Raw genomic sequence first — 48,033 nt, 5'->3', positions numbered from 1 at the left:
GGGATAGACGGCTTCCATGCCAGGTGCTCCGAAGCGAGAAAAGTTCCTCCAGTTTCAAACGCTGCGTGTAAATACTGCTTATTTCCGCGACGATCAAGACCTTTTCAAACACGTTCTTAGACTTTGGGCAACCAAGCGCTCACCCAGCGATTGGCCGCCCAAAAAAATTGTCGCGCTCGTCGGACGCGCAGAACCAATCCCACGGCGCGGCCCGGACAAATGGTCGCTCGTCGCTTGTCACTTCAGCCCGTGAATCACCACCGTCTTCATCTCCGTCATTTCGTGGATGACGTATTTTGGGCCCTCTTTGCCGAAGCCGCTTTCTTTCAGGCCCCCGTAGGGCATCAGGTCGGCGCGCCATTGCGGGCCCCAGTTGATGTGCAGATTGCCGCTATCCACTTCGCGCGCGAAGCGCAGGGCGCGGTCGATGCTTTCCGTGAAGATCGCGGCGCTCAAGCCGTAGCGGGTGTCGTTGGCCAGGGCGATTGCCTGGTCGATGTCGTTGGCCGCGGTCACGGCGACGGCCGGGCCGAAGAGTTCTTCGCAGCTTATCCGCATCGCGGGATCGACGTCGGCCACGAGCGTCGCCTCGTGCAGCGCGCCCTTGCGGCCGCCGCCGGCCACGAGCTTGGCCCCGCTGGCGACTGCCTCGCCGATCCATTTCTCGACCCGCTCGGCATCGGACGTGCGGATCATCGGGCCCATCTTCGTCTGCGCATCGAGCGGATTGCCCGTGCGCAGGCCGGCCACCTTCGGCTTGAGCAGTTCGACCAACTCGCGATAAACGCGCGGCATCGCGAGGACGCGCTGCGTGGAGATGCAGACCTGGCCGGCGTTGGCATAGCCGGTGGCCACGATCGCATCGGCCGCCTTCGTCAGGTCGGCGTCGTCCATCACGATCACCGGGCTATTGGAGCCGAGTTCCATCGTGATCCGCTTCAGGCCGGCGCGGCGGGTGATTTCCTCGCCCACGTCGCGGCTGCCCGTGAAGCTGATCTTGCGAACGCGCGGATCGGATGCAAGCGCATCGCCGAGCGCGCCGCCGGGACCGGTGACGCAAGCGATCGCCAACGGCGGCACGCCTGCTTCCAGCAGGATTTCGACCAGCGCGAGCCCCGAGAGCGGCGTGTCACTGGCCGGCTTGAAGACCACCGAATTGCCGGCGGCCAGCGCGGGGCCGATCTTGTGGGCGGGCAAGTTGAATGGAAAGTTAAACGGCGTGATGCAGGCCACCACGCCGCACGGGACGCGAAGCGTAAAGCCGAATTTGCCCGCCCCGTGGCTCGCCCCGTCTAGTGGGAGCACCTCGCCGCCGAGCCGCTTGGCTTCTTCGGCGGAAAGCTCGAATGTCTCGACCGCGCGGGCCACCTCAACCGTGCTCTCGCCGAGAATCTTTCCCTCTTCCTGACTCACGATTCGGGCGAGTTTGTCGCCACGTTCGGCGATGAGCCGCGCTACCTTCGACAGGATGCGATAGCGCTCGTATCCCGGCATGCGCCGCATGATCCGCGCCCCTTCGACAGCGCCGGTCACCGCGGCTGCAACATCCGCTGGCGTTCCCCTCGGAACCGTGTCGATCACTTGCCCGTCAAACGGATTGCGGACCTCGATCTTCTCCGGCCTATCAACCCATTCACCGCCAATGAACATTTTCATGACGACCCTCAATTTTTAGCGATTGTAGGGCACGCTGTGCGCGCCGGAAGGAAATCAAGCCCAACTCGAGTCAGCAGGCACAACGTGCCCTACCCAATCCGCGAAAATTGCGTTTCATCCGATGCCTTTTACGCGTTCAAAACGGCAATTCGCGGCCGAGGCCTTTGGCTCGGGCCAGATCCAGTAGCTTGCCCCCGAGCGCGACGTCTTCAATCGCCAGGCCGACCGATTTAAACAGTGCGACGCTGTCGCGATTGCTGCGGCCGACCGCATTGCCGCTCACGACGTCCGCCAGCTCGACGGCGCGCGACCAATCGAAGACCCCCTTCTCGATCGCGGCAACGAAATCGCCCGCCTCGTGGCGGCAGGCTGCGATGCTATCGCAGACGATGTTATCGGCTCGGCGAACCACGTTCGTGTCGATCTCCGCTTTGTTCAGCCAATTGGATCCCATCGCGCAGACGAGCGTCCCCTCGGAGAGCGCGTTTCCGTCGAACAGCGGCTCGGCGCTGGTCGTGGCGGTGATCACGATCGGCAATTCCTCGGCCGCTTCCTGCGGACGATCGACGGGAACGACATCGATCTTCAATTGCGCGGACATCCGTTCGGCAAACGCCTTTCGCTTCGTCTCGCTGCGGCTGTAGACGAAGGCCTGCTTGATCGGCCGGGCGAGCGTGGCCGCTTCGAGCTGCGTCTCGGCTTGATGACCGCTGCCGAACATGCCGAGTTCGCTTGCGCCCATGACGGCCATCCATTCGACGGCCACGGCGGTCGTCGCTCCCGTGCGCAACTGCCCGAGCCGCCCGGCCTCGATGATCGCCAACAAGTCGGCGGAACGGCTGTCGTAAAGCCCAACGTGAAACCGGGCGCCCGCGCGCGTCGTGGCATAGCATTTCCAACCGGCCAGCCCGAGATATTCGGCGGCGGCGCTCATCGTGTGCAGCACGACACCGGGGGCTTTCGCCCGCACGCGCGGCACGTTGCACGCTTTGCGGTCGGCAAGCTGTCGAAACGCCTCCTCGACCGCTTCGATCGCCAGCCGCATGTCGAGCAACTGGTTCACGTCCGCTTCGGATAAATAAAGCGCCGGCATTGCTCGTTCCTTTATCTTTCCAGCGCCGCGATGCGTTTGAAATCGTCCTTTAGCGAGCGGTAGAGATTCTGATAGAGAGGGAACCCACGATCATAATACGCGGCGGCGCGGCGATTGACAGGTGTTTGCTTGACCACTTCGATCGTGGCATCGCAGGCCTCTTCGACATTTTTGAATGCGCCGGCCCCAACCGCCGCCAGCAGAGCCACGCCGTAGGCCGGCCCCTCCTCGGCGTTGAGGGTCACAACCTTCTGGCCGAACACGTCGGCCTGAATCTGCCGCCAGAGCGGGCTTCGCGAGCCGCCGCCAGAGGCTCGAATCTGACGCACGGGCACACCCAGGTCGCGAATGATCGTCAAACTGTCGCGCATGGCGTAGGCCACGCCTTCCATCACGGCCCGCACCATGTGGCCGCGGCCGTGGGCCAGCGTTAGCCCGATGAAGCAGGCGCGGGCATTGGGATCGGCGTGCGGCGTGCGCTCGCCGGAAAGGTAGGGCAGGAAGAACAGCCCTTCGCTGCCGGGCGGGATTTCGGCCGCCTCGCGACTGAGCATCGAGTAGCAATCGTCGCCGCCAAGCGCAGCCGCCGCGACTTCGGCCTGGCAAAGCCGATTGCGGAACCATTGCAGGCAGCCGCCGCCGGAAAGGCTCACGCCCATCATGTGCCACTTGCCGCGCACCGCGTGGCAGAAAGTGTGCAGCCGGCCGGCGGGGTCGAATTCCATCGTGTCGCTATGCACGAACATGATGCCCGAGGTGCCAATCGATGTGGAAAGCGCTCCCTTGCGGACGATGCCGTTGCCGACCGCCCCTGCCGCGCAATCCCCCGCCCCGCCGACGACTACGCAATTGGTGGTCAGGCCCAGCTCGGCCGCCGTCGTGCGCGTGAGCTTGCCAGTGATTTCTTCCGACTCGTAGCACTTGGCGAACAGGCTGGCATCGAGTTCGAGCTTGGAAAGCAGTGGCTTCGACCAATCGCGTTTGGCGACGTCCAAGAGCAGCATGCCGCTGGCATCGCTCACGTCGGTCGCATATTCGCCGGTGAGCCGTCGCCGCACGTCATCCTTCGGCAACAGCACCTTGACGGTTTTCGCGAAATGACGCGGCTCGTGGTTGCGCAGCCAAAGGATCTTTGGGGTGGTGAAGCCGGTGAGCGCGGGGTTGGCCACGAGCTTAATCAAATTCCGCCGCCCGCCGACGCGCTTCTCCATCTCGGCGCACTCGGCAAACGTCCGTTGATCGTTCCATAGCAGCGCTCGGCGGATCACGCGATCTTGCTTGTCAAGAAACACGGAGCCGTGCATTTGGCCCGAGAGGCCGATCGACTTTACATCCGCCGGCCTCAGCTTTCCTTTGGCGACGACGGCGCGGATCGTCTTGACCGTCGCTTGCCACCAATCTTCCGGCTCCTGCTCGCTCCAGAGGGGCTTGGGGTGATACGACGGGTAGGATTCGGTCGCTTCGGCCAGTATCTTTCCTTCGGGATTGATGGCCAGCGTTTTCGTGCCGGACGTGCCGATGTCGATGCCGAGAAAAACGCTCATCGCCTGCTCGATCGGGTTGGGAAAGGGAAGCGCGGTTATCGTTGCGAATGTGGCGCGATTCTAACTATATGACGAACGGCAACGCAAGCAAACCGATTTAGAAGGCTGCCTCGCGGCAACTCGGCGACGCCAGTCACTGGATTGACCGCGGGCAAACACAGAACCTACCATGCGATTATCATGCGACCATCCTTACCCCTGGCTTGCCGAATCGCCTTGGCGGCCGCCGCGCTGCTGTTCACCGGATGCCCGAAACCGCTGGAGCCGCCGGCGAATTCGGCCCCGCCGCACCCGGCCGTCGTGCGGCTAGCGGTCGTCGGCGATCCCGCGCTGGCGAAGCAGATCGCTCGCGTGAAGGGAGAATGGAAAGCCCGTTCGGGCGCGGATATCGAGATCCGCGAGATGTCTGTGGAGGAACTGTCCGCGGCCAAACCGCTTGCGACCGACGCGGTGATTTACCCGGCCGACGAACTTGGCTCGTTGGCCGAGCGTGGTTCGATCCGCCCGCTGAGCGCGGCATGGCTCGAGCGCGGAGGGTTTCGCAAGTCGGAAGTCTTCGAGCCGGGCGGATTGGCCGAGGCCCAGTGGGGAGAGCAAACATATGCGATTCCCTTCGGCTCGCCGGTGTTCGTCGTCTTCTATCGTCGCGATCTGTTCGACCGTTTTCATCTCGCACCGCCGAGGACTTGGGCCGATTACCAACGGCTGATCGAGTCCTTCGGCGACCACAAGAAAGACCTGCCGGAATTGTCGGCGGCGGCATTCGAGCCGCTCGCCTCCGGCTGGGCAGGAAGAGTGCTACTTGCCCGAGCGGCGGCATACGCCAAGCATCGCGACTACTACGCGACTCTCTTCGACAACGAAACGATGGCGCCGCAAATCGCTTCGCTACCGTTCGTGCGCGCGCTCGAGGAACTTGTCGCCGCGGCAAAATCGAACGCGGCCGCCTGTCTCGCGGCCACCCCCGCCGAAGCCCGCCGTGCATTTCTCTCTGGCCAGTGCACCATGGCCATGAGCTGGCCGACCGCCGCAGATTCTTCCTCTGGATTGAGTGCCGAATCCCGAGGCCCCAACCCCGAATCCGTTCTCCCCGGCTTCGCCGAACTCCCCGGCTCGACCGAGGTCTACAGTCCGAAGACCAAGTCGTGGCAGCTCCTCCAAGCCGACGACAGTTCCGATCCGCGATCCGCGATTTCGGAAACACGAGTCCCGAGTCCCGTTTCCCGAGTACCGCTTCTCGCCATCTCCGGGCGTCTCGGTTCCGTCGCGAAGGAAAGCGCCTCGGGCGAGTTCGCCTTTCAATTGCTCGCCTGGCTGTCGGGCGATGAATGGAGCGGGCAAATCTGTCCGGCGAGCCCGGCAACGACGCTCTTTCGCCGCGTTCATCTCGGCCAACCGGGGCGCTGGGTCGAGCCGCAGATTCCGCCCGCGGCCGCCAAAGAATATGCTGAAGTGGTCGTTCATTCGTTTTCGCAATCGCAGTGGCTCGAGTCGCCGCGGATTCCCGGCCACGCCGAATACATGTCGGCGTTGGACGACGCGGTTCGCTCTGCCGTCGAAGGGAAACAATCCGCCGCCGAGGCGCTCAATTCAGCAGCCGACCGTTGGCGCGCGATCACCACCCGGATCGGCCTCGATTCGCAGCGCGCCGCATACACGCGCAGCCTGGGCTTGGAGCCATGACCGCGACGAATCACTCGTCATTCGTCGTTCCCGCCAGCCGCTTGTACACGCCGCTTTGCCAGCGGATGATGTCGTTTTTGTAGAACTGCGAGAAGCGGCTTTCGCTGGGTCCGCCGGGGAGATTGGTCCAAGCCTCGTCCGTGCCGAGGTCGGTGACGAAATGGTACGACGGGGCAAACGACGTCTCGCGCTTCGCGGTCGTCAGGAGATGCCCTTGAAACGGCGTCGCGTGGCAGCCGGGCATCGGCATTTGGCGGCTGTGGAATCCCAGCACGCGGCCCACGCGCTCCGGCGGAAAAAATCGATTGGCGAAGCGAAATGCGTTCACTTCGCCCCAGGGCTGGTCCGCCTCGCCGGTCAGCCGCTCCGCCGCTCGGCGAATCAGATCTCCTTTGTCCCGATCACTCCACCACAGCGAGGTCTCGCGGTCGAGCAGCCGGTCGATCAGCGTGATCACCATCGTGGAGAAGCCGGCGCGGCTCGAGAGATAAAGCATCCGCCGCCAGCCGATCCCGCCTCCTTTGCGATTCGGCGCGGCGCCGAAAATCTCCAACAGCACGTTGCGATAGAGCCTAGCAAACAATGTCGCTTCGAGGCTGCCGGCGTGATAGCTGCAATCCCAATTGGCCAGCCGCGACGTCACCGCCGTGCCGTTCAAATGCGGCAGGAAGATTTCCAACAGCCGCCGCGCTTGCACGCTGATCACGTCGTATTGCAACGACTGCATGTCCGTCAGGGTCGCCTTGGGCAATTGGGAGAGCCGCTCGACGATCCGCCGCTTGCGATGGGCGGGAACAGGCAATGTGATAAACTCCGGGCCGCCGGGCGGATTCACATTCTCATTGGCCGTGGCGACGAAGCCTTCGGGCGGGTCGTAAATCCGCGGCAGTAGCGACGCCGGCAACCGGCCCTTCCAATGGTTCCGCTCGTCCCACGCCGGCACGGGGAGCAACCCGCTGTTGCCTTCGCCGCGCTTCGGGAACCAGCCGCAACCTTGCATACCGATATGCCCGTCGCGATCCGCGAAGACCCAGCACAGCGTCGGTTGGGCACATTCGCGTGCGAGGTCCATGGCGCTGGCCGCGTCTCGGCAACCGATGATCTTCACCCAAGTGGCCATGGAGCGCCCCGCGCCGGGCTCGTTTCCGGTCCAAGCCGTGGAGAGATACAGCCCTGGCCCGGTCGGCTCGGGATCGACATCGAGAGTGCCCTGCGGATTGGAGTGGATGCGGAGCGATTCCGCGACCCCGCCTTTGTGCAGAATCGTTTCCTCGCGGAGCGCGAAATCGAGCCATTGCTCGCCGCGGCGATATTGCCAGCCGGTCGCTCCGCCGGGGCGGCAGTCTTCAATGAAATAGTCGCTCGTGTCCCCCTTCATATATGTCACGCCCCAAGCAAGCCACTCGGTGCGCGCGACGGCAAACAGCGGGCAACCGGGCAAGGTCGCCCCCAGCACGTAGTGATCGTCCCAGCGGAGCACCGCTTCATACCAAATCGCCGGCAGCCGGTTGATCTCCAGATGTGGATCAGACGCCAAGAGGGCCGAGCCGGACGCGCTGCGCGACGGGGCGACGGCCCAGGCGTTGCTCCCGGCCAACCGCGGCAGATCGGTGATCAGCTCGAGGGCCTCGTCGGACAATTGGCTGGAAATCTTCACCCGCCGCAACAACTCGAAATCGGCATCGTCCAAGAGCGGCGAAAACAGCTCGCGAAGCTGGGCGTCATCGACCCCCGCCTGGATCAACTCGAGGATCAGCCGCTCGTTCTGCTGCTGGCCGACCGCCAAGCCGCCGAAGCTAAGCAAATTGCCGATCAGCAAGACCGATTGCTCGACCCACGGACTGGGACGAAACCCCGTCGCCCACATCGGCAGCGACCGTCCCGAATCGCGCATGCCGTCGTTGACCCCTTCGCAATAGGCGGCAACGTCGGCGAGCACAGTCGGATCGAGCGCTCGACTTTCTTCCTCGACGCGCGAGAACAGCCCAGCCCGGCGGAAGAAACGGTCGGTCTCGGCCAATTCCGCTCGATCGCGGATCAACTCGGCCGAGCGACCGTCGGCGATGGCTCGGGCGAAGAGCATCTGTGTCGGCCGATCGAGACCGTGCAGGTAGCCCAAGCCGTAGAGCGCGTCGGACCACGACGCGGCGCGGATATGCGGCACGCCATACTCGTCACGCGCGGCGGACAGATTTCGGCGTGCGTGGCGGAGAGGCAAAGGTCGCATGATTGAGCACGAAAAAGCGAAACTGCAACGAGCGCGCGCGAGGAGGATTACCGCGCTCGCTGGTCTAAGTCTATCGTCGCTTGCCGGCGATACCACTCCTTCCAGCGCTGGGGCTCGCTTTCGGGCGATGATCCGGCGGCGGCCGTCGAGTCGGATGCCGGGATGGCGTTCCCCGCCACGCGCGGCAAGCTGGCCAGCGCCGCGCGGCATACCTCAGGGCGATCGTCGAGCAGATGAATCAAGTCGGGCAAGAACGATGCATCCGGCACTTCGCCCATCGCGGCGGCCACCGCCCGGCGCACATGGGGATCGGCGTCGTACGCCAGACGTTCGAGCGCGGCGATTCCCGAATCCGCTCCCGCGTGCGCGAGTGCTTTGGCCACTTCCACTCGCAATTCGTGATCGGGATCCGCGAGCAATCGCGCGAGCGGCTTCGTGTCGTCCAGCGAATTGAGCCGGCCCAGCGCCTTTACCGCCGCCGCAACCACCGCTGGATCCGGATCGGCGAGCGATATCGTCAGCAGCGGGGCGTGCCGCGCGTCGGGGTGGGCCGCCAAGTGCTCGCACGCCCGGCGGCGAACCTCCGGCGACGAATGCCCGAGCGCCCCGTAGGCCAGCCGGATCGATGGCTCGCGCGCGTCGCAAGCCAGCAACTCGAAAACGCTCGCCCAAACCAACGGGTCCGATTCCGGAGTCATTAAGTCGGCCAGGCGTGCGAGCGCCGGTTCCGAAAGCGGGCGAGAGCCGAATTCACCGCGCAGGTCCTCGGCCACCGCGCGGCGCTCGCGGAGGTCGTCCGACTTGAGCCGCTCGACCGCAGCCAGCTCGCGCGCGTTCTCCGCCGCCTGCTCGGGCGTGTCCGATGCCGACGTACTGTGCCCCAGCCGTTGAAACGCGGCGGCCTCAAACTGCGTTTTCCACTGCCGCTCGATTTCGGCGAGCAGCACGCCGCGCCGGTCGGCCGGGGCGTCGACCTCAAAACTCGCGGCCGGGGGCCAGCGCGCGGCGAGCTGGGCGGCGGCCAATTTGCGCGGCGTATACGAAAGCCCACTCATGGCCTTCATTAGCACCGGCCCGGCTTGCTCCAACGGCCAATTCGCCACGGATTCGATCGTTTGCCGGGCCACGTCCAAATTGCCATCGGCGACCAGTTGCTCGGCGAGGCTAACCGACCTGCGATTCGAATCCCGGGCCAGAGCGGCGGCGACGACGCGGCGCACGCGCCACGATTTATCCGCCGCACCCGCCGCGCGCACGTCGGGATCGTTTCCGTCGACAAGCGAGTCGTAGGCGGCGGCGCGGATCAATTCAGCGGAGTTCGTCGACAATCGCTTCAATTCGGCCGTCGCGTCGGCGCCGCCGAGCAGGCCGTATCCGGCGACGGCCGCCAGCCGCACGTCGAGGTCCTGATCGGCCAGCGCCCGCCGCAATACTTCCATCGCTTGGCAATGACGCCGGGCGGCGATCGCGACAACGGCCGCCGCGCGCACTTGACGGTCCTCATCGGTCGCCAGCCGCGTGATGTTCGCCGGCAGCGGACCGAGTTTCGAATCGGCCAATGCCAAGAGCGCCTCGCGGCGCACGATGCCCGCCGGACTCGCCAGCGCCGCGACGATCCGCGGCTCGCCGCCAGCCGGGATCACGTCGGCTCTCGATTCCGCGCGGGTCAACGACCGCAGCAGATCGGCGTGCAATTCCGGCCCGTAATTGTGCAGTTCCGTGGGAGAAAAGTCGCCGAACTCATCCACAAGATGTTGCAGTTGCAGCACAGTTGCTGGCTGGCGGACGTCGGCCAGCGCCTCCGCCGCAGCGCAGCGCTGCCGGAGGTTCGTCGTCGAAGATCGGATCGCGCGGACGAGTTCCGCATCGCCCGCCGAACTGCCTGCTCGGGCAAGCAGGATGGCCGCGTTGGCGGCGGCGATTGGATCGGACGATGCCAGCGCCCGTTGGAGATCGAAGCGGCGATCCGGCGACTGCTCCATGAGTTTTTCCAAGGCCGGATGTCGCCAATGATGTTGGCCGCCGGTTGCGGCAGTCTGCGAGCCTTGTTGCGATCCGGAGGCTGAGATGCTTGCTGCAACGAGCGGAGCGCCGGCTTGCCCGCGAGCGGCGGCGATCGTTTCCGCAAGCTCAGCGCTTCCCGAGTCTGATATCCAGAATGGATTGGATAGCGGATCGAGATTGTCGCTTGCGGCGCGTTTAGGTTTGGTTTCCGAGGTGCTTCGCGCGCCGGCGACATCACGTTGCGTTTGGTGCCGCAGAGGGGCGTCATCGGCGATTGGGGAGACCGCTGAATCCGCCGCGGCGGACCACCACGGATGGCAGCCCGACGCCGCGAGGAGCGCCAGCGTCGCAGCGGCAATGCAGCACGGTCGCCAAAAACCGCGGCTAATTGAGCGAAGCAAAGCCACCAATGAAGCTCTAAATCTGATTTGACGGGTGCCATGGCCACTGCCCTGAGTGGCCATGCGCCGATGGCGTCCATGCCCACGCCGAGCCGTGGGCATGGCACCCAACGGATCAAAACAGTCTTGAAGCTTCACCAATGCAAATCCTTTTGCTCGGCCAACTCGCGCCGCCACTTCCCGTCGGCGGCGATATTCTCGCTATTTCCCAATTCCGCTATTTCACTGTGGCCGCCTTTACCGGCGCCGACTTATCTGGTTGACCGAACACATCCCCACCCGCGGCTTTCTCGGCCGCCGGCGCCGCCGCTGCGTTGCCGAGCTTCGCGTTGAGGGCGTCGGCGCCCTTCGCGATCTGTAGCTTGAGAGTGTCGTAATCGGTCACTTTGTCGTCACAAGCCGCGATCAGTGCCGTTAGACCCTCCTGCACTCGGGCGACATTCTGCGCATGCGGCGTGCCGTTGGCCGCCAGCGCCAATCCCCCGGTCGGACCCTTAGCACCGGTCGCAGGGGCCGGGCCTATCAAACTCGCCTCAAGCGCCTTCAACTGAGACCGCAACAGCGGCAATGAAACGTATTGTTGAACCGGCGGGGCTGGTGCGGCATCGGCGGCGGCTACATCGGGAGCCGGGACAGCACCGCGATAACGGGGGTTGAAGTTCGCGTTGCCGCCATTGCCATTAGCGGCGTTGCTAATGACGGGCAGCGGCGCCTGGAATGCCAACGCCTCCGCGCGAGCCAATTCAGCCCGCGCAGCGCTCACGGCCACTCGGCCGATGCTCGCCGCCAGAGTCGACAGATCAAGCTGCGCCAACGCGGCAGGCGGAAGGCTGCCCAAGGTCTTCGCCGCCGCGCGCGACAATTCGACGGACGATTGCGGGTCGTTCAAAATCGCAACCAGATCAGCGACTACATTGGCGCTCACGGCCGGCTCGCCGATCGCGAGGATCACGTCCATCGCCTTGCAGCGGACCCAATCGTGCCCCTCGGGCGTTTCTCCCTTGGCGACGGTCTTATCGGCGAGGAGCTTTTCCAGCTTCGTGATGATTTGGGCTTGCTGAATGCCGGGAATGCCCGCCTTTACGTAATGGAGAATCGCGTTCATCCCGGCGATCTTCACCGGGTCGATCGAATCGAGGCAATCGACGAACACCGGCCAGGTTTTCGCGTATGGCTTGTCGCTTTGCTTGAACTGATGCAGGCCCGCCAAGAGCAGCACGGCGTGGTATCTGGCCAACGGATGATAGTTGTTCTTGGCGATTTCGCTCATCGATGCGATCGCTAAATCCTCCACGTGCTCGAAAACCAGTTGATCGATCGCGGGGTTTAGGAATTGCGAAAAAAAGATCTCGCGCATTTTCACCAGCCGGGTATTCTGGAAGAACTCGGCATCCTTGGAATCCAGAACTACCACGTTCGCGCCCGGTTCCGTGAACAGCGTAAACTGCGGAAACATCTGCTTCTTGTAGAACGTGTCGATCTGATCGTAGTCCGCCGGGACGTCGCCCCTTACCATGGGTTTGACGGTGGCCGCCAAAGAATCCCTTCCCAACGCCTTTCCCCAACCGCGTAGCGTCGGCGGGTCGAGCGCCATTTCGAGGTATGGACCCATTTGAACGGCATCCGCCTTCAGCGGAGCAGCTCCGGCCTGAGCATGAACTTTTCCAGCGCTGACGAAACAAAGCGCCATCGAGCCAACGGCCATTGCCGAGAGCGCGACGACCTTCACCGCGCCCGCAGGCGCGCACCTACAACCAAAATCCCATCGTGTCATGGAAAGCCTCCCCTCACTGTTCGACGCAAGACAAGTGCGTATCGACTGTTGCGACGTGACCGCATCGTCTAGAGTACATCGCTTAGGCCAGCAATGTCAAGATCGTAGCCGCTGCTGCTAGCGTCGTCCGGACGCTGGATTTGCCAGAATCCAGAAGCCGGGCTGAGGCATCGGAATTCTGGCGAATTCCGCTACACTGCGCTAGCGAAACATCCCGCGGAGAGCAGGCTTCCGTTGAATCGGTCGCCGATACCTACGAGGACTGCCGGCAATGACCTTGCTCTACAGCGATCCGCGATTTCTCGAACACGCGACTGGCGACCACCCGGAGAATCCGACGCGGCTCGCTCACATCCTGCGCCATCTGGACGCGACCGGGCTGGCCGATCGATGCCAGCGCCCCGCGTTCGGCCCCGTCTCGCCAGAGCGGCTGACGCGCGTTCATGATTCGGGCTACGTCGCCGACGTCGCTGAGTTCATCGCTCGCGGCGGCAGATTGCTCGAGGCGGACACCGTGGTGGGGCCAAAGTCGTACGACGCGGCCCTCTTGGCGGCCGGGGCCGTGACCGATGCCGTCGAGCGCGTCGTGCGCGGCGAGGATACGACCGCGCTCTGCCTCGTTCGCCCTCCCGGACATCATGCCCGGCCGAACGCCGCGATGGGTTTTTGCCTGTTCGACAATGTCGCAATTGGCGCGCGCCTGGCCATCGACGAGCTGCAACTCGATCGGGTGCTGATCGTCGATTGGGACGTGCATCACGGCAATGGCACGCAGGAGATTTTTTGGCGCGACGCGGCCGTCGGTTTCTTTTCCGTCCATCGCTGGCCGTTCTATCCGGGCAGCGGTGCAAGCGATGAAACCGGCAGCGGACCGGGGCTGGGAACGACTTTGAATCTCCCGCTCGCCTTCGGCACGCCGCGAGACGACTATATTGAGCGCTTCACGGGCGAGGTTACACGAATGGCCGATCGGCTCCGGCCGCAGCTTATCTTGCTGAGCGCGGGCTTCGACAGCCATCGCGCCGACCCGATCGGCTCGCTAGGGCTCGAGACGGAAGACTTCGCCACGCTGACGGCCGCGGTCCGCGATGTGGCGCAAGCGCACGCCGGCGGCCGGATCGTGAGCGTCTTGGAAGGAGGTTATAATCCCGCAGTACTGGCCGAATGCGTGGGCCTGCACCTCGAAGGCCTCACTTCTCCGGAAATCCAAAATCCAAAATCCAGAATCTAAAATCGACTATCTCCATGAACGATCTGTTCGACGACGTCGAATCCTTTTGTCAGGAACTGCGGCCGATCGAGGAGCTGTGTTACCTCGAGCACCGGCAGAACGATCAACTCGTTCCGCTGGCGAAGAAGCACAATCTGCTCGGGATGCCCGTGCCGGCGGAATTCGGCGGACGAGGGGCGGACGCGGTCGCTTACGCTCGAGCGCTCGCGCGAATCGGCCGCGAGGGGACCGGTGTGCGCACGTTCTTCAGCGGACACACGTCGATCGGCCAGTACCCGATCTTTCGCTACGGCAATGCCGCGCAGAAACAAGCATATCTTCCCGCGTCGGTCGCGGGCAAGCGGATCATGGCCTTCGGGCTGACCGAGCCGGAGGCGGGGAGCAACCCGCTCGAGATGACGAGCACCTACCGCCGCGACGGCGATCGCTTTCTGTTGAGCGGCGTGAAATATCTGATTTCCAACGGCGGCATTGCCCACACCGTGATCGTGTTCGCCTATCCGGCCGACAAGACCGGCCCCGAGCGGCGGATCAGCGCCTTCATCGTCGATACGGCGGGCGACACTTTCCAGCGCGAAGACCTTCCCGCCAAGCTCGGCATGTTTACGACCAATACCGGCATGTTCGAAATGAGCGACCATCCGGTGCCGCTCGAAAACCTGCTCGGCAAGGAGGGCGACGGCTTCCGGATCGCGATGGGCACTCTCGTTTCCGGGCGGATGAGTGTCGCGGCCGGCTGCCTGGGGGTGATCGAGGATTGTCTGGCGGAAGTTCTGGACTATTGCCGCAGTCGGCATCAGCATGGCAAGCCGATCGGCCGGCATCAATTGGTGCAAGAGCACGTCGCGGCGATCGAGCTGGCCCGAGCGGCGGCGGCGCCGCTCATCGAGCGGGCGGCGGAAGCGAAGCGCGCCAGTGAGCAAGCCACCGACGACGCCGAATTGTTTGCCGCAGCCGATCTGCTGGTCGCCGAAGCGAAGCTCTTCGCCGCGAATGCCGCCTGGGACGCGGCCGACCGGGCGGTGCAAGTGTTCGGTGGCCGCGGCTGGTCGAATCTCTATCGCGTCGGCCGGCACTTGCAAGACGTTCGCGTCTGCCGCATCTACGAAGGGACCGATGAAATCCTCAAACTAAAAATCGCCGCCGCGCTGTTGGGAAAAGACTTCGCCGCGTTTCATTGATTGGAGAGGAGGCTACGGTATGAAGTCTGCATCGGCTGCAAGGATCGCGGCTCAATTCAATCGTTATCTTGAGGCCAGCCGAGAGCAACCCGTGTTGATAACGCGCGACGGCGAGCCGATCGCCGTGCTTCTGGCCGTGCAAGGTAAGGCGGACGCGAAGCGGCTCGTCTCCGGCGGACCGCGCATGCTAACGTCGATTCTCGCGGAGGCCCACGAGCAGCTCGGACAGGGTCGCGGAATTCCCCACGATCAGTTTTGGCGAGAGGTTGAGCGAGCACATCGGGCGAAGCGAGCAAAAGGCGCGACAGCGCGAAGCCGGCGCCGACCGTCTTGAATTGTCTTCAAATCGGCTCGCCTTGGCCCTTGAAAAAGGGCGGCGGAAGCGAAGATAAGCGGGGAAGTGACCGACGACGCCCAAGTGTTTGTCGCGGCCGATCTGCTGGTCGCGGAGGCAAAGCTCTTCGCCTCAAACGCCGCCTGGGACGCGGCCGATCGGGCGGTGCAAGTCTTCGGCGGCCGTGGCTGGTCGAACCTCTATCGCGTCGGCCGGCATCTGCAAGACGTCCGCGTCTGCCGCATCTACGAAGGGACCGACGAAATCCTCAAACTGAAAATCGCCGCCGCACTTCTGGGCAAAGACTTCGCGGCATTTCATTGATTGCCACGGCGCGCCAGTCTTTCGCGAGCGAATTACAGCGGACGCGCCTCGGCTCAGGGATCAGTCGCGTCCCCCTTTTGCACCGTTCGAGCCAAGCTCAGGCACAGCCGGCGAGCGGAACGTTGAAAAGTAAAAATGACAAACGGATCTCATGAAATTAATCGCAACTGGCAAGGGCAGCAGTTGTTGCCTAAAGCGATTTGTTCGGTGTTTGCTAATCCAGAATAACTGCATACTCATTCGAGTTCGGCTTTAAGTCTGGGCTGTACCAATCCACATTTGTCGTCGCGTTGATGCGGTCCGCGACTACGACATAATCCAGGAAATATTGGTTCTCTGGGAGATGCGGGCGACCGTAGCAAAACCACTCCCAGCGCACACGGCTAGCGAGCCGTACACCAAGGCGATGGGCACTGAACTCGGGAGCGGAAGGCGCCCAGATCTGCAAGGACTCTCCTCTGTCGAACCGCAATGAAAGGTGATCCTCATCCGCCACCACGGTCGCGAGAACATGGCAGTTGTCGTGCGGCCGCCCAAACCAGTCACCGAAAATGCGCAAGGATCCTCGCACAACCTTCTTGTGCTCCTCTAGAACCAGAGCAACTTGGTGTGGGGTCATTGTCTTACGCCGAACCGTGCCTCCCATTACGGGCCTGCACCAGCGGGCGCCGGAGTAATGCACGCAAAAACTCCGAACACTCCGAAATCGGAAGGGTTTGTCGTCAAGAGCGATTGAATGCCAGCCCGACTGTAAGTCGCGGCCAGCAGCGTGTCCAGCAGTCGCTTGCGACCCAAGGAGAACTGCTTTAGCCAGTCGAGAAACTGCCGCGTCGCGCCATCGTCCGGAAGCACATGGACGACGTCGCGGGCCGTCCACCATTGCTCTGCGATCGCGCAAGCCGCGGCCACGTCAAGCGGGCGGGCAAAGCGGCGCGAGTCCGTTGCGATATGGATGAACTCCGCCAGCACCTGGGGAGCGATTGCTATCAGGTCGCTGGCGTTAAGCAAGCTGGCCAATTTGGCGCGAGCATCGGTGTGCGCGGCGTGTTCGATCACCTCGGCCGCCACGAGAAAGCCAGTGTCGAGCCCATGAATCATGTCCGCCCTTCCAACATTTCACCGAACAGGTCCTCGCCAGCGAGGAACGGACGGAGCAGAGAGCCAAGACTTACGGGTGGGACATCCAGAAGACTGTGTGGCTGCGGCGAGTCCTGCGACGGAGTGGCGGTCAACACAGTCACTTCCTCACCCTCAGGAAGTCGAACGCCATTATCCAACACCACGACACCGTTTTGCACATAACCCCTGACAACCATTTGACACCCCATCAAGTCGCGAACTGGCTAGGGCAGATTTGCACACGCAGCTCATTAATCATAAACGACAGTCGCTTAAGTCCAAACGACGGTTTTATCACGACGTTTGGACGGAAAACATCGAAGGCGACGAAGTCGTGAGGGTGTTTGATTCTTTTTCAACCGTCTTTTATTCACTCACCCAGAAGCTGCTGTTGAATCGCTACCACGGCTCGCCGCGCTTTCGCGTGCCGCACAGCGCGACATCCAGCCCCAGGGCCTGGGCCATCGCCGCTTTGGCCGCCAGCGCGCGGTCGGCGTCGTCGGCACTCGATGCGTAAACCACTTGGATGTGGTTGCTTTTGTGACGGCCCATCATTTGATCGCGCGAGATGCCGTAGGTGATCGCGTGCATGATGGGCCATTGCGAGGTGGTGGCTTGCCAGCGACGCTCCGTCTCTTCGCGCGGCAGCTCGACAACGCCGGCCCGGCCGAGATCCATCTTGAGCCGCCCGTCTTCAATGAAAATCCGCGACCACACGATTTCGCCGGGCTTGGAGACTCCCTTGATCGTGCCGCCGCCGAGGCGGAAATACATCGGCGGCTGGCGCTCGCTCGTCGCGCCGGCCCAGCCGCCGATGAGATGCGCCGGCGGCACGGCGCCGCTGATCTCGAACACCCAGACGTATTCCTTCACCGTGCCCGAGCGGTCCCAATCGCCCCACCGCAAATCGTGCAGTGTGTTTTCGACCGGCTGCCCCATCGCCTTGTGGATGCGGTAGGTCATCAACCCATCGAGCCCAGCGCATTCGTCCGCTTCGTTGAAATGCGGCAGCGGCTGGCCGGCGTACAAAACCCGCGAGCCGTCGCGGCTGGCGACCGGCGGGCGGTCGCTGTTGTTGAGCGTTCCCTCGACCAGGTCGCTCGCCGGCAAGAGGTCCTTCAAGCCCTGCTGATATTGAATGCCGATCGCGTGGCAGCCGAAATCGTCAGCGATTCGCACCGCGGCGACGTACATCTGGCACTGCTTGTGAACCTGATCGTCGGCGAGGTCTTCCGCCGGATTCGGACCGGTGAGGAACTTCATCCCGCGATCTTCCATCCAGCGGCGGACTTCATGAGCGTCTTCATCGTTCACCTGCGTCGATTCGTAGTACAAGGCCGATTGACTGAGCCGCTCCTTGTAAACGCCGGTCGCGTTGAGCAGATGGTCGGGAATGATCGCGTTGAACATCCCCATGCAGCCTTCGTCGAAGACGCCGAGGATGGCCTTCTCGCGGAGCAATTGCTCGGCGAGCGCCTCGCCCAACCGCCGCTCGGCCTTCGGCAGCTTTGCGTCGCCCAGGGCAATCACATGCTCCGACTTGTGGCGGACGCTCCCTTTTTCGAGCCACTTCTGAAGCTGCTTGACGAACGCCGGATCGGAAAAATCCTCGCTCCACAGCGTCGAGTAATTCACTCCGGCTTTGGTCAGCGAGCCGTTTAGATTCAGCATTCCGACCAACCCCGGCCAGGTGCCGGACCAGTTGGCCACGGTGAGGATCGGGCCCTTGTGCGAAATCAGTCCATGCAGCAGATGATGCGAGTATTGCCAGACCGCCTCGGCCACAATCAGCCGGGCCTGTGGATCAATCTCGGCAAAAACGCGCATTCCTTCCTTTTGCGAACCGATGAAGCCGTGCTTCTCGTCGGGCTTGTAAGGATGAGCCCGCACCAACTCGAATCCCAATTCGTCAACGACGCGGCCCAGCGAATGCTCCATTTCCGCCTGAGCGAGCCAGCAGCGCTCGTTGGCGGCCGGCCGCAGGTCGCCGTTTGCAACTAGCAACACTTGATTCGCTTTGACCCGCGGCGGCTCGCGCAGTTCGGGCGTCTCGTAGGTTGTCGAGGACATCGATCTGCTGGCTCTAAGCCGGTTCGGGCCGTCGGCGAATCTGTCTGCGGCAGCATCGCTATTCTAATTCACATTGGATGCCGATAAAATCCATTGATTCTAACGATTTCCGCCATTCGGCATAAAGCACGATTGCTCGTGGCCGAAATCATGTCCGCGCGGTTCGGCCACTCAACCGCGGGCCAATGCAAAATACCGCTCATGCGCGGCGTCCCAGGCATCGGGGTTCTGGGAGACAAATTCCTCGACTGAAAAGCTGCGGCGAACGACTTCGCGGGCTTCCTCGATCGACCGAACCGCCCCGGCGGTCATGGCTTGCATCATCACATTGCCGATCGCGGTGGCCTCGATCGGCCCCGCGACGACGCGGCGTCGGCAAGCATCAGCCGCCATCTGGCAGAGCTGCCGGTTCCGCGTTCCGCCGCCGACGATGTGGATTGTCTCGATCCGGCCGCCGACAAGCTCCTCGAGCGACGCCAGGACCTGCCGGTATTTAAGCGCAAGGCTTTCCACGGCGCAGCGAATCACCGCCCCGATCCCTTCCGGAACCGGCTGACGGGTGCGGCAGCAATACGACCGGATCGCCTCCGGCATGTCGCGCGGCGCGGCGAAGCTATCGTGATCGACATCAAGCAACGACACGAGCGGCGGGGCCTCGGCGGCCTCGCGCGTCAGATGGTCCCACGAGTAGCTTACGCCCCCTTGGTTCCAACGCCGCCGGCATTCCTGCACCATCCACAGCCCGCAGATGTTCTTCAGCACGCGCGTCGTTCCGCCGACGCCCCCTTCGTTGGTGAAATTCAAGGCGAGGCATTTTTCGCTCACGATCGGCTCGGCAGTTTCAACTCCCATCAGCGACAACGTCCCGGAGCTGATGTAGCACCAATCGGGGCGCGCGCCCGGCCGGCTCGCCGCCGGGACCGCCATCACGGCGCTGGCCGTATCGTGCGTGCCCGGCACCACCACGTTCACGCCCGTCAAACCGGTCGCCTCGGCCACGGCCGGCAGCAGTGGGCCGAGCATCGTGCCTGGCTGTATCACTTCGCCGAGGATCCGCGTCGGCAAATCGAAGCGCTCCAGCAGATCGGTCGCCCAAGCCTTGCGGCGCGGATCGAAGAACTGCGTCGTCGTGGCATCGGTGAATTCGTTCGCCTTCATCCCAGTCAGCAGCCAATGGAACAGATCGGGCATCATCAACAGCGATTCGGCCGCATCGAGCAACGGCGATTTAACCAGCCGCATTGCCAGCAATTGATAGAGCGTGTTGAACCGCATGAATTGCAGTCCGGATTGGGCGAAGATCTGCTCGCGCGGCACGATCGCCATTGCCCGTTCGAGCATCCCTTCAGTGCGGTAGTCGCGATAATGATACGGATTGCCGAGCAGTTCATCGCCGCGGCCGAGCAAGCCGAAATCGACTCCCCACGTATCGACGCCCACGCTGCGGATGCGATCACCATAGTTCGTCGCCGCCGCGCGCAAGCCTTGCTGGATGTTCTCCCATTGCCGCAGCAAATCCCAATACAGTCGACCTGCGACGGCGACCGGTCCATTCTCAAACCGATGCACCTCTTCGAGCGTGAGTCGGTCGCCATCGAAAAGCCCCGCGACATGCCGCCCGCTAGAGGCGCCCATATCAACGGCGAGAAAGACTTCAGTGGTCATGTCGCCAGTATATCCATCCTCGTTCAACCCGTGGCCAGTTCCAAGCCGATACAGACTGAAGAACTCATTATAGTTGACTTTGATAAGCAACATTCGTATGATTCGACCGAGAAACCGGGATTTCTATGTGTGAGGCGATAAGGAATGTCAACGTCCATTGGACCGACGTCGCCCATCTCGCCGGTCGCTTCGCTCGAGGCCAACAACGGAGTGCCGGCGGCCAGCGCGCCCCCGATGCCGGCCCCGGAAGTGCTTGAGCAATTGCGCGAGGCGAGCGCGAAGCTCGAGACGGCTACGCCCGAGGAAATCATCCGCTGGGCGGTGGCGACGTACTATCCCAAGCTGACAATGGCCACGGCCTTCGGTCCCGAGGGGTGCGTGATCCTGTATTTCCTGTCGCTCGTCGAGCCGCGAACCCACGTGTTCAATCTAGACACAGGCTACCAATTCAAGGAAACGCTTGCCCTTCGCGACGAAATCGCCAGGCGCTACGGAATCGAGGTCGAGTTAAAGCGGGCCGCAACGACGATCGAGCAATATGAGGCAAGCCACGGCGGGCCGCTCTACAAGACCAACCCCGACCAGTGCTGCTTCGATCGCAAAGTGACAGTGCTCCGCCGCGCGGCGGTCGGTTTCGACGCCTGGATGAGCGGCATTCGGCGGGACCAAAGTTCCGACCGGGCCCGAGCGCCGATCGTCGGCTGGGACAAGAAATTCGGGCTCGTCAAAATCAGCCCGCTTGCGAATTGGACCAAGAAAGACGTTTGGGGGTTGATCGTCGAGAAAAACATCCCGTATAACCCGCTGCACGATCAAGGCTACACGAGCATCGGCTGTTGGCCCTGCACGCGGGCGGTGATGTTCGGCGAAGACGAGCGCGCCGGCCGCTGGAGTGGCACCGCCAAGACCGAATGCGGACTGCATACCTCCGAATGAAGCTCTCCGCCAAGACTGAATACGCCTGTATCGCAGTGCTTGAATTGGCCCGTCGCTATGAGACGAAGGAGCCCGTGCGGATTCGTGACATTGCCGACGAGCATGGCATTCCAGCCCGATTCCTGGTGCAGATTCTGTTGCAGCTCAAGGGGGCTGGATACGTGGCGAGCACGCGAGGCGCTTCGGGGGGCTATCAGCTTATCAAGCCGCCGGCCAAGATCACGCTTGGCGAGGTAATGAATGTGATCGAAGGGAAGGAAAACGGCGATTCCACCCTCGCCGCGCGCTCTCCGACCGCGGTAGTGCTCTCCCGAACCTGGCGCGATGTCACCGCCCGCGAGCAAGAGATGCTGCGTTCGATCACATTCGCCGATCTGGCCGAGAAGGCGAAGGAAACGGCCGACCAGATGTATTACATCTGAACGCATCTTTCCCAATCTTCGCATTCTCTCTGAGTGGAATTCCTAACCTATTGGCACGACGGCAGAAACGCCGATAAAGATGTTAGCCGACATGGCCGATATTTGGTCGCAAAATCGGGCCGAATGGACTGCGTCGGGGTTGAACTCTTGGGAATTACCCCAAATGGATGCGGAATTCCCCTTGAACATTTCGTGTGGGACGTGTGAAATAATGGCCTTGCCCCAGACTCCTTCCTAAATTCGATCGGCCGAGCGGCAGGGCTCAGGCCAAAGGACTGGCCGCGGAGTGCGTGGTCGAGCGACCGCCACCGCCGGTTTTCGGCGTCTCCGCCACACTAGGGACTCAGGTAGCACGGATCGTGGTTTCAATCTGGCTGCAAACTTTGTCGATCGCGCTGGCTGGCTCCGTTGCCGCGCTGGGTATGTTGCACGTTTCTGCCGCGCGGAGCAGCGGCTCGGGCAAAAACCGCCGCAACCAACTGGGCCGCCCGACGAAGGCGCTGTCCCCCTCCCCGGCCGTCGAGGATGAATCCGATCCAGACGATACGGAAACGGACCGCGAGTTTGAGTTCGACGGCCGGCATCTGCTGGCGAGCTATTCCGCCTGCGATCCGACCGCGATCCGTGACATCGTGGGCTTGACTGCCGCCTTTCACGCCGCAGTGCGGGCATCCGGCGCGACGCTGCTGCACGCGGTCGAGCACACCTTTCCGCCGAACGGGATGACCGCCGTGGCCGTGCTTTCGGAAAGCCACGCCAGCATCCATACGTATCCCGAGCACGAATCCTGCTTCGTCGATATCTTCACCTGCGGCAACACGTGCAACGTCGAGGCGTTCGACGCGACACTGCGGAAGTTTCTGCGGCCGAAGAAGCACTCTCGCCGAATCATCCGCCGCCACGAGGAGATGATCGACGAATCTCACGGCTCTGCCGACGCCGCGGCTTAAACGGGCACGCTGCTTATTTCTTGTTCCCAGGCTCTGCCTGGGAACACGCTACCAGCCGAGGCTCCGCCTCGCAATCCTCTGTGCGCGGCGCCGATTGCCGCTGCGTGGCAGGCAGAGCCTGCCGAGCAGTGCGATTCGAGGCAGAGCCTCGGAACGAGAGCGATTGCGCGGCGCGGCGCCGGGACTGGCACATTTGGATCGGGGGGGTTATGTTTTCTATTCGGCTACAACTTTGCGGTGGGCGAAAGCGGGGGAATCTTCGACTCTTTTCGTCGCCAAAGGCCACACGTTTGGAATGAACGGAATGTCTTCGTCAAGCTCACCCATGCAATCCAACGGCGCTGCCGCGACGGCCGCGCGGCCGCTCGTCGAGCGACCATATCCGCTGCCGCTCCTGCCGCCGGATCGGTATTACGTCGAATCGATCGATCCGGCCACGGTCGGCGACGGTGCGCTTGAGTTCATCGAAGATTCCGACGACTTCGACACCTTCACCTATCGTCTCCAGCGGGTGATCTACCATGGCAGGACGGCCTTTCAGAATGTGCTCATCGCCGATACGTTCAACTACGGCCGCGCCTTGATGCTCGATGGGGCGATCCAAAGCAGCGAAGACGACGAGGCTGTTTACCACGAACTGCTCGTGCAACCGGCGATGCTCCGTCATCCCGATCCGCGCGACGTGCTGATCATCGGCGGCGGCGAAGGGGCCACGCTCCGCGAGGTGCTCGTGCACGCCTCGGTCAAGTCGGCGACGATGGTCGATCTCGATCGCGAGGTCGTCGAGCTTTGCCGCGAGCACCTGACGGGTTGGCACATGGGGGCCTTCGACGATCCGCGGGTGCGGCTGGTGTTCGACGACGGCCGCAAGTTCGTCGCCGATGCCGATTCGCGCTACGACGTCGTGATCATCGACGTGGTCGACATGCTCGACAACGGCCCTGCTCAGGCTCTCTATACGCGGCAGTTTTATGAATTGCTGCATCGTCGGCTGCGGCCCGGCGGGATCGTCGTCGTGCAGGCCCTCGAGTTTTCGTTTCTCGACGACAAGGCCCACGCCGCCTTGGCTCGCACGCTCCGCACGGTGTTCCCCGAAGTCCACAGTTATCGCGTCCACGTGCCTTCGTTCCTCTCCTGCTGGGGTTTTATCGTGGCCAGCGATTGGTTCTCACCGCAACACTGGACGGCCGACGAGATCGACCGCGCGATCGAGGCCAAGATCGGCAGCCAATGGCCCGATCATCTCACGGGCGACTTCCTCCGCGGTTGCTTCAGCCTATGCAAAGAGACGCGGTTCCTGTTGTCACTCCCAGGCCCGATCCTCGAAGACAATATCCCCTTCGTCGCACCTCCCGAAATTGAAGACATCGAGCCGGCGACGATGGAATTCCCGATCAGGCCGGTCGCGGGATGACAGAAACTCGCTCGAATGTCGCGGCGGACGGGCCGAGCGCGCTGCGGATTCGCTTCCTGAAGCAAGTTCCCGGCGGAGCGGTGCCGCTCTCGTCTTTCGCGCATCCGTATCCGCGGTTTGCCGTCGCCGAATCGCTCTCGGTCGAAGAATTGCTGGCGCTTCCCGTCGCGCCTGAACCCGCGGAAGACCAATTGCGGCTGGCGCTGGTCCCGGCCGGCTTGGCCTCGCCGCTGGAATTGCAGAAGCGGGCCGAGGATTGGATGCATCGCGGCGGCTTTTCCGCCGGCCAGCCCACCGCCGAAATCATGCTCCGCAGCGAGCGGATTCTTTGGCGGCCAGGGCAAGCCTTGTTGATCGGCCCGCTCGAACGGCTGCAGGAAGTGCTTCCGGGCCTGATCGAGTTTTCGTTTTATGAAGGAGAGCTGCGCAAGCTCGAGCGCGAAATGGAGGCCGACTGGGACACGGCCGAAGTCGACGCCTACCTCACGCATAGCGTCGACGGCAAGGCGCTCGAGCGCCGCGCGCACGTTGATGAAATGACGCTCCAAGTGACGCGGCGGCGGATGCGATTCGCGCGGCTCGAGCCGTGCCTGGAAAAGGCCTCAATCTCACTCCTCGGCCCGGCCCGGCGGCTGGCGAGCGAGCTGGCGATGCAGGCCGAAGTGATCGACCGCCTCGGCTGGCTCGACGACCGGATCGAAGTCTGCGAAGACCTCTACGAGCTGGCCAACGATCGGCTCTCCGAGTTCAGCTACTTTCACCGCGAATTCCGCCTCGAATTCTGGATCATCGTCCTGCTCGTGGCCGAAGTGGTCATCATGTCGATTGACCTGTGGCTAACGGCCCGCGGGCACTAGCAATCTTCGGTCGCCTCCGAGTGCCCGACGCTGCCAGCGTCGGCATTGACGTACAACCTACGCTACGGCCGCAGGCGGATGGAGAATTTCAGCTAGCGCCGCGTCGAGTTCGGGATATTGAAACTTGTAGCCCTGCTGCTGAGCGACCTCGGGGATCACTCGCTGCGACGCGAACAGGATCGATGCGAACTCGCCGAACAGCAGTCGCATGCCGAAATACGGCGCCGGCAGGAAGGCCGGGCGATGCACCGCCCGCGCCATGGACCGAGTGAATTCGCGATTCGTGATCGGCGTGGGTGCGACGGAGTTCATCGGCCCGCGGATCGCTTCCCGCTCCGCGGTGAATAGCAGCAGGCCGACGAGATCGTCGAGATGAATCCAGGGCATCCATTGCTTGCCGCTCCCCAGCCGGCCGCCCAGCCCGAGCTTGAATGGCACGAGCATCTTCTCGAGCGCTGCACCTCGGCCAAGCACCACGCCGGTTCGGCTGAGCACGACGCGAATGCCGAGCCGCTCCGCCTCCCGCGCCGCCTTTTCCCAGGCAATGCAAACGTCCGCCAGAAAATCGTCTCCCGGCGCGGAGGATTCCGTGAGCGTTTCATCGCCGCGCGAGCCGTAGTAGCCGACGGCCGAGGAGGAAATCAACACCGGCGGGCGGCGTTGGAGATTCGCCAGCCCGTCGACCAGATGCTTCGTGCCGACCACGCGGCTATCGCAAATCCGCTGCTTGCGGGCCTTCGTCCATCGCCCTCCAGCGATCGGCTCGCCGGCCAAATGAAAGATGACATCGATGCCGTCGAAGACTTGCGCCGGCGGCGGCCCGACCATCGGATCCCAGCGAGCTGCCGCGACGTGCAACCGCCCGAGCGCCTTCATCGCCCGATCCGGATCGCGGCTAAGTACGACCGGCCGTTCCAGCCGCTCCAACAGCCGCTGGCCAACAAAACCAGTCGCTCCGGTGACAAGCGCTCGCATTGCGATTGCCTTTCCTACGTTAAACCTCACAATTACTGCGAAACTGTTGCCGGTTGGGCAATGTTGTCGCAATAATAACGGACACTTCCTGCAATGTCCATTTTCTACGATCGAGACCGGCAAGCATTTGAACGTATTGCGGAGGAACAACATGGTGCGAAGGATTTGCTGCGGGCTCTTGTTTCTTTGGATAGCGGCGGCGGTAGTGGGAGCGAGCCGCGATATGAATACTCACAATGGAACAATGTTCGCGACAGAATTGGCCGCAGCCGTGGTCTGCGGCGCTCTCGGACTGATCGGCTTGGTGATAGCTCTTGGGATCGGTGCAAAGAAAAGCGACCGATTGTGAATGGTTTCTGCTGAATATCACCGTCGAATCGAACCACGACCGGTGCAACGCGATGGTCGCTAACGATCTCTCGAACGCCAGCCTGCCGCTGCGAGCGCTTTTCCGCCTCCCGCGCACGACCGCTGAATGGGCGCCCTATCGGCTGAGCGACGAGCAGGTCGCGTTTTACCACGAGAACGGCTATCTCAAGGGGATTCGCATCCTCGACGATCGACAGATCGAGATTCTTCGCGAGGAATTGAGCGGCTTGCTCGATCCCAAGCATCCGGGGCACGAGCTGTTCTACGAGTTCCACTCCAACGAATCGATCGACCCGTCGAAAGTTCTCTTTCATGCCCTCGGCGCGTGGCGGATCACGCCCGGCTTTCACGATGTGCTCTGGGCGCCGGGCTTCACGATGGCAGCCAGCCAATTGCTCGGCGGGGCGGTGCGATTCTGGCACGATCAATTGTTCTGCAAGCCGCCCAACCATGGCGGCCTCGTGGCCTGGCATCAGGATTATTCGTACTGGACGCGCACGCAGCCGATGGCCCATCTCACCTGCTGGGTCGGCCTGGACGAAAGTACGCGCGACAACGGCTGCGTGCATTACGTGCCGGGGAGCCATCGCTGGCCGCTATTGCCGATCACCGGCCTGGCCGGCGACATGGAGGCGATCCGCGCCGTGCTCGACGACGAGCAGTGGCGGCAATTTCAGAACCCCGTGGCGATCGAACTCAAAGCGGGCGAGTGCTCTTTCCATCATCCGCTGATGGTCCACGGCAGCCACGAAAACCGCACGGACCGGCCGCGGCGAGCTTTCGTCATCAACTGCGTCCGCGACGGCGTGAAGTCGGCCAGCGACGAGCCGTTGCTCGCCGGCGTTCCGGCCGTCCCCGCGGGGCAACCACTCGGCGGGCAGTTCTTCCCGCTACTCTTCGATCCGGCGACGATTCCGCTCGGATAATGTAGTAGGCACACTCCGTGTGCCGTAACCGAAAACGGCGGACGCAGAAAGTATCGTGGTAACGAGAAACAGCGGACGGCACACGCAGTATGTCTGCTATTTTGGCTGGGGCTCGCCCGACGAGAGCGCCGGCTTCGCGCTCTCGACAGGTCGGCAGACGACGCGGATGCCGTGTTTCGGCCGGAGCGTCACGGTGGCCCAGGGGACGATCCGCTGTCCCGGCACGAGTTCGAAGCGAAATCTCTGCGCCATCGTGGCCAGGATCAGCACCGCTTCGAGCATCGCGAACGAATTGCCGACACACAGCCGCGGCCCGCCGCCGAAAGGAAAATACGCGAATTTTGGAATCCGCTTGCCCAACCCGTCGGCCCAGCGCTCGGGCCGGAATTCGAGTGGCGAATCGAAATAACGCGGATCGTGGTGCAGCACCCATTGGCTCATCAGAAACGTCGTTCCTTCCGGCACGTCGAAGCCGCCGATCTCGCAGGGCCGGATCGACCGCCGGCCCACCGCGTAGACCGGCGGATAGACGCGCATCGACTCGGTGATGACCTGTTCGGTGTACACAAGCCGCGGCACGTCGGCGGCGGTCGGCGAGCGGCCGTTCAGCACCGTTTGCAATTCCGCCTGCAAGCGGGCCTCGACTTCCGGATGCTGCGCCAACAGCAAACCCGTCCAAGACATGGCGTTGGCGGTCGTCTCGTGCCCGGCGAGGAACAGCGTCATCACTTCGTCGCGCAACTGCCGGTTGGTCATCGCGCCTCGACCGCCGGGCTGTTCCGCGCCGGCGTCGCGGGCTTGCATCAGACCGGTCAGCAGGTCGTCGCCATCGAGCGGGCCGCGGCGGCGGCGGTCGATGATCCCGTAAATTACACGGTCCAATTTGCGAATCTGGTGCTTGACCCGCCAGTTCCAGAGCGTCGGCATCCAGAGCGGAATCTTGACGATCCCCTCAAAACGGTAAACGAAATCGCGCATCAGCAATTCGAGCGCGTGCGCGACGCAATGGAACTCGCTCCCGCTCACGTCGGCGTCCAAAAGTGCCTTGGCGGTAATGCCGAGCGTCAGGTGCATCATCTCGGCGTGCAGGTCGCGCTCGTCGCCGGCTTGCCACTCGGCCAGCATCCGTTCCGTGAGCGAGACCATCGTGCCCGCGTAGGTCTCGATAAGCGATCTCTGAAAGGCGGGCTGAATCAGCCGCCGCTGCCGCAGCCAAAACTCGCCGTCGCTGGTGACCAAGCCCTCACCGAGCACCGGGCGAAGCAAGCTCAGCACGAAATGCTTGACGAAATTCCGTTGCTGCATGGCGAGCACCTGCTCGATCATCGCCGGATCGCTGAGCAGCACGACCGGCCGCGAGCCGATATGAAATCGGGCCAGATCGCCATAATCGCGGGCGCAGCGCGTAAAAAACGCCAGCTTGTCGCGGCGAAACTCGATCAGATTGCCAACCACCGGCCGCCCCTTAGGCCCCGGCGGATTGAAAGGCTTCAATCCGTGGCGCGCCTCAACGATTTGCATCCCGCGCCTCGAACTTAACCTTTCCCCCGACGATCACGATCTCGGCCCGTCCGCGCAATTGCCAGCCGGCGAACGGCGTGTTGACGCTTTTCGAGCGGAATTTGTCGGGATCAACGTGCCAGCGGGCGTCGGGGTCGATGATCGTGACGTCGGCGTCGGCGCCGATGGCGAGAGTGCCCTTGTTGATTCCGAGAATGCGAGCCGGGTTGATCGTCATCTTGGCCAGGGCCGCGGGCCAGTCGAGATGTCCCGGCTCGATCAGCTTGGTGACAACCAGCCCGAGCGCCGTTTCCAGCCCGACGATGCCGAACGGGGCTTGATCCAGCTCGCGCATCTTTTTCTCGCGGGCGTGCGGGGCGTGGTCGGTGGCGATGCAGTCGATCGTGCCGTCCGCCAGACCGGCGATGCAGGTTTCCACGTCGCGGCGGGCGCGGAGCGGCGGGCTCATCTTGAAATTCGAATCGAACGTGCGCAGCGATTCGTCGGTGAGCGAGAAATGGTGAGGGCAGACTTCGGTCGTGATGCGAATCCCGCGCGACTTCGCCCGGCGAATCAGCTCGACGCTGCCGGCGCTCGAGACGTGCATGATGTGGATTCGGCCGCCGGTGAAATCTGCCAAGGCGATGTCGCGGGCCGTCATCGCGTCTTCGGCGGCCGCCGGCATGCCGGCCAAACCGAGCACGAGCGACACCAGCCCCTCGTGCATCACGCCCCCTTGGGTCAGCTCGCGGACCTCGGCATGGTTCAGCACGGGCTTGTCGAACATCCGGCAGTATTCGAACGCCCGGCGCATCAATTCCGAATCGTAAACCGGCGCGCCGTCGTCGCTGAAGGCTACCGCCCCGGCCCGCACGAGCTGCCCGATCTCTGCCAATTCCTTCCCTTCGCGCCCCTTGCTGACGCAAGCGACGACGAACACGTTGCAATTATCGGCCCGGGCGGCCTGATGAAGGATGAACTCGACGGTCCCCTGTGTGTCGATCGGCGGCTCGGTGTTCGGGATGCAGGCGATGCTCGTAAACCCGCCGGCGAGCGCCGCGGCAGTGCCCGTGGCGATCGTCTCATCCTCCTCGCGCCCCGGTTCGCGGAGATGGACGTGCATGTCGATCAGGCCGGGCGAAACGATCTTGCCCGCGGCGTCGATGATCGCATCCTGCCCGTTCGGCGGCACGTCGTAGCCAGCGATCCGCCCGTCGCGAATTAGCAGGTTCGTGACCCGATTCATCTTCTGGCTCGGATCAATGACTCGGCCGTCTTTGATGAGGATTGATGGCATCACTTGCCTCGTTCCTCAGCCAACACCGATTCCAACCCGCGCGCGATGAGCCGGGCACGCGATATTCTCAATTTTTTTGCGAGACGGTTGGCCTTTTCCAACAACTGCTTCTCCAAACTCACTGAAATCACTTGAACCCCTTTGCCAATCACGGGACGCCCGCGTTTGCGCTTCACACTTTCCCAAATGGCGCGACCGGCGGCGTCGAGCGGTTTGAACCCTACGGGAACCCCGCCTTCGTCAAACTCCGTCGTGGCCTCGGCCAATTCCTTGGCGTTCATTTCGGTGTAGGGTTTCGCGCGAATTGCCGCTTTTTTGATCATTTTCCACGACGAAATCGCCGTTTCTCCTTTCTTTTATCCATCGAACGGGCATGAATCACGAACACCGCCTTGTCCTCATCGATAACAAAAACGACTTGGACCGGGCGCCCGCCGCGTCCGCGACCTCGAACCAGCCACTTGTCTTCATCTTTTCGCAACGGATATGGGCGCTTTGCGTTTCGAACCACGGTCTCGGCTTCAATCGGATCAACGCCGTGCTCGGCGATGTGTTCGATGTTCCATTCGTTCCAGCGAAATTCCATTGAGGCTCGGCTCGAATGGCGATTTAATTATATAACAAAATACCTTTCCGGCAATGGCAATTGATTAGCCAGCGACGCGAAGTCACTCTGTCGCCCCGGTCACAAGCCAGAGCACGGCCATGCGGACGGCTAGGCCGTTGGCCACTTGCTCGAGGATCAGCGAATGCGGGCCGTCGGCCACGTCCGGGGTGATCTCTACGCCGCGATTGATCGGCCCCGGCGCCATGACCAACAAGTCGCTCTTCGCCCGCGCGAGCCGCTCGCGGTTCATGGCGTAGAGCAACGCATATTCGCGCACTGAAGGGAATGGCCGAGTGTATTGCCGCTCGAATTGTATCCGCAGCAAATTGAGCACGTCGCAGCGAGGGAGAATCTCGTCGAGCGAATGCGAGACCGCGACGCCAAGTTCTTCCCAGCGGCGTGAGACGAGCGTCGCCGGGCCGCATACGATCACATGAGCGCCGAGCTTCTTCAAACCCCAGATGTTCGATCTCGCCGTGCGGCTGTGAGCGATGTCGCCGACCAAGGCGACCGTCAGCCCGTCGATGTGTCCGCGGCGCTGACGAATCGAAAGGATGTCGAGCAGTCCTTGCGTCGGATGTTCGTGCGGGCCGTCGCCGGCGTTGATCACCGAGCAGCCGAGATTCTGGGCGAGCAGTTGCGGCGTGCCGGGCGTTTGATGGCGGACGACGACGACATCGACCCCCATTGCTTCGATGTTCCGTCCCGTGTCGATGAACGTTTCTCCCTTAGACAAGCTGGAGCCGGAGGCGGAGAAATCGACCGTATCGCCGCCCAGCCGCCGGGCGGCGAGCGAGAAGCTGGTGCGGGTGCGGGTCGAGTTCTCGAAAAACAGGTTGGCGATCGTCTTGCCGGCCAGCAGCGGCAATTTCTGCTGGCAGCCGGCCGTGGCCTCCTTAAGCATCACGGCCGTATCGAGGACGACGTTGATCTCCTCGGCCGAAAGGCTTTCGACGTCCAATAGATGCCGGCGAGTCCAAGCCTCCGGGATCGCGCCGATTTCAAACGTGTCGATGCTCATAACGATGGCATTGGCGGGGCGTTGGTGCGTAAATTGATTCTAGCATTGCTGCTAGCTGCTGCAAAGCATCGATGGAGCGCACAGAATACACTGATCCACCGAGCTGTACTGCATTTTCAGTTGCTCGCGGCTACAATCTTCTTGGCAGTTCTGTCCTCGTTCAAGGAGCGATTTCGTGCGCATTCAATTAACCGCCGCGTTCGTTTGCGCACTGCTATTTGCTGAGGGCACGGGTAATGCAGTCGAACCGGTCGCTAGTTCGACGAGCAAATCGCTCGATGCCAACAAACGTGCGGAAAAGCGATCACAACTGCTGCCTGAGGATATGGCCAAAGCATGGCAACAGGCAGGAGCTGAGGTCGGTTGGATGAGCTTAGATGACTATGGAACATTGCACTATTACCAGGATCCAGCGGGAGTTGATGGCGAAATTCCGGCGTTTCAGTTTCGTGAGTGGAAACCTGCCATCGTGAGCCGCCTGCCGCAACCAATGCGAGCATTTGGATTAAATCTCCACGGCACTCGGATGAACGACGAGGCATTGAAGGAACTAGCCGGAATGACGGGTCTCAACACGTTAATCCTGAGCAGCACGGGCGTGACCGATTCGGGACTGAAGGAATTGGCTCAGTCGAGGAGTCTCCAAATTCTGATCGTCAGTGACGCGCATTTGACGACCGCGGGGCTCAAGGAGCTTGCGAGATTGAAAAGCCTGAAGGTGCTCAACCTCGGTGCCGCGACAGTGGTAGATACCGATCTGAGTGAGTTGGCTGCGCTCAAAGGCCTCCAAACACTGAACCTCGGCTTCACGCTAACTTCGGACGCAGGGCTGAAGGAACTGGCTGGACTGCAAAGCCTCCAGACGCTGGATCTCAGCTACACGAACGTGACGGACGCGGGATTGAAGGAACTGGCCGGACTGAAGCGCCTCCGAGTTCTGAGCCTCTTATATACGAAGGTGACGGGCACAGGGCTAAAGCAGTTGGCCGGGCTGCACAACCTCCAATCGCTCGATCTCTACGGTTCGCAAGCGACCGATGCTGGGCTGGACGGTCTGGCCGAGATTACGAGTCTCCAGACGCTGGTTCTAGCCAGCACGAAAGTGACCGATGGAGGATTGAAGAAGCTTGCATCGCTAAAGAGCCTTAGTACCATCTATCTTGCTGACACCAAACTTACCGATGCGGGGCTGAAGGGACTCGCTGGGTTGAAGAGGCTCCGGACATTGGTCGTCAGTGAAACGGAAGTGACCGACGCGGGGTTGAAGGAACTCTCCGGGTTGACGAACCTTCAGACGCTGAACCTTAGCTGGACGCAGGTATCGGGCGAGGGGCTCAAAGAATTGGCCGATTTGAAAGACCTCCAGTCGCTCGACCTCTTGGGCACGCAGGTCAACGACCTAGGATTAGAGCAACTCGCCCGGGTAAAGAGCCTCCAGACCTTGAACCTGAGACTCACACAGGTTACTGATGAGGGTCTGAAAGACCTCGCCGCATTGACGAACCTTCAAACGCTGAACCTCAGAGCTACTCAAGTGACGGACCAGGGAATGAAGGAACTGGTTGGATTAAAGGATCTCCAGACACTGGATTTGACCAGCACGAAGGTTACGGAAGCGGGTCTGAAGGAACTTCGACATAAGTTAGTAAACTGCCAAATTCTCCACTAGCGGCGCGGACGCGGCCACAAAGAGCGGACACCGTCCACCGGGAGTCCGTGGCGTGTCTGGGATTCGACAACGTCGATTGAATTGGCGATTGAGTTCCGTCTTGGCGGCCGTCATTCGCGCCGTCGAAGTCCGCGTGATTTCAAGCGCCGAGGCCGTCGGTTCCAAGTGCTAGCACGCATGGTATTGCGGTGGTGGGTGGTTTTTCGTACCATTCGCCCCCTCTTCTCGCAGTCCAATTCTTGGCTCGGTATTCATCGCCATGCGCACGAGGCGATCAATCCTAGTGGAGTTTCCAAGCTGTTTTGATACTTTGGGTGCCATGCCCACGGCTCGGCGTGGGCATGGACTGTGTCGGCGCATGGCCACCCAGAGCAGTGGCCATGGCACCCGTCAAATCAGATTTGTAGCTCCACTAGCGACTTATTGGCTTTTCGCCGCGCTCTCGGCAACTATCGCGCCTTGCGGCGGCTGCGCAAGCCCGTTCGTGTCGGCCACTACCGGCTTCGTCGATCTGGAGCCGGCGAAGCCAAGCAAAGCGAAGGATGCGAACTCGAAGGCTGGGCAAGCTGTCGCCGCGAAATCGGGCGATTTGGCGGGCGCCGCCGGGTTCATGCCCGCGACTCCAGGCGATTTTGCGCCAGGACTAACATCATCGGACCCCGCCGCACACGCGGGTTCAGGATTCCCGCCGATCGGTTCGGATCACGGCGGCGCCACCGACCGCGACTTGACCGCACTGGCCGTCGAGATGCAATCGCTCGGCACACTTAGTTCGGCCGACCAACAGGCGCTGTTGGATGACTTGAAGCAAGCCGATCCGAGTATGTGGCCGCAGCTTGTCCGACAGTTTCGGGCGGCAATTGCGTACAGGAAAGAGAGGGGCCAGAGGCCGGAGGCCGGAGGCCAGGGAGCAGAGCTAGCGGCTGCGGCGGTTTCGGAAGTATCTGAAACCGATGTGGCCCCGATAGTGCGAACAGCGCCGGCCGCGGAGCCGGCTTCGCGTGCGGTTGCACGCAAATCGGCGAACAGTAATCCCGAAAAGGTTGTCACCGCGTCGGGCGAGGCTTTGCCAGGCGAGCCGCCATTGCGACCGGCGCTCAAGGCCCGCGATCACAACTCCGGCGATCAAGTGGCCGGCGGCAAATCGAATTCGACGGCAGCGGAAAAATCGGCTGCAAAGCAAGCGGCGGATTCGCCAGCACACTCAGAGGGCTGGCAGCTTCAATTGACCAAGGCGATCCTTGCCATGGAAGGGCAATCGGCCGGTTCGTCGTCCGCTACGGCGGAGGTCGCGCGCCAGTTGCAATTGCGGCTGCTCTATCTCACTGCCGGGCGGCGCGACGATGCCCTTCGGCCCGTTGCCGGCTTGTCCACCGGACAGCAGGAGTTTTGGACCAAAGAGATTTACGGACTCGTCACCTATCTCGATGAAGAGAAAGTAACCGATCCCGAGCGGCGGGCGACTGAGGCAGCGCTTCACTTGCGCGACGCCGCCGCGCGGATTGGCGAGCTGGCCACGCCGGTCGTCCGCAATCTGGCTTTCTGCAAGGAAGTGACCAGCTTCGGCGTTTACAAGAAATTCGCCAAATACGAATTCAAGGCCGGCGACGAGGCCCTGCTCTACTGCGAAATTGAGAACCTCAAGGCCGAATCGACTGACAAGGGGTATCACACGTCGGTTAAGAGCAGCTACCAGATACTCGACGGCCGCGGCGAGCGAATCGCCGAGCAAGAATTCCCGGAGAGTGAGGACCTCTGCGCGAGCCAACGCCGCGATTTCTTCATCCCCTATTTCATCTGGATCCCCAGGCGGATCAACGACGGGACCTACACGCTCCAACTGACAGTCGAAGACACGCAGACCAAAAAGGTCGGCCAGTCGTCGATACAGTTCAAGATCGGGGCTGGGGGCTAGACGACAGGGGCTGGGGGCTAGGGACTCGGGACTCGGGGGACGCGCAAGCGGAAGTAGCGCATAATGACGGCGTTCGACGTTGTCGAAATGCGTTCGCCGTAGGCGGACCGCTTCCCGAGCCACGAGTCCCCAGCCCCGAGCCCCCATGTACGACGCTATCGTCATCGGCGCGGGCGGGGTCGGCAGTGCCGCGATGTTTCATCTGGCGCTGCGCGGGGCGCGCGTGCTGGGCCTCGATCGATTCCCGCCGAGGCACGATCGGGGCAGCTCGCACGGCCGCACGCGGATCATTCGCCAGGCGTATTACGAGCATCCCGATTATGTGCCGCTGCTGTTGCGCGCGTACCAGCTTTGGGAGGAACTGGGCAAACGGCGGGGCCGGCCACTGTATCACGAGACCGGTTTGCTCCAGGTCGGCCCGCCGGACGGGGTGGTGCTGGCCGGCGTTCGCCAAAGCGCGCGGAAGCACGAACTCGAAGTCGAAGAATTGACCGCGCGCGAGATTGCCGAACGTTTTCCAGGCTTTCGGACAAACGACGATTGGGCCGGTCTGTGTGAACGGCGTGCTGGCTATTTGGAAGTCGAGGCCTGCGTCGTCGCACATATCCTAGAGGCGATCAATCTCGGCGCGGAGCTGCGCGGCGGCGTTGAGGTTCATGGCTGGACTGCTGGTCGCGACGCGATCGAAATCTCAACAAGTGCCGGAAGTTTTATGACCGCGCGGCTGGTTGTCTCGGCCGGTCCCTGGGCACCGCAACTGCTCCGCGAACTGTCGATTCCATTAGTCGTCCGCCGGAAGCCGCAGTATTGGTATCCCGCGGACGCCGTCTATCAGGCCGATCGCGGCTGCCCGGCCTTTTTGTTCGACTTGCCCGAGGGAATCTTCTACGGCGTGCCGCAGATCGACGATTTTGGCCTCAAAGTGGCTGAGCACACCGGCGGCCAGACCGTCGCCAATCCGCTCGAAGTGAGCCGCGATTTGGATCGGGCTGATCAGGAGCGCGTCGAGCGGTTTCTCACGGCTCACTTGCCAGGTGTGCAACGCCCCTGTTTGCACCATTCCGTTTGCATGTACACGCTCACGCCCGATGAGCATTTCATCGTCGATCGCCATCCGAGTGACCCGCGGATCGCCTTTGCCGCGGGCTTGTCGGGGCACGGCTTCAAATTCACGTGCGTTCTTGGCCAAGCGCTGGCGGATTTGGCGCTCGATGGCCGTAGCGATTTGCCCATCGGCTTCCTCTCGCTCGACCGTCCGGGCCTACGCTAATAGCGGCAGTGCATCGTTCGTCCAACTGGTGCGTCTGCGGCGGCCTTAGCGCACCCATTACCGACTCGGCTGCGGCGAGGATGGATACGGCGCCGGAACGTAAACCGGACTCGGTGCATACCCGGGAGGCGGATATTGCCCCTGGGGGGAAAACTGGTTCGGCGGAGCGTATGGGTTTTGCGGCGCGAGCGGAGCGGGCGCCGGCGAGGGGACCGGCTCGCTCGGGGCGGGCAACGTGCCGGGGGGGAGTGCGTTTGGCGGCGCGCTGTAATTCGGTGGGATCGTTGTCGCCGGCGGCGGAGTGACGCGGATTTGGGCGTTCGCCGCCGCGCCGAGCCGCCCGTTTTGACGCAGCGCTTCGGCCCGAGCGACAAGCTGGTCTGGGGGCACTTGAACTGCCGGCTGCATCTGATACGTCACCACGCGCTCATCGCGGATGTGACCGGGCACCAGGTTCTCCGTGACGAAATCGACAGGGAAGTATTGATACCAAGGGGCGGGAATCGGCTGGTTGATGACGGCCGTCTCATAGCCGTCTTTCACCAGGCGAATCTTGCGAGTGCCATAGTAAGTGAAATCGACGGCGACGGGGGTCGTGCCGATCTCATAATCGTCCACGTAAAGCTGCGCTCCGGGTGGGTTGGAGCGCACCGTCAATCGTCGCTCGACACAGCCGCTTTGCACCGCCAGCAGCGACATGAGCACCACTGCCAACGCCCAGCGGAGGAAGCGATGTGCTGCACGGCCGAGTGGCACTGGCCAGGGTCGGTGTGGCACTGGCCAGCGGGGCGCCCTCTGGGCCCGGCCAGTGCCGGCGCACGACTCAGCTTGGATCCCGTACCGAGTCTGGAAACGGCGCTTGAACACTCGGAGCACCCAATGCCTGCGAAAAAGGGGAGACCGGTCCAGATCTGGCAAAGATGAGCGGATTTGCGGCGGAAGTATAGTCGTAGCGATTATGCCGGGCCAGATCGAATCGGCCGCGATCCACTCGCTGCTAGCACCTATTCCCGGCCGTTTCACGGAGCTAAAATGCTAAGTTTGGGGAGCCCGCCGCCTTTCCGGAAGCGGAGCAATACCGCCCGCCCCGGCCATGTCCGTAAAGGTCGAGAATGGAACAGACGCTGAACTGGAGCGACTGTCTCGCGCACGTCGAGATGACCGACGTCGGGATGCGGAGGGCGAATAACCAAGACTCCTTCGCCGTGTTGATGGCGAGCGACGTCGATAGCTGGCGGCGAAAGGGGCACGTGTTCGTGGTCGCCGATGGCATGGGCGCGCACGCCGCGGGCGAATTGGCCAGCAAGATGGCCGCCGACGGCATTCCCCACAACTATTACAAGCTTCGCGATGATCCGCCGCCGGACGCCATCAGCAAAAGCATCCACGAAGTCAACGACCAGATTCACCGCCGCGGCCAAGCCAACGCCGAGTTCCACGGCATGGGGACTACGGCGAGCGTGCTCTTGATTTTGCCGCAGGGGGCACTCGTGGCACACGTCGGCGATAGCCGCGTGTATCGCGTTCGCGGCGGACGGATCGAGCAGCTTACGTTCGACCACAGTCTGGTCTGGGAAATGGCCGCCAGCGGGCAGGTGCCGAGGGATGCCGCGCCGAATCTCGTTCCCAAAAACATCATCACCCGTTCGCTCGGACCGCATAAGGAAGTCAAAGTCGATCTCGAAGGGCCGTACCCGCTCGAAGTCGGCGATACGTTTCTACTCTGCAGCGACGGGCTGACCGGCCAGGTCAAGGACGAAGAGATCGGCGCGGTGTTGAGCGCGCTTTCGCCCGCTGAGGCGGGGCAGGTGCTGATCGATCTGGCGAACCTCCGCGGCGGCCCAGACAACATCACCGCGCTGATCGTGCGCGTCACCGGAGCGGCGATCACGGCCTCGGGCGGTTCGCCGCAGGAGCCGCTGGCGCTGGGGACTAATTCGGCCGCGAACAGTCCGCCGCCACCCAACTCGAAGTATTGGATGGGCGCGATCGCGGCAATTCTCGCGTCGATTTTTTTGCCACAGTTTAGCTGGGGCGTCATACCGGCAATCGTTTGCCTGGTTCTCGGCGTCGGGCTGATAACCTTCGCCATTCTTCAGCGGATGACACCGCCCGACGAAACGAAATACCTGACTCCTGGCGCTCGCTTGGGCCGCGGGCCTCACGCCACTATTGACTGCGCTCCGAACGAAGCGATTGTGGGCAACCTGTCGCAACTGCTCGATCAGCTTCGCGAGGCGGCCGGCGACGGCCAATGGGACGTCGATTGGACCAAGTTCGATGGCTATGCGCAACAGGGTCGAGCGGCCGTTCAGCGCCGCGACTTTTCCGGCGCGATCCGCGAATACGTTCACGCTCTGCGGTTCATGATGAACCAACTCCGCACGCAAGGCCGCAGCCACGGCAGCGACGCGGCGCCAGATGACGTATTGGGATAGGGTCCGCGTTTCGCTATTGCGCGGCCGAGTGGGATCCGTGATCCGATCCGGTTATGTTCATCCCCAGCGGGAGCGGCCGGGCGGCCGTCGCGAAGCCAAGCCGGTACAGCTCTTCGCGAATCGTGCGGAAATCCGCGAAGCCGTCGGGATAGACCCAGATCGTCGCGGTGCTTTGCGAGGGATCGTGTTCGGCTAGCCGGCGGCGAAATTCGGAGGTCGGCCGCAAGGCGTCGCTCAGCGTTTCGCCCGGCTCGCCCGCCACGGGGACGATCTGTATCTCGCGGAACCCCAATTCCACCCGCCCCGTCCCGGCCGATTTGATCGCCACCGCGTATAGCATCTCGAAGCCGGCGTATGGGCCGATCGATTGCTCGTGCTCGGTCAGCGCGGTGGGAGACCTAGTCTCGGCCAATTCCTTTTGAATGCTTGATTTCGCCTCGTCGAGCAACTCCTCCAAGGGCACATACGCAATCCGGCCCTGCGACAGCCGGAAATGCACCTCTTTGCCGAATACGGTTCGGCTGATCGGCGTCAGGTAGTGCTTCATTTCGACCGGCGGCGGTCGGTCGTTTTCCGCCCGGACCACTTCCTGCTGGTTCTCCGCGAGTTGTCGCTGCAAAGCGGCGAGCTGTTGCTGCAGATCGAAGTCGGTCCGCGAGCCAGACTCAAGATGCGAACGGCGGCCGGCCAACTCGCGCTCGCCGACGGCCAACCGAGCGGCGAGTTGCTCGCGTTCATTCGACCGGGCGGCCAATTCTTGTTCGACCAATGCAACTTGCTGAGCTTCACGGTGAAGGTCGCCTTCGATTTCGACCTCCTTGGATTGCAATGAGGTGAGCGCAGCGTCGGGATCGGCATGAGTGGCCCCGGCGGGCCGTGGCTTTCCGTCGCCCGGATCGACCCACACGTGTTTCACGCGCACGCCGACGATGATCACCAGCACGATCATGATCCCGACCAGATTCGTCACCACGTCGACGAAGGAATCTTGGCCGGAGGTTTCAACCGTTTCGGGAGCTGATCTTCTCATTTGCGCGTCACTTCGAGTCCGCTGTTGGCCATCAGGGCCTGCAACTCGCTGAACCGGCCTTCGCCGCTGGGGCCAAGTTCGAGCACCAGCACCGGCCGCCAATACATCTGCCGGCCCGCGATGCCCCAACCCTTGGTATGCGCCCAAACGCCGGCGACGAGCTTGTCGACCGAGTCCTCCGTGCGCGGCGCGAGCGAAATTGCTTGCGGCTCCGGGTTGCCGTGGTCGGGAAGAATGACCAATTGATCGCCGCGGCATTCGATGTGAATTGGCCGCGATACGGGCACGCTGAGTTTGGCCGATCCCGGCAAGCTCCAATTGCGGCCGCGCTTTTCCGCGAGGCTCTTCGGCTTCTTGGCCGGATCGTCGTCGTCTGGTTTCGGTTTCGGCGGTGTGAAGTGTTGGCTGTCGACGTACTCACCGGGGTGCGGTCCATCCGGCGTCCGGGGTTGCGGGTCGGGGGGCCGCGAATCGGAGTCGCGTCGGTTGTGAAGGTCATCGTTCATCGTGATGCTGACTCCACCGCCCGACATGCCGTCGCCTCCGTCGGCCGAACCGCCGCCATTTCCTGCCGAGCCGCTCCCAGCGCCGCTGCTACCGATACTGCCGTTTGCGCTGCCGCCGATACCCCCGGCAACATGCCCGTCGCCGCCGGTGCCTTCGCTTCCCACCGCGCCGCCGGCGACCTCGCTTCCGCTGGGATTGCCGCCAGCGACATAGCCAGGAGGTGCAATGTTGCCGGCAGGCGCTCCGCTGGCAGCACTGGATCCTGTAAACATACCGCCTTCAGGTCCGCCCTTAAGTGCTCCGCCCGCAGCGCTGGCGCCAGCCGCGCCATTTGCGCCAGGCGAGAGGCTGCCGCTGGGCAAGCCGTTGGCATCGCCACTTCCCGCAAAAGTGCTGCCTTCGGGTCCGCTCTTGAATGCTCCGCCCGCGGTGCCGGTGGCCCCGAAGACGTCGCCGGCTCCGGGCGGGCTACCACCAAATCCGGCGGTAGATGAACTTCCCGATGAATGATATGCGCCGTTGAGTCCGCTAAACGCTGTGGTCGGCGCGCCCGCCGCGCTCGGCTGTTGGCTCGCGGCTAAACGTGGATCGCCGAAGCCACCACCGCCAGAGTTCCCGAATCCCGACGATGGACCTCCGAACGCTGACGTTGGGCCTCCTAATCCTGACCTCGGACCTGCGGCCCCCGATCCCTGGCCCGGTGGCGGCGCGTCGTTCGTGGCTACGCCTCCTTCGCTGTCAGGCGACGCGCCTCCTTCGCGAACGATTCCGCCGCCGGTCACGGATGCGCGATACATGGGGCGCGCGCCGGTTGCCTCTTTCCGTCCGGTGCGCGTATTGGCGAACCAGGCGTAGCGGGCCCGCGCGTCGGCGAGCGCCGTCTGTTCGATCTGAGCCAATTGCGGATTCGGTGGCGGATAGGCAAGCTTGCGATCTTGCTCGATCAACTCGTAGCCGAACTCGGTGGCCCACGAGGCCATGGCCTGCCGCGCGTGATAGAACAGTTCGATCCCATCCGGCCGGACGATCAGCAGCGGATACGGCTCGCCTTGCGGGTGGCCCGCTGCACTGCCGGCGGCCAGATAGTCGCGAATGCCGCGCAAAACCGTCACCAGCGGATTTCCAGGTCCGTCCGGGCCGGCGAAGTCCTCGATCGTGAGCACGACTCCTTCGGGCTGCAACGTAATGCGATCGGGACCGCATTCGATATAAATCGGACGGCGGCGAGTGCCGTTCGGTCCTTCGTATGGGACGATCGCAAACGACGGCTGTGCATTGCGGGCCCGCTCGGCCGCCAGCGCAGCCTGTTCTCTAGCACGCTTGACAGCTTGCTCAAGCTGCGCGATTTGCGATTCCGTCAGATGCAATGCCTCGCCCTTGGCATGTTCGACCTGTTCGAGGTTCGCCGTGGCAGACTGAATTGAATTCCAATCGTCCAACAGTTTGCGGATGCGCTGTTCCTCGGCGCTCAATTGGACGCGCCGGTCAGTCAGGTCGGCTTCGGTTGATTTGCGGGCCGTTTCGAGGTCGGCAATCTTTCCGGAAAGTGCGTCGCGGGCGGCGGCGACCAGGGCTTCGGTCGCGGCCGAAGGCGAAGAGCCGTTGCCTGCCGCGCCGTCGTCGTCGGCGCCCGGCCGGTTGCAGACCACCAATAGCAGCATCATCACCCCCATCGTGCAGATGAGCACCGCAAGGAAGGGGAAGAGCGAGACACCCGGATTGTGCGGCGTCGCGGAACGTCTCATGCCGCCTTTTCCACCCGTTTCGGTTTGGCCAGCGCGATCGGCCGGACGTCGCCGGTTCCTTGGGCGAGCCGAGCGCTCAAGAGCTGCACCGCGGCCCCCAGGGCGACGAGCGTCTCTTCAAAGTTCCGCGAACCTCCCAGTGCCGCGAGATTATGGTTGAGCGCATCTTCCAATCGCGTGACCTGGCCGGTCGCCTCGACCACCTTCAGCAGGATCTCCGCTTGCTTGGCCAATTCGGCCTGCTGTCGCGAAGCGGCTTCGGCGGCCTGCACGAGCGATTGCTGCACTTGCCCCCAATGCCGCTCGTTCTGCGCGGCGTGACTCTGCGCGGCGGCGGCAACGGCCGCGGCATGCGCCTTGAGGGTTTGGTCCAAGGCCCCGGCGAGCGCCGACTCCAATTGCTGGCCACTCGACGCGGCCAATTGGCCGAACTTCGATTCGGCCGCGTCCATCGATTGCCGCCAGATCTCGACCTGTCGCGTGACGAGGCGATCGTTCGATTTCAGCACCGCTTCGACCATCCGCCGGATCGGCCCAAGCTGCGGATCGGTCCCCAGCGTGCTCGATTGAAAGCGGCCTTTCAACTCGGTGTTCGTTCGGGCGTCGACCTCCGTAAGCAATTGCGATTCGAGCCGGTCGACGAAATACTGCACGAACATCAGCGCCATGCAAAGCGACAGGGCCATGCCGGTCGTGTCGAACGCCACCTTCAAGCCGGCCAGCACCTGGGGGAGCGAGGCGTCGTCGAGCTTGCCGTCGCGAAACACCAAGTTCGCAAATGCCCCCGTGATGCCGATCACCGTGCCCAACAGACCCATGATCGGGATCGACCAGATGATCACGCGCACTAGCGCGTAGCCATGCTGGGCGCGAACCGCATCGAGATCGGAGAGATACTTGATCTCAGTGTCCAGCGAATCGGCATTGCCGCTCCGCATGATGTGATCGAGCGCGTCGCGCAAGCGGCGGAGCAAGTAGCCACGCTGCAGATTCGACGGGGCGCGATCGAGTTCGGCCGCCAGCCGGGCTGCGTCGTCCACCGTCTGGCCGCCGAACGGGATCGGTCCGAGCAGCGATCCCGCGGGAACGCGGCGCTGCGCGTGAACTTCAAGTCCTTTCAACACGAGCGCCGCGCTGCCGACGAAGAACACCATCGTCACGACGTGCTCGACGAAATGTCCCGCCGTGAACCGCAGCAGAAACGGGTTCCTGACGACTCCGGATTCAATGCCGCCGTAGTATAGCGCCGAGAGCAGTCCGCCCCAGAAGATAGGCGAACGAAACAGGATAGATAGCCAAGCGTTGAGCTTGTTCACGGTCGTGCTTCCTTGCCGAGAGAATCCCCCTTTTCACTCCCCTCCAAATCGGCCTGATCGTCAAGGTTGATGAGCCCAAAGGCGGGAATTCTTACCACAGCGACAGGAATCGTTGCAACCGGCAAATATTGCCAAAGAGAACCGGCAACGCTGGCCGATATCATTTCGCACGGGAATAATGAGGCGAGCGAAAATCAACCCTGGGGACCGAAACCAATAGCGCCGCACGCTAGCAGCCACGGCGGGCATCCTTCAGCGCATATTCCCAGGGGGGATTACAGTCCGGTGCTGGCCCATTGCGGGCCACCCGGACTGATTTTATTTGGCCCCAGCAAATTCGGGCCTAAAACCGCCGGGGACTGTCCCCCTCTCCGGAGGCGGGTTTGGGATCGAATCGGCTCGTGGCTGGCGAGCAGCGAAAGTGTGCTCCTCACGCTCCGCCGTGAGGAACGCCTCACACGCCGCCACTATCGCCGGGTCGCTAAAGTCTCTGCGTGGTCGATTAAGGCGTGGAGTTTGCATGTTCGATCGACGTCGCGGTATTTGGCCGCGAAGCTTGCGGCGGCTTGGCGGTAGCCGTCGTCGGCGAGCATTGATTGCAATTGGGTCGCAAATTGTTGCGCATTCTTGGGAGACTCGCAGATTCCCGCGCCAAGTTTGGCCACGGCGTGGCCCGTCAACGTCTGTTCGAGATAAAGCGGGATCACGAATACGGGTTTGCGAGCCAGCAGCATTTCCACAGTCGAACTGTGCCCGCCGTTCAGTATTGCGAGATCGCAATCCTCGCGGACCTGCGCGAGATTCAAGGGCTGCTCTTCGAAACGCATATTCGGCGCCTGAAACCGGGCGCAGACTTGACGATTCAGTCCGTCGCCGTGGACGAGAATCGAATGCGGAAGGTTGCCGAACAAACGCAGCAAGTCGGGCAGCGCGACGAAGGGCTTGAGATATGCGAAGATTCTCTTACCGCTGCTCGAAGGCCATTCTGGGCGCTTTGCAGTGCATTCCACTGCGGGCCAAATCCCCACGTAATTGCCGTTGACTCGGTCCGGATAATGATCCAACTCCGGAAGCGTTGCCAGAAAGGTGCTGTCCACACGGTGGAACAACTGGGAAACTCGGTCAAGGAGCAGGCCCGAGAACGTCGCCAAGACGTGGTTCATGTTCGCAAGCACACGCGCCTCGTCGGTCCGGAGTTGGCCGGCATCGGGGTTCATCCAAGGTCGCAAATTCCGGAGCGGAGCTTCATCTACGGGGCAGGCGAAGCCGGTGCAGAGGAGCAGCTTGCGAGCACGACAAGTCTGGGCTGCGAGCATCGCCATCGGGCTGTGATCGAAGACGATCAGATCAGGGGCGACGTGGCGATAAATGAACTGCCAAGCGCCGACGAGTGCAGCCAATTCATCCGGGTCGCCGAAACCGGAGTTATGGAGAATCTGAGCGAACGTGAAAGCAGGTTCGATCGCGTGGCGGGCGTCGTTCTTGTATGGCGCCTGCAAGAACGTAAGGTCATCCGCTGGGAAGAGGTGTTTGGCTCGCGATAAGTCGCGGAGCGCGAGAAATACGCGATGCCCGCGGCGTGCCAATTCCAACGCCAACGGCTGGAGCTTGACGAGATGCCCCATCCCGCCCCCCATTTCCCAAACGAGCAAGATTGTGGCCATACATATCCCGGCGCGGACTTTCAGCTTTCGATCTCCCCCTGGGAGTCGGCGGGCACGAGGGAGCCGTGCCTTGGATTTGTCAGGCGATCCTCTCGTAAGTTCTTAAGCAGCCGTTGAACCGGAACCAGCGGCGACGGCTTGGCAAAGCGTTCGGGACTGGCAGGGCACATATTACAGATCGCCTCGTCCTCGCGGCGCAGAAACGCGACCAGTTCCGCGTCGCTGCACGACGGGTCGAGAGGCTCGTAGGCTAAATACGGATCCCACGCCGAAGAGATTTCCGGATGCGCCTCTTTTTGCAATTGAAGATACGCGATCGTCGAGCACTTCCACAACTTGCCGCGAAAGAGCTGCCGGGCGAAACGGCAGGCGCAATGCTCCCAGCTTGCCCGCGGCGCGTTGTCGTGGAAGGGCGTTACATCCGGGCCAAATCCTTTGTACCGCCGCGTCCATCGCCGGAACGAATCCTCGATGTAAATGCGAAACGGAAAGTTGACTCGCCACTCGTTCAGCAACTTGGAAATCCCAGCGACGTGCTGCAGATACTCCGGCGAGCGATGATGGATCGTCAGACAGAGGATGGCGCCCGTCTCGGACAGGGCGGCAGGCAAGTTCGGATGCTTGTGCAGAAAAAAGCCGTTGGTGATCAATCGAAGCCGCGAGTACGGCCATTTCTCCTTCGCGAGATAGACCATCTCGGTCAGCTTGGGATTGATCGTTGGCTCGCCGCCCAACAAGCAAAAGTCCCCTGGAAGCAGCCGGCAGTGCCACGCCTCCATCCACGCCTCGGCCTCGGCGAGGCTGAGCACTCCCCGATGGCCGCTGTTCGAGAAGTGGCTGCAACTCTCGCAAGTAAGATTGCAAGCGTTGGCCACCTGGATTTCCAGACGGTTTAGCCGAATCACGCATTCACCGCCGATTCAGACGCCGATTTCCCGGAAAGCGAAAGACTTCCGGAACGGGACTGCGATTCGGTTCCTGACACCTTTGTGCCGTTCTGGCGAACCATTTTTCGGACGCCTTCTGATTCAGGCGTCAGTTACTGGAGCTGTCCATACTTCTCTGTCCGGCGGCTCAGTCCCACATTTCCGGACCGTACACCGTCAAACCGGGCTTGGCCTGCATTAATTCACATCGAACCTTCTGGGAAATCTTCGTCTTTCTAAGGTCCAGGAGTTCGAGATTCGGGAGCCGCGCGACAGCGTCAAGCCCCGGACCGCTAACCTCCGTCCCGTAGAGGCTCAGGATCTTCAAAGTCTTCATGCGGGCCAAATACTCCGTTGCGCGATCCGAAATCTTCGTGTACTGAATATTCAACGAAGTCAGCTTCGGAAGTTCACTTAGCTCTTTGACACCTTCATCCCCGACGAGCGTCTCGTTTAATTTCAACCGGTCAAGCTGCTTGAGCGCGGCGATGTGCTTCATACCGGAATCGGACACGCGCGTATCATTGAGTTCGAGAGCGACAAGCTTGTGCAAGTCGTCAAGGAACCTAAGGCACTTGTCGTCGATTACATTGCCACTCAGCGTCAGTTGCCACAAGTTCTTCATCCCCCCGATATAGCGCAGATCTTCCGCGCGCCTCAATGGGGCGCCGCCCATCTGAAGCGTTTCGATGGTCGGCGTGTCAGCGAAGTATTGGAGGCAAGAACCGTCGATGTTCGGCGCGATCAAAAACAAATGCTTAATCTTCTTGCAATCGCGCAGGCATGCGAGGTCGGCGTCTTTCAACTTCGACTGCGATACGTCGAAGCTGACCACGTCATCTTCGCCAGCAAACTCGACGAGCGCACGCCGTTCGATAAGTTGATCAACGCACTGGCCGCATTTACGCGCGCCCCCATTCGTGGCATCGAGCGAGGCATTGCGTCCGCATGCACACAACCCCAAGATCAGAATCGAGACTCCGACGATCGCGAACAGCAGTGCGAGTAATGCGACAACGCCCGCCTTCCGCGTCGACGACGCATTGAGTTTTGTTTTCGTCGCTTGCATATGAACCGGTCCATTGTTGAGCGCGGACTGAGGCCCGCGTATGTGGCAGACAGATTACCAAACGGCTCAGCACGCTGCGGAATTACGTCAAGTGGAACACAAAGAACGAAAGCACTTTACCGTGGGAATTCGCAAAGCCTAATGCCAGTTGAGCACTTGGCTTCTCGCTAATGGCTTTATGACCTTGTTTACCGAGGGAAGCGCCGATCCAGCGGCGTGCCGGGGTTTGCGTAGATCCATGGATAACTTTCGGTAGAATCGCTGGGAGCCCACATCTTATCGCCGTACATCACTTCGGTTTCCGCAGCCCCCACTTCCCGCTGCGCCCCGTCCGCGTACGCGTGAATGACGCGCTGATGCTCTCCGATGTTGCATCCGCCAAGCGTTATGTACAACACCTCGTTAGCGAGTATTTGCCAGAGCGGGTCCTTCGGGTCGATTGGATCGATAAGCCGCTGCAAGATGACGCCATTTGCATGAGCGCTGTGATCACAGATGATCGCGGTCGTTATGTTTACATGCTTATCGGCTTTAATTTTCCTGATCTGGTCGATCGCCTGTTGAAGCGGAGGATATTTGGCGTCACGATGAACCGGGATTGAATAAGTGAATGTTTCTGCGGTCGTTTTGAGTTGTTCCAGGGTCGCGATCGGCGGCTCCTTCGGATGGGCCTTGGCGTGCTGCTTGCGTCCCTCCGGCGTCCACGCGTCGTCCTCAGGGTAGATCCCGACACTGATTGTACCTGTCCCGTATCCGAGTGGCGGCCAGTCGTCCGCTAACCCGCTCGGATCAATGAACTTCGTCGGGCTGTTGCCGACGGGCCGGTAGGGGTTGGAGTCGGGACCGAGGCCGCTGGGATCCTGGCTCATCCAGCGCTGGATTCCGGGATTATACCAGCGGCCGG

The 48,033-nt window shown here is 62.3% G+C and carries 40 protein-coding genes; 17 read left to right on the top strand and 23 right to left on the bottom strand.

Annotation, left to right across the window (positions count from 1 at the left end; translation table 11 throughout):
• Nucleotides 1-237: 237 nt before the first annotated feature.
• The 3 genes from VGY55_15860 to xylB all read right to left on the bottom strand — a co-directional run bounded on the left by VGY55_15860 (nt 238) and on the right by xylB (nt 4,293).
• Nucleotides 238-1,656: an aldehyde dehydrogenase family protein gene (locus VGY55_15860; GenBank protein HEV2971451.1), complete on the bottom strand. Its 1,419-nt coding sequence runs from the start codon at nt 1,654-1,656 to the stop codon at nt 238-240.
• A 136-nt stretch (nt 1,657-1,792) separates the two neighbouring features.
• Complete coding sequence (locus tag VGY55_15855; GenBank protein HEV2971450.1) at nt 1,793-2,749, bottom strand: ornithine cyclodeaminase family protein; 957 nt, start codon at nt 2,747-2,749, stop codon at nt 1,793-1,795.
• 11 nt (nt 2,750-2,760) lie between these two features.
• Nucleotides 2,761-4,293 (bottom strand): xylulokinase, encoded by a 1,533-nt coding sequence (gene xylB, locus VGY55_15850; GenBank protein HEV2971449.1) that lies wholly within the window; start codon nt 4,291-4,293, stop codon nt 2,761-2,763.
• Between the two features lie 180 nt (nt 4,294-4,473).
• Between xylB and VGY55_15845 the strand changes: the two genes are divergently transcribed.
• Entirely contained in the window at nt 4,474-5,976 is a 1,503-nt protein-coding gene (locus VGY55_15845) for an extracellular solute-binding protein (GenBank protein HEV2971448.1), read from the top strand.
• Nucleotides 5,977-5,986: 10 nt separating this feature from the next.
• Here the strand turns inward: VGY55_15845 and VGY55_15840 are convergent, their stop codons facing one another.
• The 3 genes from VGY55_15840 to VGY55_15830 form a co-directional block, all read right to left on the bottom strand.
• A complete protein-coding gene (locus tag VGY55_15840; GenBank protein HEV2971447.1) occupies nt 5,987-8,203 on the bottom strand; it encodes a penicillin acylase family protein in 2,217 nt (738 codons plus the stop codon).
• 47 nt (nt 8,204-8,250) lie between these two features.
• Nucleotides 8,251-10,614 (bottom strand): HEAT repeat domain-containing protein, encoded by a 2,364-nt coding sequence (locus VGY55_15835; GenBank protein HEV2971446.1) that lies wholly within the window; start codon nt 10,612-10,614, stop codon nt 8,251-8,253.
• Nucleotides 10,615-10,825: 211 nt separating this feature from the next.
• Nucleotides 10,826-12,382, bottom strand: coding sequence for a hypothetical protein (locus tag VGY55_15830; GenBank protein ID HEV2971445.1), 1,557 nt, complete (start codon nt 12,380-12,382; stop codon nt 10,826-10,828).
• A 271-nt stretch (nt 12,383-12,653) separates the two neighbouring features.
• Here VGY55_15830 and VGY55_15825 point away from each other — a divergent pair, with 271 nt between their 5' ends.
• The 4 genes from VGY55_15825 (at nt 12,654) to VGY55_15810 (ending at nt 15,452) form a co-directional block, all read left to right on the top strand.
• Entirely contained in the window at nt 12,654-13,613 is a 960-nt protein-coding gene (locus tag VGY55_15825) for a histone deacetylase (GenBank protein HEV2971444.1), read from the top strand.
• A 14-nt stretch (nt 13,614-13,627) separates the two neighbouring features.
• Nucleotides 13,628-14,794, top strand: coding sequence for an acyl-CoA dehydrogenase family protein (locus VGY55_15820; GenBank protein HEV2971443.1), 1,167 nt, complete (start codon nt 13,628-13,630; stop codon nt 14,792-14,794).
• A 19-nt stretch (nt 14,795-14,813) separates the two neighbouring features.
• Nucleotides 14,814-15,128, top strand: a complete 315-nt coding sequence (locus VGY55_15815) for a type II toxin-antitoxin system prevent-host-death family antitoxin (protein ID HEV2971442.1) — start codon at nt 14,814-14,816, stop codon at nt 15,126-15,128.
• Between the two features lie 66 nt (nt 15,129-15,194).
• Complete coding sequence (locus tag VGY55_15810; GenBank protein HEV2971441.1) at nt 15,195-15,452, top strand: acyl-CoA dehydrogenase family protein; 258 nt, start codon at nt 15,195-15,197, stop codon at nt 15,450-15,452.
• Nucleotides 15,453-16,097: 645 nt separating this feature from the next.
• Here VGY55_15810 and VGY55_15805 read toward each other — a convergent pair.
• The 4 genes from VGY55_15805 to VGY55_15790 all read right to left on the bottom strand — a co-directional run bounded on the left by VGY55_15805 (nt 16,098) and on the right by VGY55_15790 (nt 20,399).
• Entirely contained in the window at nt 16,098-16,550 is a 453-nt protein-coding gene (locus VGY55_15805; GenBank protein ID HEV2971440.1) for a PIN domain-containing protein, read from the bottom strand.
• On the bottom strand, nt 16,547-16,768 hold the full coding sequence (locus tag VGY55_15800; GenBank protein HEV2971439.1) for a hypothetical protein: 222 nt from the start codon (nt 16,766-16,768) through the stop codon (nt 16,547-16,549). Before VGY55_15800 ends, VGY55_15805 begins: the two co-directional genes overlap by 4 nt.
• A 202-nt stretch (nt 16,769-16,970) precedes the next feature.
• Nucleotides 16,971-18,641 (bottom strand): fucose isomerase, encoded by a 1,671-nt coding sequence (locus VGY55_15795; GenBank protein HEV2971438.1) that lies wholly within the window; start codon nt 18,639-18,641, stop codon nt 16,971-16,973.
• Nucleotides 18,642-18,812: 171 nt separating this feature from the next.
• Nucleotides 18,813-20,399, bottom strand: coding sequence for a rhamnulokinase family protein (locus tag VGY55_15790; protein HEV2971437.1), 1,587 nt, complete (start codon nt 20,397-20,399; stop codon nt 18,813-18,815).
• Nucleotides 20,400-20,540: 141 nt separating this feature from the next.
• On the opposite strand from VGY55_15790, the gene VGY55_15785 reads away from it, so the two are divergent.
• The 5 genes from VGY55_15785 (at nt 20,541) to VGY55_15765 (ending at nt 24,885) form a co-directional block, all read left to right on the top strand.
• The gene (locus tag VGY55_15785) at nt 20,541-21,242 is read left to right on the top strand and encodes a phosphoadenylyl-sulfate reductase (protein ID HEV2971436.1); all 702 of its coding nucleotides are present in this window, start codon (nt 20,541-20,543) and stop codon (nt 21,240-21,242) included.
• Complete coding sequence (locus VGY55_15780) at nt 21,239-21,664, top strand: Rrf2 family transcriptional regulator (GenBank protein HEV2971435.1); 426 nt, start codon at nt 21,239-21,241, stop codon at nt 21,662-21,664. The genes VGY55_15785 and VGY55_15780 overlap by 4 nt, the downstream gene beginning before the upstream one ends.
• 359 nt (nt 21,665-22,023) lie before the next feature.
• On the top strand, nt 22,024-22,614 hold the full coding sequence (gene speD / locus VGY55_15775; GenBank protein ID HEV2971434.1) for an adenosylmethionine decarboxylase: 591 nt from the start codon (nt 22,024-22,026) through the stop codon (nt 22,612-22,614).
• A 325-nt stretch (nt 22,615-22,939) separates the two neighbouring features.
• Nucleotides 22,940-24,028 carry a fused MFS/spermidine synthase gene (locus VGY55_15770; GenBank protein HEV2971433.1) on the top strand — a complete coding sequence of 363 codons (1,089 nt, stop codon included), beginning with the start codon at nt 22,940-22,942 and terminating at the stop codon, nt 24,026-24,028.
• Complete coding sequence (locus tag VGY55_15765) at nt 24,025-24,885, top strand: hypothetical protein (GenBank protein HEV2971432.1); 861 nt, start codon at nt 24,025-24,027, stop codon at nt 24,883-24,885. Before VGY55_15770 ends, VGY55_15765 begins: the two co-directional genes overlap by 4 nt.
• A gap of 57 nt (nt 24,886-24,942) precedes the next feature.
• On the opposite strand, the gene VGY55_15760 is transcribed toward VGY55_15765, so the two are convergent.
• Entirely contained in the window at nt 24,943-25,860 is a 918-nt protein-coding gene (locus VGY55_15760; GenBank protein ID HEV2971431.1) for a TIGR01777 family oxidoreductase, read from the bottom strand.
• Nucleotides 25,861-26,183: 323 nt separating this feature from the next.
• Here VGY55_15760 and VGY55_15755 point away from each other — a divergent pair, with 323 nt between their 5' ends.
• On the top strand, nt 26,184-27,155 hold the full coding sequence (locus tag VGY55_15755; protein HEV2971430.1) for a phytanoyl-CoA dioxygenase family protein: 972 nt from the start codon (nt 26,184-26,186) through the stop codon (nt 27,153-27,155).
• Nucleotides 27,156-27,251: 96 nt separating this feature from the next.
• Here VGY55_15755 and VGY55_15750 read toward each other — a convergent pair whose 3' ends face one another.
• Genes VGY55_15750 through VGY55_15740 form a run of 3 tightly spaced genes read right to left on the bottom strand, consistent with a single transcriptional unit; the run spans nt 27,252 to nt 30,233 of the window.
• Nucleotides 27,252-28,676 carry a cytochrome P450 gene (locus tag VGY55_15750; GenBank protein HEV2971429.1) on the bottom strand — a complete coding sequence of 475 codons (1,425 nt, stop codon included), beginning with the start codon at nt 28,674-28,676 and terminating at the stop codon, nt 27,252-27,254.
• On the bottom strand, nt 28,663-29,952 hold the full coding sequence (locus VGY55_15745; GenBank protein HEV2971428.1) for a dihydroorotase: 1,290 nt from the start codon (nt 29,950-29,952) through the stop codon (nt 28,663-28,665). Before VGY55_15745 ends, VGY55_15750 begins: the two co-directional genes overlap by 14 nt.
• Nucleotides 29,952-30,233 carry a hypothetical protein gene (locus VGY55_15740; protein ID HEV2971427.1) on the bottom strand — a complete coding sequence of 94 codons (282 nt, stop codon included), beginning with the start codon at nt 30,231-30,233 and terminating at the stop codon, nt 29,952-29,954. Before VGY55_15740 ends, VGY55_15745 begins: the two co-directional genes overlap by 1 nt.
• Nucleotides 30,234-30,325: 92 nt before the next feature.
• On the opposite strand from VGY55_15740, the gene VGY55_15735 reads away from it, so the two are divergent.
• On the top strand, nt 30,326-30,541 hold the full coding sequence (locus VGY55_15735; protein ID HEV2971426.1) for a hypothetical protein: 216 nt from the start codon (nt 30,326-30,328) through the stop codon (nt 30,539-30,541).
• Nucleotides 30,542-30,620: 79 nt separating this feature from the next.
• Here VGY55_15735 and VGY55_15730 read toward each other — a convergent pair whose 3' ends face one another.
• Nucleotides 30,621-31,580: an aspartate carbamoyltransferase catalytic subunit gene (locus tag VGY55_15730; GenBank protein ID HEV2971425.1), complete on the bottom strand. Its 960-nt coding sequence runs from the start codon at nt 31,578-31,580 to the stop codon at nt 30,621-30,623.
• A 175-nt stretch (nt 31,581-31,755) separates the two neighbouring features.
• Between VGY55_15730 and VGY55_15725 the strand changes: the two genes are divergently transcribed.
• The 3 genes from VGY55_15725 (at nt 31,756) to solA (ending at nt 36,434) form a co-directional block, all read left to right on the top strand.
• Nucleotides 31,756-33,249: a hypothetical protein gene (locus tag VGY55_15725; protein HEV2971424.1), complete on the top strand. Its 1,494-nt coding sequence runs from the start codon at nt 31,756-31,758 to the stop codon at nt 33,247-33,249.
• Between the two features lie 484 nt (nt 33,250-33,733).
• Nucleotides 33,734-35,164, top strand: coding sequence for a hypothetical protein (locus VGY55_15720; GenBank protein HEV2971423.1), 1,431 nt, complete (start codon nt 33,734-33,736; stop codon nt 35,162-35,164).
• A 145-nt stretch (nt 35,165-35,309) separates the two neighbouring features.
• A complete protein-coding gene (gene solA / locus VGY55_15715) occupies nt 35,310-36,434 on the top strand; it encodes an N-methyl-L-tryptophan oxidase (GenBank protein ID HEV2971422.1) in 1,125 nt (374 codons plus the stop codon).
• A gap of 57 nt (nt 36,435-36,491) precedes the next feature.
• On the opposite strand, the gene VGY55_15710 is transcribed toward solA, so the two are convergent.
• The gene (locus tag VGY55_15710; protein HEV2971421.1) at nt 36,492-37,190 is read right to left on the bottom strand and encodes a PEGA domain-containing protein; all 699 of its coding nucleotides are present in this window, start codon (nt 37,188-37,190) and stop codon (nt 36,492-36,494) included.
• A gap of 356 nt (nt 37,191-37,546) precedes the next feature.
• On the opposite strand from VGY55_15710, the gene VGY55_15705 reads away from it, so the two are divergent.
• Nucleotides 37,547-38,872, top strand: a complete 1,326-nt coding sequence (locus VGY55_15705; protein HEV2971420.1) for a PP2C family serine/threonine-protein phosphatase — start codon at nt 37,547-37,549, stop codon at nt 38,870-38,872.
• Nucleotides 38,873-38,885: 13 nt separating this feature from the next.
• Here VGY55_15705 and VGY55_15700 read toward each other — a convergent pair whose 3' ends face one another.
• The 6 genes from VGY55_15700 to VGY55_15675 all read right to left on the bottom strand — a co-directional run bounded on the left by VGY55_15700 (nt 38,886) and on the right by VGY55_15675 (nt 46,574).
• Complete coding sequence (locus VGY55_15700; GenBank protein ID HEV2971419.1) at nt 38,886-39,902, bottom strand: hypothetical protein; 1,017 nt, start codon at nt 39,900-39,902, stop codon at nt 38,886-38,888.
• On the bottom strand, nt 39,899-42,154 hold the full coding sequence (locus VGY55_15695) for a hypothetical protein (GenBank protein HEV2971418.1): 2,256 nt from the start codon (nt 42,152-42,154) through the stop codon (nt 39,899-39,901). Before VGY55_15695 ends, VGY55_15700 begins: the two co-directional genes overlap by 4 nt.
• Nucleotides 42,151-43,470: a MotA/TolQ/ExbB proton channel family protein gene (locus VGY55_15690; GenBank protein HEV2971417.1), complete on the bottom strand. Its 1,320-nt coding sequence runs from the start codon at nt 43,468-43,470 to the stop codon at nt 42,151-42,153. Before VGY55_15690 ends, VGY55_15695 begins: the two co-directional genes overlap by 4 nt.
• Nucleotides 43,471-43,937: 467 nt before the next feature.
• Entirely contained in the window at nt 43,938-45,134 is a 1,197-nt protein-coding gene (locus tag VGY55_15685; protein ID HEV2971416.1) for a hypothetical protein, read from the bottom strand.
• Between the two features lie 20 nt (nt 45,135-45,154).
• Nucleotides 45,155-46,039: a radical SAM protein gene (locus VGY55_15680; GenBank protein HEV2971415.1), complete on the bottom strand. Its 885-nt coding sequence runs from the start codon at nt 46,037-46,039 to the stop codon at nt 45,155-45,157.
• A gap of 169 nt (nt 46,040-46,208) precedes the next feature.
• On the bottom strand, nt 46,209-46,574 hold the full coding sequence (locus VGY55_15675) for a hypothetical protein (GenBank protein HEV2971414.1): 366 nt from the start codon (nt 46,572-46,574) through the stop codon (nt 46,209-46,211).
• Between the two features lie 33 nt (nt 46,575-46,607).
• Between VGY55_15675 and VGY55_15670 the strand changes: the two genes are divergently transcribed.
• The gene (locus tag VGY55_15670) at nt 46,608-47,069 is read left to right on the top strand and encodes a hypothetical protein (protein HEV2971413.1); all 462 of its coding nucleotides are present in this window, start codon (nt 46,608-46,610) and stop codon (nt 47,067-47,069) included.
• Nucleotides 47,070-47,317: 248 nt separating this feature from the next.
• Here the strand turns inward: VGY55_15670 and VGY55_15665 are convergent.
• Nucleotides 47,318-48,033 (bottom strand): RHS repeat-associated core domain-containing protein (locus VGY55_15665; protein HEV2971412.1); only part of this gene is annotated, 716 nt, incomplete at its 5' end.

The sequence above is a fragment of the Pirellulales bacterium genome, from assembly GCA_035939775.1.
Classification (GTDB): domain Bacteria; phylum Planctomycetota; class Planctomycetia; order Pirellulales; family DATAWG01; genus DASZFO01.
Note: the sequence above shows the minus strand (reverse complement) of the source record. Positions and strands in the feature narration are given on the sequence as shown.

Bases quoted from the DNA above. Each gene is read 5' to 3' on its own strand.
- VGY55_15860 (HEV2971451.1), bottom strand. From the start codon at position 1,656: ATGAAAATGTTCATTGGCGGTGAATGGGTTGATAGGCCGGAGAAGATC.
- VGY55_15855 (HEV2971450.1), bottom strand. From the start codon at position 2,749: ATGCCGGCGCTTTATTTATCCGAAGCGGACGTGAACCAGTTGCTCGAC.
- xylB (HEV2971449.1), bottom strand. From the start codon at position 4,293: ATGAGCGTTTTTCTCGGCATCGACATCGGCACGTCCGGCACGAAAACG.
- VGY55_15845 (HEV2971448.1), top strand. From the start codon at position 4,474: ATGCGACCATCCTTACCCCTGGCTTGCCGAATCGCCTTGGCGGCCGCC.
- VGY55_15840 (HEV2971447.1), bottom strand. From the start codon at position 8,203: ATGCGACCTTTGCCTCTCCGCCACGCACGCCGAAATCTGTCCGCCGCG.
- VGY55_15830 (HEV2971445.1), bottom strand. From the start codon at position 12,382: ATGACACGATGGGATTTTGGTTGTAGGTGCGCGCCTGCGGGCGCGGTG.
- VGY55_15825 (HEV2971444.1), top strand. From the start codon at position 12,654: ATGACCTTGCTCTACAGCGATCCGCGATTTCTCGAACACGCGACTGGC.
- VGY55_15820 (HEV2971443.1), top strand. From the start codon at position 13,628: ATGAACGATCTGTTCGACGACGTCGAATCCTTTTGTCAGGAACTGCGG.
- VGY55_15815 (HEV2971442.1), top strand. From the start codon at position 14,814: ATGAAGTCTGCATCGGCTGCAAGGATCGCGGCTCAATTCAATCGTTAT.
- VGY55_15805 (HEV2971440.1), bottom strand. From the start codon at position 16,550: ATGATTCATGGGCTCGACACTGGCTTTCTCGTGGCGGCCGAGGTGATC.
- VGY55_15800 (HEV2971439.1), bottom strand. From the start codon at position 16,768: ATGGTTGTCAGGGGTTATGTGCAAAACGGTGTCGTGGTGTTGGATAAT.
- VGY55_15795 (HEV2971438.1), bottom strand. From the start codon at position 18,641: ATGTCCTCGACAACCTACGAGACGCCCGAACTGCGCGAGCCGCCGCGG.
- VGY55_15790 (HEV2971437.1), bottom strand. From the start codon at position 20,399: ATGTTGCTTATCAAAGTCAACTATAATGAGTTCTTCAGTCTGTATCGG.
- VGY55_15785 (HEV2971436.1), top strand. From the start codon at position 20,541: ATGCCGGCCCCGGAAGTGCTTGAGCAATTGCGCGAGGCGAGCGCGAAG.
- VGY55_15780 (HEV2971435.1), top strand. From the start codon at position 21,239: ATGAAGCTCTCCGCCAAGACTGAATACGCCTGTATCGCAGTGCTTGAA.
- VGY55_15770 (HEV2971433.1), top strand. From the start codon at position 22,940: ATGCAATCCAACGGCGCTGCCGCGACGGCCGCGCGGCCGCTCGTCGAG.
- VGY55_15765 (HEV2971432.1), top strand. From the start codon at position 24,025: ATGACAGAAACTCGCTCGAATGTCGCGGCGGACGGGCCGAGCGCGCTG.
- VGY55_15760 (HEV2971431.1), bottom strand. From the start codon at position 25,860: ATGCGAGCGCTTGTCACCGGAGCGACTGGTTTTGTTGGCCAGCGGCTG.
- VGY55_15750 (HEV2971429.1), bottom strand. From the start codon at position 28,676: ATGCAAATCGTTGAGGCGCGCCACGGATTGAAGCCTTTCAATCCGCCG.
- VGY55_15745 (HEV2971428.1), bottom strand. From the start codon at position 29,952: ATGCCATCAATCCTCATCAAAGACGGCCGAGTCATTGATCCGAGCCAG.
- VGY55_15740 (HEV2971427.1), bottom strand. From the start codon at position 30,233: ATGAACGCCAAGGAATTGGCCGAGGCCACGACGGAGTTTGACGAAGGC.
- VGY55_15735 (HEV2971426.1), top strand. From the start codon at position 30,326: ATGAATCACGAACACCGCCTTGTCCTCATCGATAACAAAAACGACTTG.
- VGY55_15730 (HEV2971425.1), bottom strand. From the start codon at position 31,580: ATGAGCATCGACACGTTTGAAATCGGCGCGATCCCGGAGGCTTGGACT.
- solA (HEV2971422.1), top strand. From the start codon at position 35,310: ATGTACGACGCTATCGTCATCGGCGCGGGCGGGGTCGGCAGTGCCGCG.
- VGY55_15705 (HEV2971420.1), top strand. From the start codon at position 37,547: ATGGAACAGACGCTGAACTGGAGCGACTGTCTCGCGCACGTCGAGATG.
- VGY55_15700 (HEV2971419.1), bottom strand. From the start codon at position 39,902: ATGAGAAGATCAGCTCCCGAAACGGTTGAAACCTCCGGCCAAGATTCC.
- VGY55_15695 (HEV2971418.1), bottom strand. From the start codon at position 42,154: ATGAGACGTTCCGCGACGCCGCACAATCCGGGTGTCTCGCTCTTCCCC.
- VGY55_15685 (HEV2971416.1), bottom strand. From the start codon at position 45,134: ATGGCCACAATCTTGCTCGTTTGGGAAATGGGGGGCGGGATGGGGCAT.